We start from the raw sequence: 45,817 nt of genomic DNA, 5'->3' as shown, positions 1-45,817 counted from the left end.
GCCGGGTTTGTGGCCCACCGAAGATCCAGTGTGGGAGCGAGCCTGCTCGCGAAAGCGGTGGGGCAGTTGATGGGGATGTTGGCTGTGCTGCCCTCTTCGCGAGCAAGCTCGCTCCCACAAGAGGATTGGGTTGTTTTGAGAGTGTGTTTGTTCTGTCGTTTTCCACTGACGAGATCTTGCCATGGAACATCAACCGTTAATCCATTCGCAGAGCGTTGCGCCTACGCGTTCAAGGGGCGGTTTTTCGCCGACTGCTCGCGCGTGGTTTTTTCTATCGCCGTCGATGCTGTTTCTCGGCGTGCTGGTCGCCGCCAGCCTGTTGGTGCTGCGTATGAGCGTTGGCACCAAGGGCGCTGAATGGAGCGGCTTCAGCCTCGCCAGCTATGGGCAGTTGCTGGAGCCTTATTACCTCAAGTCGCTGCTGCTGACCTTGCGCCTGGCGCTGATCAGCGCGGTGATCGCCGTGCTGTTGGCGATTCCCGTGGCTTACACCATGTCGCGCTTGTCCTCACCGCTGTTGCGACGGGTGTTCCTGGCGGCGGTGCTGTTGCCGTTGTTGGTCAACCTGCTGCTGCAAAGCTATGGCTGGCTGGTCATCCTCGGCCCTGCCGGGATGCTCAATCAGGCGTTGATGGGCCTGGGCCTGATCAAGCGTCCGCTCATGCTGCTCTACAACCAGAACGGCGTATTGATGGGCCTGGTCCAGACCGCGTTCCCGCTGGCCGTGCTGCCCATCGCCAGTGCCATGCGCGGCGTTGCCCGCAGTTATGAAGAGGCCGCTGCCACCCTCGGCGCCAGCCGTTTCCAGGTGTTCCGCCAAGTGGTGCTGCCCATGAGCCTGCCGGGGATCATTACCGGCGCGACGCTGGTGTTCGCCTACAACGCCAGCAGCTTTGTCGTGCCGCTGTTGCTGGGCGGGCGACGGGTGCCGATGCTGGCGGTGATGGTCCATGACCAGATCGCCCCGCTGATGAACTGGCCCGCCGCTTCCGCCGCCGGGGTGGTGCTGATTGTCACCACGCTGCTGATCATGACCCTTTCCGAGTATTTCACCGGCCGTCGTCGGCGGATGCTGGAGGCTTCGCAATGAGTACGTCGAGTAAAAAACGCCAGGCGCTGCTGCCCGGTGAAACCGGCCGTGTGGCGGGCCTGCTGTCAGGTTTCATCCTGCTGCTGGCGGTGCTGCCGATCCTGACCATGATCGTCATGTCCTTCAGCGGCGCGGCGAACCTGGACTTCCCACCGAGCAGCTACAGCCTGCAATGGTACCGGGCGGCCTGGCACACCTTCGCCTCGCCGGATGCCAGCGATGTGCTGAGCCTGGGCCAGGCGATGGGCACCAGCCTGCTGGTGGCCTGCCTGACCATGATTTTCGCCACGCTGATTGCCGTCCCGGCGGCTTATGCCCTGACCCGTTGCGAGTTCCGTGGCAAGGCCGTGGCGTTGCAACTGATGTCGCTGCCGCTGGTGTTTCCCATGGTGGTGCTCGGGTTGGCGTTGCTGCTGGTCTTCGACAGCCTGCCGTTCCAGATGACCACCTCGCGGCTGGTGATTGCCCATGTGATCCTCGCGCTTCCGTTCGTGGTGAAGAACTGCACCGCCGCCATGCTCGGCATCGGCAGCGAAGTCGAAGAGGCCGCACGCATGCTTGGCGCGACCCCGCGGCGGGCCATCGTCGACGTAGTGGTGCCGTTGATGAAGTCGGGGATTCTCGCCGGGATGCTGCTGGCGTTCATCGTCTCGTTCAACGAATTCACCGTGACCTATTTCCTCTACACCATCGATGTCATGACCGTGCCGATCTGGATGTACAGCCGCACCGTGTCGTCGCTGGACCCCACCGTTTTTTCGTTTGCCGTGCTCATCGTGCTGATCGACTTCGTGCTGATCTGGGCGTTGGAGAAACTGGTAGGCGAGGGCGGCGTTTCCTTTTGATTTCGAGGTGAAGACATGACTGGACTGATACTGGAAAACGTCGAGAAACACTACGGCTCGGCCTGCGCGGTCAGGGATGTGAACCTGCATCTGCCCGAGGGCAAGCTGGTGTGTTTTCTCGGGCCTTCGGGCTGTGGCAAGACCACGCTGCTGCGCATGATCGCCGGCCTGGAAAGCCTCAGCGGCGGCGAAATCCGCTTGGATGGCGAAGACATCGGCCACACCCCGGCGCACCTGCGTAACTTCGGCATGGTGTTTCAATCCCTGGCGCTGTTCCCGCACATGACCGTCGGCGAGAACATTGCCTACCCGCTTAAGCTGCGGGGCGTGGGCAAGGCCGAGCAACAGGCGCGGGTGGTCGAATTGCTGGAGCTGATCCAGCTCCAGGCGATGATCGACCGGCCCGTGGCGAAGCTTTCCGGCGGCCAGCGCCAGCGGGTGGCGATTGCCCGAGCCATTGCCGCCCGCCCGAAAATCCTCTTGCTGGACGAACCGCTTTCGGCCCTGGATGCCAAGTTGCGCGAGTCGATGCAAGTGGAAATCCGTCAACTGCAACAGCGCCTGAACATCACCACGATCCTGGTGACCCATGATCAGCGCGAAGCCATGACCATGGCCGACATCGTCGTGGTGCTGGGCGAGCATCGCGTGCAACAGGTCGGCACGCCGATCGAAATCTATCGGCACCCGGCCAATGAGTTCGTCGCCGATTTCATCGGTTCCGGCAACATCTTTCCGGCGACTTCCCTGGGCAACGGGCGGGTCGGACTGCCGGGCGGGGACACGCTGGAGGTTCCGGCCAGCCGCAGCATCAATCCGGGGGAAAAGATCAAATTATTGGTGCGTCCCGAGGATGTGCAACTGTCCTCACCCCAGGCTTCGGCGGGTAATCGGTTGCTGGGCAAGGTGCTGTTCGTGCGGGACATCGGGGCGACCGTCGAGACCACGGTGGAATGTTCCGGCGTCTCGTTCACGGCGCTGAACACGCCGTGCCAGGGCATGGAGCTGGGCATCGGGCACGCAGTGTCGGTGACGGTGCCGGCGCAGGCGTGTCGGGTGCTGGGGGCCTGAATTCAAGGGGTGAGGTGCATTTCCTGGCCTCTTCGCGAGCAAGCTCGCTCCCACAGGAGATCTTCAGTGAACACAAATTCTCTATTCACAACCGATCAACTGTGGGAGCGAGCTTGCTCGCGATGAGGCCGGCCCAGTCAGCACAAAGTCTGGATCAAACAGTCATCCGCAACCGCGCCAAATCCCGCAACGGCGGCGCGCCAAACAAGCGGCTGTACTCGCGGCTGAACTGCGAAGGGCTTTCATACCCCACCCGATACCCCGCCGCCGACGCTTCCAGCCCTTCGGCCAGCATCAGCCGGCGGGCTTCCTGCAAGCGCAGTTGCTTCTGGTACTGCAGCGGGCTCATGGCCGTCATGGCCTTGAACCGATGATGCAAGGTCGAGACGCTGAGGTTCACTTCCCGCGCGAGGTCATCGATGCGCAACGGCTGTTCGAAATGGCCATTGAGCCATTTGATCGCCTGGCTGATGCGATGGCTCTGGCTGTTGGCGATGGCGATTTCATACAGCCGATAGCCTTGCGGGCTGCGCAACAGGCGATAAAGGATTTCCCGGCGCACCAGGGGCGCGAGCATGGCGATGTCTTTCGGCGTATCGAGCAGGCGCGTCAGGCGCAGTACGGCGTCGAGCATCGGCGTGTCCAGGCGTTCGACATACAGCCCGCGTCCGGCCGGGCGAGTTGGCACGCCCAAGGGGCCGGCATCGGCGATCAACGAGGTGATTTCCGCCGGGTCGATGTCCAGGCGCAACGCCAGGATTGGCTGCTCGGGCGAGACATCGGCGATGCAACCGCTCAACGGCATCGAGACCGAGACCACCAGGTAATGCAGCGGGTCGTAGTTGAACAACTCATCCGCCAGCCGTACCTGCTTGCTGCCCTGGGCCATGATGCACAGGGCTGGTTGCGCCAGCACCGGGGCGAATTTGTGCGGCTGGCTGTGGCGCGACAGATGCAACGAACCGATGGTCGTGGCGTAGCTGCCGTCCTCGCTGGTATTGCGGTCGATAATCGACGCCAGTTCGGCGCGCTGTTGTTCCAGATACGTGTCCAGTGGGACATGGGCGTGATCGAGTGGCGACATGCCGGGATCCTCAAGGAAAACGGGGAGCGATGGAACAAAGCTTAAGTTTGTGCAAGGCGCGGCGGTAGTCAAATCCTGTTGAAAGCTTGCCTGATCCTGCAAGGCTGACACCTGCAGGACCATGCAATGCGCTTGAAACTTGCTTGAAACCTTTTGTTTCAACTTCCTGTGCTCAACTTTTGTCGAGGCCGAATTCGGTGTTGGCGAGGGGCAGGATTGTGCAATGGGTCGGCAGGAATCGACTAACGACGCTGGCGTCGCGGCGCTTAACCTTTGATCCTGTCGCAGCCTGTCCCCGGCTGCACAACGGATTACCTGGGAGGGTTGAACATGACTACACACATCCCCGTCAGTCACATGGCTTTCGTCCGGGCCCGCACCGGCTGTTCCAAACCGTTGGGTGCACGCCTCAGCACACTGATCGCGCCCTCGCGCCAGGCGCCGGGTTGCCTGCACTTTGCCTTGCAACAATCGCAATGCGACGCCGATTTGTGGCTGGTGTCCGGGCTGTGGGTCAACCAACAGGCGATGGACGCCTACTTCAACTCACCGGCGATGGCGATCTTCGCCGAGCTGGTACAGGACCTGGTGGTGAGCAGCCTGGATTTTCATACCTTCCGGGAAGTGTCTGCCGTCCAGGCGACCGAAGGGTGCATGGCGAAGGTACACAAACTGGCCGGTTGAAGGTTTAATGACGGTCATTTTCCATCGCCAGGATGCGCACTATGGCACGCAAAGCCTTTGAAACGTTTGAAGCTGTTTCCGCTGTTGTTCCCAAGGAAGGTGGCGGCTATTACGCGGCCATCGCCACCAAGGCCATCGGTGGCTCAGGTGCGCCGCGCTTCAACAAGGTGCTTGAGGAGCAGGTATTCGAAACCGCTACCAAGGCCGATGAGGCGGCTGCGGTGCAGTTGACTCACCTGCAAGGTGTGGACGACGAGGGTGGGTTGGTCTGGTAGGCCAGCCTCCTGGGGATCGCTTTTGTGGCGAGGGAGCTTGCTCCCGCTGGGACGGTCCGACGCTTCGGGCGCAGCGGCCCCAGGATTTTACGGTCGCTGCGCAACCGAGCGGGAGCAAGCTCCCTCGCCACAGGATCGCGCTGCTCTTACTTGGGGCGATGCATCTTGAACAACGCCTCGGGCCCCAGCTGGAAATAATCCGCCGGCCCGCCACCGCGCAAGATCGGCTCGGCGGCGGCGGTGTCGTACACCCCATCCTTCAACAGCCATTTGGCGATGTGCACGGCGACCACTTCGCCGAGGATCAGCCAGCTCGGCACCCGTTCCTTGTCCGCCCGCTGCAATTGAATGATCTGCGTGACCTTGCATTCGAATGACACCGGGCTCTCGGCCACGCGCGGCACCTGGATCACTCGCGACGCCGCTGTCGTCAGGCCCGCCAATTCGAATTCGTTGACCTCTGGCGCAACCATCGCGCAGCTCTGGTTCATCTGCTCGGCCAGCGGGCGCGTGGCCAGGTTCCAGGCAAACTCGCCGGTCTGTTCGATGTTGTTGAGGCTGTCCTTGCGCCCGACGCTGGAGAACCCAATGATCGGCGGAACGTAGTTGAACGCGTTGAAAAAACTGTAGGGCGCCAGGTTCAGGCGACCTTCGGCATCCTGGGAGGAAATCCAGCCGATGGGCCGTGGGCCGACGATGGCGTTGAACGGGTCGTGGGGCAGGCCGTGGCCGTTGGCGGGTTCGTAGTAGTGGATATCGTCGGGCATGGCTGGAGAAGATCCTGCGGTGGAGTTTCAAGGGATTCGAGATAGTGCAGGGCCCCGCTGTTTTTGTCAGCACCCTGGAGCCCTTGTGGGAGCGAGCTTGCTCGCGCTAGCGGTGGATCAGTCAGCATTTTTGTCGGCTGCACCACCGCTATCGCGAGCAAGCTCGCTCCCACATTGGATCTCTGAACTCAGACAAATCGTGCTCCGTCGTCATCGCTGTGCCAGATAAATCGTTGGACGTGCAGGATGAAAAAAGGGGCGAACCGGTGAGGTTCGCCCCTTCTGTTTGTACGACCGAGATGTCAGTCGGTCACGATTCGCGAATGCTTGCGGGTGTCTTTCATGGTGATGTACACCAACAGCGACACGGCAATGCAGGCCGTCACGTACCAGTAGTAGCCGGTTTCCATGCCGATGCTCTTGAACCACAGCGCGATGTATTCAGCGGTGCCGCCGAAGATCGACACGGTGAGTGCATAAGGCAGGCCGACGCCCAGGGCGCGGATTTCAGTAGGGAACAGCTCGGCTTTCACCACGGCGTTGATCGAGGTGTAGCCGCTGACGATGATCAGCGCCGCCATGATCAGGAAGAACGCGCCCCACCAGGTCTGGATGGTGTGCAGGGTGGTGAGGATCGGCACGGTGAACAGCGTACCCAGGATGCCGAAGGCAATCAGGATCGGCCGGCGACCGATCTTGTCCGACAGCCCACCGATCACCGGTTGCAGGCACATGAACAGGAACAGCGTGGCGGCGGAAATGGTGGTGGAGTCGGAGATGCTCATGCCGACGGTGTTCACCAGGTATTTCTGCATGTAGGTGGTGTAGGTGTAGAACGCCAGGGTGCCGCCCATGGTCAGGCCGACCACGGTCATCAGTTCCTTGGGATGGCGCATCAAGGTGCGCATGGCGCTTTCCTTGGCTTTTTCCTTCTTGGTGAACGACTCGGTTTCTTCCATGCCACGTCGCAGGTACAGCGCGACGATTGCACACAGCGCGCCGATGGCGAACGGGATACGCCAGCCCCAGGCGTACAGCTGCTCGGTGGTGAGGAATTGTTGCAGCACGATCAGCACGCCAAGGGCGATGAGCTGGCCGGATATCAGCGTCACGTATTGGAAGCTGGAGAAGAAGCCGCGACGTTCCTTGGTGGCCATCTCACTCAGGTAGGTCGCCGAGGTGCCGTACTCGCCACCCACCGACAAACCTTGGAGCAGGCGGGCGAACACCAGCAGGATCGGCGCGCCGACGCCGATGGTTTCGTAGCTCGGGCTCAGGGCGATGATCAGCGAGCCGAAGCACATCAGGTACACCGAGGCCATCAATGCACGTTTGCGACCGGCGCGGTCAGCGTAGAGGCCCATCAGCCAGCCGCCGATCGGGCGCATCAGGAAGCCCACGGCGAAGATCGCGGCGGTGTTGAGCAACTGGGCGGTGGTGTCGCCCTTGGGGAAGAAGACTTTGGCGAAGTACAACGAGAAAGCGGCGTAGACGTACCAGTCATACCACTCGACCATGTTGCCGACCGAGCCGCTGAAGATCGATTTGATCCGGCTGGCGGTGGTTCTTTCACGGGCGGGCACGGCAGCCGACCCGATGGGCAGGGCGTTGGAGTTATCCATTGAAGGATCCTTCGTTTAATTGTTTTTGTGGAGCGCGTTGGAACGCAGCCTGCCAGGGCTATAGCAGGAGCTGTGCCAGGTAGGAGAGGGCCGGTTTAGAGGGGGTTGTCGCGTTTGGTGAGCGGAAATCCGCTTATTGCGGGCGGCGGTGTGGGCGGGAATCCGCTTATGTCGGGGGAGGTTTCTCGTCTGTACCGGCCTCATCGTCGGATCGCCGCCCGGAGCAAGCTCGCTCCCACAGGGTCATGTATACATCGGACAAATGTGGGAGCGAGCTTGCTCGCGATGAGGCCAGTACCGGCACTGCGAATTCAGCGCCCCTACAAAAACATCTCCCGACTCAACCCATGCCGCTGCATTTTTTCATTGAAGGTGCGGCGCGGCAGTTGCAGTTCTTCGAGCACGGCTTTCACATCACCCTTGTGCCGGATCAGGGCGGCGCGCAGGCATTGGGCTTCGAAGGCTTCCTGTTGCGCCGCGAGGGACTGGCCCGGCTCGGTGTCCAGGGTGGGAAGCTGGTCCAGGCCCAGCACCTGGCGTTCGGCGACGTTGGCCAGTTCGCGCACATTGCCCGGCCAGTCATGACTGAGCAGATGGCTCAGTTGCGAACCGCTCAAGGGCGCGGCGGGACGGCCGAGGCGTTCGGCGGCGCTGTGGGTGAAGTGCTCGAACAACAGCGGAATGTCTTCGCGTCGTTCACGCAGCGGCGGCAGGCGCAGCTCGGCGATGTTCAGGCGATAGGCCAGGTCTTCGCGAAAGCGTCCGGCCCGGGCTTCATCCAGCAGATCGGGCTTGGTGGCCGCGATGATGCGCAGGTCGACGTTGATGCTCTGGTTCGAACCCAGGCGTTCGAGTTTCTTTTCCTGCAAGACTCGCAGCAACTTGGCTTGCTGGGCCAGCGGCATGCTTTCGATCTCATCGAGGAACAACGTGCCGCCGTCAGCGTATTCAAGCTTGCCGATGCGCTTGCCCTGGGCGCCGGTAAAGGCGCCGCTTTCATGACCGAACAATTCGGCCTCGAACAGCGGTTCGGGAATGGCCGCGCAGTTCAGGGCCACGAAAGGTTTGCCGGCCCTTGGGCCGAAGTCGTGCAGGCAGCGGGCAACCAGCTCCTTGCCACTGCCGGTTTCGCCGCGGATCAACACATTGACCGGCAGTGTCGCCAGGCCCAGCACCTGACGCCGCAAGTTCTGCAATGCGCGGGAGACGCCAAGCAGGGTGGCGTCAAGCTTGGCGCGGGCATCGGCCTGTTCGTGCAGCCGGCGGTTTTCCAGAATCAGGAAGCGCTTGTCCAGCGCCCGGCGCAAGCTGCCCAGCAGCGCTTCGGGGCTGAAGGGTTTTTCGAGGAAGTCATAGGCTCCGTCGCGCATCGCCTCCACGGCCATCGGCACGTCACCGTGTCCGGTCAGCAAGATCACCGGCAGGTCCGGGTCACGCCTGCGCACTTCGGCCAGCAACTCCAGGCCGCCCAGCCCGGGCATGCGCACGTCGCTGAGGATCACCCCGGGAAAATTCTCCGGTAGCTTCGCCAGGCATTCTTCGGCGCGACTGAACAATTGCACCTGGAATCCCGACAGGCTCAGCCACTGCTCGACAGCCGTGCGGATGCTGCTCTCGTCATCGACGACTATGACCGAATCAAGCATGCAATTGCGCCTCCTGATCGATGGGCAAGCTCACGCAGAATACCGCGCCGTGTTCATGATTGTCCGCCGTCAACCGCCCACCGGATTCATGAATGATCGCAAACGAAACCGCCAACCCCAGGCCGAGGCCATCGCCTACGGCCTTGGTGGTGAAGAAGGGGTCGAACACCTGCGCCAGATGTTCTTCGGCGATCCCGGTGCCGCTGTCGCTGACGGTCAGGCGCCACAATTGCTCATCGGCCTCCAGGCGCACGTCCAAGCGTTTGATGGGTTGGTCGACCATGGCGTCGAGGGCGTTGCGCAGCAGGTTGATCAGTACTTGTTCGAGGCGGATGGCGTCGCCACGAACCCACGCCGGACGGGTCAGGTGCAACACGGTACTGACGTTTTCGTCTCGCAGGCGCGTTTCCAGCAATTGCAGGGCCTGATCCACCACCGCCGCCAGGTCCAGGCGTTCGCGCAGGCCGCTGGGACTTTTGCGGGCGAAGGTTTTCAAGTGGCCGGTGAGGGCGGCCATGCGGGTCAGCATGTCATCCACCGGCTTGAGCGCTTTGTAGGCATCGTCGATCCGGCCGTGGTCAAGCAACAGGCGCAGCGTCGCCAGTTGCATGCGCTGGGCAGTCAAAGGCTGGTTGATCTCATGGGCCAGCGCGGCGGACATCTGCCCCAGGGCTGCAAGCTTGGCCGATTGCACCAAACCGTCCTGGGCAGTGCGCAATTCACGGGTGCGCTCGTCCACCAGTCGTTCAAGTTCCTCGCGGCTGCGTTGGCGCAGCCTGGCCAGGCGCCAACGCTGGTTGAGAAACAGCAGCAGGAACACCAGCGCCAGCCATGACCCGGCGGCGGCGAGGCCGGCGTTGCGCAAGTCTTCGAAGGCGATCTGCGGACGGCGCAGCAGATGCAGCGTCCAGCCTTCGCTCGTCAACGGCAGGGACTCCCAAAGGTAATCCGCCGGGCCATCGGGCGCCTCGACCCGTGACAAGTGGCTGTTGTCGTCAAAACGCCGTAGCGGCTCGAAGGCCAGGGGTTGCAGCGGTTGCTTGTCGTATTGGCGGGTGGCCTTGAGCTCGGCAAGGTCGCTGTCGGTCAAGGGTTGCAGGTGGCGATAACGCCAGCCAGGGCGATTGGCGATAAAGATGATTCCCCGTGCGTCGCTGACCAATAGCGTGTCGCTGCCCAGGCGCCATTCGCGCTCAAGCTCCGGGAATTCGAGCTTCACCACCATGGCACCGAGGAACTCGCCATCGTCGCCGGTCACGGCGCTGGACAGGAAATAGCCGGGAATGCCACTGGTCACACCCACCGCATAAAACCGCCCGGTACCCTGGGTGCGTGTCTGGATGAAATAGGGGCGAAACCTGTAATTGTGACCGACATAGCTGCTGGGCAGACGCCAATTGCTGGCCGCCACGGCAAGGCCTGTACCGTCCATCAATTCCAGAGTGGACGACTGCGCGGCGCCGTTGATCTTTTCCAGCTTGCGATTGAGTTCATCCTGTTGCGCCGGGCTGACCGGTCCCTTGAGGGCTTCTCGCAGTTGCGGGTCCAGGGCGAGCACGGCGGGCAGGGCGCGGTAGCGTTCGATCAACATATGCAAGGAATTGGCGTACAGCGCCAGTTGCTGGCTCGCGCGGCTGGCGTCTTCCTCCAGGGCTTCGCGTTCGGCGTGACGCACGGCCAGGGTGGCAGCAAGGGCGGCGCCGACAAGGATCAGGGCGATGGCGAACAGCAGACGCAAGGTACGAGGAGTCGGCAGCATGCAGGCGCAAACCGGTGGGAGTCGGGGGCGAACCATAGCATGTTGCCTACGGGCAACGGCAACGGGAACAGCGGGTAAAAATTCCCGGCACAAAACCGGTTTTCGGTCAGGTGGTGCGGCAACGGCTGGAGCGCTCTGGCAATCGATTGAGCCTCACCGTCCAAGACGTGCGCTTGATGGAATGGCAGCGCCCTAAATGAATGGTCGGACTGCGCTATTCCAGCGCGAGTGAGTCAGATCCACCCGGCCGGTCCTAACACCGAATGGCTTGAAATCACCCTGGGAATCGTCAGGGCCCATCAGGATATTGGCGCAATTGAAACAGGCGGGAAAGTCCAACGCGACCTTGGCACCTTTAAGCTTCTGAGTGACCACGAGGATCTGCGAAGGATCGAGCGCCCCCGTCATACTTTTTTGAAAGGCGAGTGCGAGGTGTGCGCCAATACTCTCGGCATGCATGCCGGGAAGTCCGGCTGATTTCGGCAAGTACTGCCGACCTGCAACGATATGAGCCTGTATCCGCTCTTTTATCATGGGTTGTATCAAGGGCATCTCATGTTCGAGACCGGCCAAATCGACCGGTTCCGGATTCGCGCCTCTGTAGATTTTTATGGGGCGCTTAGCGTCGTTGAACACTTCGACGATCTTGTTTTCCAGAAGCCTCTCATACAGTGAGACATCGCCAAATTTGAATATGCCACTGGACACAGGGTCATCCTGCTCCACGCCTTGAATGGCGGGTCGAAACTCTTCTACCCCATGAACTCCGAGCTCCAGCTGATCGGGAAGTGGAATATTGAATAAATCCGTCACTCGAACCAGTTCGTCAGGCGTGCTGCCAGGGATTTCAAAGCCAGCATGGGCAACCAGATTCCCATCTCTGTTCTTTTTTAGAAAAGCTTCCGCTTCCGGATGTTCTTTGAAATAGGCATTCCGTTTTTCCATCATTTTCCGGTGCCCGCCAGTAAGGATAGGTAATGGGTTTGGTCCGCCCTGCAAAATCTGCGTAGTTCTCCCAGTCATCAGGGTATGGAGTGCATCACCCCTGTTTAGCCCAAGGCTGTCGCTGTAGCGAACCGGGTTATTCCCCACCATCGCATACAAATTCAACCCATCCACCGGCCCCGCCGGGTCCGGGTTGATCCAGCGCATCATCCACGGTGCGTAGTAACGAAAGCCGTAGTAATAAAGCCCGCTGGCATCACGCTCCTTGCCGGAGTAACGAACGGTCTTGTAACTGGCCTGGATCTGGGAATCCGCCGCCCACCACGCCGTGCCGCCGAAGGGGTAGTAGCCCTCGTGGCTGATGAGCCGGGCGTCCTGGTCCAGTTCCATGACCAACGAACCCAAGTGATCGTCAAGGCTATAGCGCAGTTGGCCTTGTTCGATTTCAGTCGGCCGGCCTTTAGCCCAGTACAGTCCGCGTATGTTGGACGCCGGGCCTTGCAAAGTGCAGACGTGCAATTCTTCAGTGTCGTCGAGGGTGCGGATTTCCAGGCCCGGCAAATAGCGCACGTCGCGCACGTGGGTAAAGGAAGCGGCCCGGGCGCTATGCAGCTTACGCATGCGCATGCCCTGTGCGTTGTAGCTGTAATGCTCGGCATCGTCTTCGCCGTCGTCGCGTTGTACTTGGGTGACCTTGTGCAGTTGATTGCGCCAGTTCCAGGTCAGGCGCTGCCCGGAAGAGGGCAGCCTCAGCTGGTTGCCGCCGGCATCGAAGCCCAGGGTGTCGTCGAGATAGGCTTCACCCTTTTGCCATTGCAGGCAGCGGTTGCTTGACGGGTCAATGGTCAGGCGCAGCGTATGCGCCTGCCCTGGAGTGGCGCTGTTGTGGATCAATTTTTCCAGATTGCCGCCATGGTCATATTCGTAGTGTTGGGTGTACGGGGTTCGCAGGGTCAGGTTGGAGGGCGAGATAAGCCCGGGCAACCCCGGTTGTGTGCCTGTCCCGGGAATTTCCAGCCCCGTGGCGCTTTCCAGGCGATAGAGGCTGTCATACAAAAAGGTACGAACGCCTTCGCAGCGCTGGTTGGCGTGGTAGCGCACGACATGGGTGTGATCGGTGATGGACGTGACATTGCCAACGAGGTCGTAGAGGTAGCTCAAGTGTTGGTGGACATCGCTGCCTTTTGTGGCCTTGAGCTCAGTCAGGCGCCCATCGGCGGGGTCGTAGGTAAAAGTGATGTTGACGCCGTTACCGGCGGTATAGGCCTGGCGCTGGCCCGCCGCGGAGTATCGGAATTCATCGGCGATCAGCTCGACAGCGGAGCTGTCGGCCCATTGCAAATGCACGCTCTTGGGTTGTCCGGCCACATCGAGTTCGATGCGTTGGCTATGCCCCTTGGCGTCCGTCTGCCCTAGGGCATCGCCCAAGGCGTCGTAGCGCCACTGCGTGTCGTAGCGGGCAGATTCCAGCAAACGCTCGCGTCCAGCTTTATCGTCCGGCCAGTCGGGCAGCTCCAGCGTGTCCAAAAACCGTTGCCTTTGATTCAGGGGCAGGCCTGCCAGCGAATAATCGTCGACGGTGACCAGCCCGGCCGTGTCGTATTGCTCCAGCAGTTTGCCGCATCGATTGTGCAGGGCGTCTTCGGTCGAAGGGGTGCCATAGCGCAGGCGGCCAACCGTGATCCAGGCCTGGTCTTGGCCGCGCTCGCGGATCAGCGTGGGTCGCAACTGTGAGTCGTATCTGGTCTGTTGCTCGCTGTGGCGGGCGTTCCAACTGTGCAGGCGTTGGCCGGCCAGGCCAAGCAATTCGCAACGCAGCCCCGCGTCGATGTTTTCCGTGCGCAGCGGTGTGCCTGACAGGCTGTAGATGCTGTGCAGGTTGATGGTTTGCGTACCGTGGAAGCGCGGGTCCCATTGGTCGACGATGCGCCCGGCGGCGTCATACGCCTGGGCCGTGACCAGCCTTTGGGTCTGGTCGCTCCTCGAACCGCGCAGGTAATCCACTCGCCGGACCGGTCCTGCCCGCCCATCGACCACCGCCACGACTGGCGTCTTTCGATGAACCTGCGTGTTCACCGGGCTGGGCCCGGATCCGTATCGTTGTAATCGTGATCGCACTGGTACCACGGATGATAGACATGCCAGGCCTCATGCCCCTTGGCATTGATGACCTTGACCAGCCGTCCGGGCGGATCGTAGAACTGCTGATCGTGATAGCCGTGTTCGCGCAACGAAGCATCGTTGATGTAGCGCCAGGCATTGGCGAAGTAAGGGCGGTAGACCCGGGTGACCAAACCTTTGTTGTTGTACTCGACCCGTTCGCTGACGCGCCAGCGCGGGGTGGCTTCTCGCTGGGTCGGCTTATCGCCGTCCAATAGCAATGAGCCGTCCTCGGCCACGGCATAGGCTTGCCCTGGCTCGACCAATTGCTTGGTTTGCAAAGGACGACCAAAACCGTCGACCGCGCTGAGGGCGATGCGTATCTGGCGCAAGTCATCACCCGGATAACGGTCGGCACTCAGCACGACGCTGTGGGCCGGTTCCCGGACCGTTGCCAGGATCAACGAGCTGAGCAGTTCTTCATCGGCGGTACGCGTTTTCATCCGGGCCAGGCGAACACGCGCCGAGGCGCGAATATGGCCGCTGGGCAGTAGATAGCGGGCGTTGATCCATTCATCGCGCAGCTCCGACAAAACCAGCGTCAAGTCGAGCGTGCCCATCCAGCTCATATTTTCGATCCGCACGACGCTGGCCATGTTGCCTAGGGTGCCCGCTGGATTTTCAATGGCATAAGCGGGAGACAGGTCTGCGGGCGGTTGATAAGTTTCGATGTAATCGAAACCTGCCGAAGCGCCACTCTCGGTGCCGTGAAACGTGGTAGCCAAAGGCACGCCGGCCGGGCCATAAAGCGCCTGTTGGATATTATTGTTGGGGTCGGTGATTTTCCAGGGCAGCAGCGAATGGTAGTCGTATTCGACTCGGCTCGTGCAGCCATCCGGCAGTGTCACGGCGATGGGCATCAGGTTATAGGCGTCATAGTCGGTCGTGGTAACGCCGTGGCTCCGGGTTTGCTGTAACGCACTGAGATGGAAGAAGCCTGCGAGTGGCAAGTAGGTGGCGAAGCCGACTTTTTTCGACCACAGGTTCAGGGCTTCATCTTCGTCTGGGTTTTCTGGCAGGAATAGATTCATGGGCTCGAAGCCAATCATTACCAGTTCCCTGCGGATGTTGAATTGCCCAGGCACGACGTCGTAGGCGCCCAGCGCCTGCTTGTCGAACTCGGCCACTTCCAACGGACCGCGCAAGGCCTGGAACAGAATGTGGTCCGAGTCATCGCGCAGGTAGGTTTGTTCTTGTAGGGCGATCAGCACCCGGGCGGTTGCCCACTCTTCCGAGTCTTGATGAACAAGGAAGGATTCGTAGCTGATCTGTCGCGGAGACAGTCCTGCGGGGAGATCGCCTTTAGGAAGCTGCAGCCCGTTGGTTCGAGCGCGCCAGGGCAGGCCCAGCTGTATGCGTTGGCGGTCCTCGTCGGATAAATCCAGTGTTTCGGCCCGGCTTTCAATGAGATGAAAGACTTGCTGCTGATCGTCATGGGCATCGCGCCACCAGGTGTTCTCGTGTTCATCTGCAAAGGGCGCCTCGTCGGTCGCGGTCAGGCGTCGGGCGTAATGAACGACGAAGCTGTGCACTGGCTGGCCGTAGCGGTTCCAGTCTAGGGTAATGCTGTGCTGGGCTTGCGGATCGTTGATGAAACCATCGTATTGCAGGCTGACCGTTTCCAACCCCAATACCGACAAGGTTTTATGCCCCGGATGTGGTAGACGCAGCAGGTAGCGTTGTTGCGTCACAGTGTAAGGCACGTGTATGAAGATGGATTCGGTCTGATGGGTCTCGCTGCGTAATACGTTGCCACCCAAGGCGTAAGCCATTTCCCGAGCAGTGTCGGGGTCGGGGGTGATGATCTCTTCGGCGTTTTCCAGTTCATTAAACTGAGTCAGCAGCGTCGGTCCCAGCAGCGGTGCGTGGTCGTCGTCAGCCTCGAAACAATCCTTGAGGAGTTGGTCGACGGTACGGCCGGTGTGGAACCAGGTCTTGACCAATACCGGCGCGGTAAAACCGCTGTCCGTGTTTGCGTCGGAGATTTCGCTGTCGAGCTGATACAGCCGGCCGAAGCCCCGGAATTCGCGGTGATAGCTGTCGTAGTCGCCCTCGAAATAGGTAAAACGCTGGGTCAGGCTATTTCCAGTGATTTCGTCCAGCTGTTGCTGACGGGCTATCAGCGGCAAAGCCATGGGCAAATGGCAAACGGGTGGCTGGCTGCGTTCCAGGATCTGCCATTTTTCATCCAGCCAGAACTGCGCACTGCTGCGGTACGCCAGGCTACTGCTGCAGCCCATGTTGTTGTTCGTGGCGCTGAGCAGGTAAGGCCGTGTCGCGACGAAATCGTAGCGCCAATGGCGCGGTTTCAGGTCCGACGGGTGATGGGTATCGCTCAGGATCAGGCTGGCGCAACCCAGGCCTTGCAGATCGGCCAGGCTGACCTGGCAGAGGTTGTCATAGCGCATGCCGTCGGGCCACGGGACCTGCAGGGGTGTTTGCTCCAAGCCATTGCCGCCACGGTTGTAGTAGATCTCGAAACAATCGCTGCGCAAGTAAATCAGCGCGGGCGCGCCGGAGCCATCCAGATCGGCGATCCGCACCCGCTCGGCGTCGAATTCGTCGTAGTTGAAGGGCAGGGGACTCATGACGAAACCCTTGCCGAAACGCCCGTGACCGAGGTTGGGCCAACACTTTATTTCATTGAAGCGAATGCGGCACAGCTCGGTGCTGTCGCTGCCGAGCATATTGCCAAAAAATACCAACTCGCTGCGCACGTTGCTGAACAGGGGCAGGTCGCTGTCCGGTTCATGAGGAACGTCCACGCCGTCAGCGAAGCCTTGTTCACGAAGGTTGGCGTAGAGCCGCACGCTTTTCGGGCCGATCATCGCCAGCGAGCGCAATCCGTCGCCAGCCAGGTCGCCCAATTGTGCGGCGGGGTGCAGGAACTCCGTGGGGAAACGCTTGAAATCGGTGAAGGTCGACCAGCTGCGGTCCGGGTTCAGCGTATAGAAGCCGCTCATGCCGGGCTGGGCGATGACCCAGTTGAGGCGGCCGCTGCCGGTCAGGTCGGTGAGCAATTGCATCACCCTTGGACCGTCGGTCGCCACCGGGATCCTCGGCAGGAGCGTCCAAGGGCCGTAGCCGATCTTGTCGCTGTCGCCGGTCGTGGCGCGCTCGGGTTCCCGGTAATACCAACGATTGCTGTAGCGGCACAAGAAACCCGGAACACCTTCGCCATACAAGTCGACGCATTGATAACCCAGGCCATCTTCCAGGGCGGGCATTGTCTCCAGGGCAAAGAACGTCTCAGGTTCCTGGTTCAACTCGAATTCGCTGTAGTGCAGTTCGATGGGAGGGCTGTTTTCGACCCGGCCCTCGGCGTCCCAACCTTGATAATGGGCAGCGGTCAGCGTGCTATAGCCCAGCTCGGTCGCGGTATATTCCAACAGCAACCGGCGCACCAGCGCGGGTTCCGTACCGGCTTCAGCGGGGAAGTGGTGGAACATCAACACTTGATGACACAAGCGCCGTGTACCGATTTCGAAACCGTATCGGTAGGCATGGAACGGGTCGGTGCGCAGTTGCCAGGCGCCCTCGTCGGCGGCTGTCCATGCCGGTTTTTCATCGAGCTGGAGGGAGCGCTGTCCGTAGTCGAATAGCAGATGGAGGTGCCAGCGCAAGGAGGCCGGGTCCGCCGGTTCGAAGCAGAAGAAGGTTTCTCTGGCCTCCGCATTGCCATAGCACACCCGGCGCAGGTAGCGCTGGGCGTTGTAGTCGTGATCGCCATCGGATTCGGCGGGATCGGCTGCGTATTCGTAATAGATGTGCTCGCCCAGCGGGCTGACTTCCTCCAGCAGCAACCATTCGGCGATGCGTGTTGGTTTCCCAGGGTCAGCGATGCGCGATGCTTCGCTTTTCCCGTAGCAGTACAGGTGGCCATTGCTGCCCTGCACTCGCCAGAACGGAGCGCTCTCGAAGGACGTCCAGAGTTCATAGATGTCGAAGCTGCTTTCGATCCTTGGGAAATAACGCACGACTGCGAAGGTTTCGCCGCCGATCTTGCGGTGGGTCTGTCTTTCGAGGTCGGGCCAAAGGTCCACCCCGTCGGGCCCCACCATGACATCGTCCGCACCGTAATGCGGCACGCCGCTGCTGGTCTTGCGAGCGATGCTGGGGATCGATAGCTGCATGCCAATGCCGAACGTACCGTTGCCGCTCTGGCTGTTGTATTGCAGCGCCAAGGCCGGCGTCAGATGGCGTGCGTGGGTGATCGGCAGCGGCAGCCCAAAGGAGGCTGCGCCCCGAGTGCCTACCGGACCGAGACTGTTGCCAATGGTGGCGATCGACGCACTGCCGGCGATGGAAGGCGTGATGATCTGTAGGGGCGCTTGCTCTGCCATGGATGTTCATCCCTTTGACCCGCGCCAGGCGTGTGCCTGGCCAAAACGAGGATGCCAAGGGAGAACGGGGCTGTAACCTGTCAGATCTGACAGGTCGGCGGGCGTACCCGATGAATGGCTGTGCTGGTGGCCCTTGTGGGAGCGAGCTTGCTCGCGATAGCGGAGGTTCTTTCAACATCAATGCTGAATGGACCCAAGCCATCGCGAGCAAGCTCGCTCCCACAGGTTTTTATGTGGCATGAAAAAAGGCCGGTGAGCTTGTCGCTCACCGGCCTTGTTCACATCGCTTGCGTGCGCGTTACTGCACTTCCACCGCGAGGCTCTCGCTGATCTTCTGCTGCCAGATCGCTGGGCCGGTGATGTGCACCGACTCGCCTTTGCTGTCCACGGCGACGGTCACCGGCATGTCCTTGACCTCGAACTCGTAGATCGCTTCCATCCCCAGTTCGGCGAAGGCCAGGACCTTGGATTTCTTGATCGCCTGGGCCACCAGGTAAGCGGCGCCGCCGACGGCCATCAGGTAGACGGCCTTGTTGTCCTTGATCGCTTCGATGGCGGTCGGGCCGCGCTCGGATTTGCCGATCATGCCCAACAGGCCGGTTTGCTCGAGGATCTGGCGGGTGAACTTGTCCATCCGCGTGGCAGTGGTCGGACCGGCTGGGCCAACCACTTCGTCACCGACCGGATCGACCGGGCCGACGTAGTAGATGAAGCGGCCCTTGAGGTCGACCGGCAGGGTTTCACCCTTGTTCAGCATCTCGACCATGCGCTTGTGCGCGGCGTCGCGACCGGTGAGCATCTTGCCGTTGAGCAGCACGGTTTCGCCCGGTTTCCAGCTCTGCACGTCTTCCGGGGTCAGAGTGTCGAGGTTGACGCGACGGGCCGACGGGCCGGCTTCCCAGACGATTTCCGGGTAGGCGTCCAGCGGTGGCGCTTCCAGCGAGGCCGGGCCGGAACCGTCGAGCACGAAGTGGGCGTGACGGGTGGCGGCGCAGTTGGGGATCATGCACACCGGCAGCGAGGCGGCGTGGGTCGGGTAGTCCATGATCTTCACGTCGAGCACGGTGGTCAGGCCGCCCAGGCCCTGGGCGCCGATGCCCAGTTGGTTGACCTTTTCGAACAGCTCCAGGCGCATCTCTTCGATACGGTTCTGCGGGCCACGGGCCTTGAGCTCGTGGATGTCGATGGATTCCATCAACACTTCCTTGGCCATCACCGCGGCTTTCTCGGCGGTGCCGCCGATGCCGATGCCGAGCATGCCCGGTGGGCACCAGCCGGCGCCCATGGTCGGAACGGTCTTGAGCACCCAGTCGACGATGGAGTCGGATGGGTTGAGCATCGCCATCTTCGATTTGTTCTCGGAGCCGCCGCCCTTGGCCGCTACGTCCACTTCCACGGTGTTGCCCGGGACGATGGAATAGTGGATGACCGCCGGGGTGTTGTCCTTGGTGTTTTTACGTGCGCCTGCCGGGTCGGCCAGGATGGAGGCACGCAGGACGTTTTCCGGCAGGTTGTAGGCGCGACGCACGCCCTCGTTGATCATGTCGTCCAGGCTCATGGTCGCGCCATCCCAACGCACGTCCATGCCCACGCGCACGAACACGGTCACGATGCCGGTGTCCTGGCAGATCGGCCGATGGCCGGTGGCGCACATGCGCGAGTTGATCAGGATCTGCGCCATGGAATCACGGGCCGCCGGCGATTCTTCGCGCAGGTAGGCTTCGTGCATCGCCTGGATGAAATCCACGGGGTGGTAATAGGAAATGAACTGCAGGGCGTCGGCAACGCTCTGAATCAGGTCGTCTTGCTTGATCACGGTCATGAGTCGCGCTCCTCTCTAAAGACGGGAACATTCAATAAGGTGCCGTCCGCTTGGGTGAATCGGTCGACGGACGGCACCTCTTAAGGCACGCCGGGCATGCTGGCGCGACGCTAAAAAGGCGCGGCAGTATATCGCAGGGCGGCAAGCCTGTGGGAGCGAGGTTGCGTTCTGACCGGGAGTGCTAAATACCTTTGTGGCGAGGGGATTTATTTGTGGCGAGGGGATTTATCCCCGTTGGGCTGCGAAGCAGCCCTGAAAACCAGTCACCTCGGTGTGTCAGGTTGTTCGCCTTCAGTCATTTTGGGGCTGCTCCGCAGCCCAGCGGGGATAAATCCCCTCGCCACAAGGGGCATTGGCGGGGGTGGTAGCTGCGTCAATCCAGGCCATTGCTTTGACGCCATTTTTCTGCTCCAGAATTGAATGGTCATTTGTCGAACACGCCACTAAAGTGGCGTCTGGCCTATAGCGTAGGACACCTCTGTCAGTCTCCTTTCCCATGGTGAGTCACCGATTGACCCATAACGCCATTCAACGTCTTTTGCTTAAACGCTTCGCCCTCGCAGCCACGACATATGCGCTGGCGCTGGTGTTGCTGTGGCTGGCGTTTTTCAGTGGCCATTATCTCGACTCGTTGCGAGGCGTCGTCATTGGCAGCCTGCTGGTGGTGCTGTGCCAGGGCGGGTTGTTCGCGCTGTTCATCACCGACCGCAACCTGCGGTTCGCCGACCCCAGTCTCACGGAAGTACAGGTCTGGATCGGTCTCGGCTGGCAGACCTGGATGATGGCCCACCTGGACCAGGCCCGTGGCGTGTTCCTGGTGTTTTATGTGCTGATCCTGCTGTTCGGGCTGTTCCATCTCACGCGGCGGGCCTTTGTGCGCTGTGCGATGTTGGTGTTCTTCAGCTTTACCGGCATCACGCTGTGGGACGGCTACTTCTTCCGGCTTCCCGACCCGACGCTGGCCGGCTTGCAAGTGTGCGTGCTGTTCATCGTGCTGGTGTGGCTGGTGCTGTATGCCCGCTACGTCCAGACCTCGCGCCAACGCATGCGCCAGCGGCGGTTTGCCTTGCAGGCCCATCAAGACACCTTGCGCGGCATGATGCGCCAGCTCGAAGACCTGGTCGCCACCGACGAATTGACCGGCCTGTTCAATCGCCGGCATTTCCTGCGCCTGGCAAGCCGCGAACTCAACACCCTCAGGCCCGGCGTCGCCCATGGCCTGGCCTTGATCGACCTGGACCATTTCAAGCGCATCAACGATCTGCATGGCCATGCCGCTGGCGATCAGGTGCTCCAGGCCTTCGCCGGCGTCGCCACGGCCTGCCTGCGCGAAGGCGACGTGCTGGCCCGTTACGGCGGCGAAGAATTCGTCATGCTGTTGCCCGCCTGCGACCCCGCGCGCCTGACGGCCTGTTGCGAGCGATTGCGGCTGGCGTTCACCGAGGTTCAGTTGACTGAATTGCGCGTGGGCAGCCTCAGCCTGTCGGTGGGCATGACGATGCTGGAAATCGGCGATGACCTGGACAGCGCGTTGCAGCGCGCCGACCAGGCCTTGTACCGTGCCAAGCGCGATGGCCGTAATCGGTGTGCCGCGGCCTGGGAGAATGTCGATGCCTGAGCTGAAAGTCCCGGGCCAGCAATGGACGGTGGCGGCGGGCAGTAACCTGCTGGACGCGCTCAACCAGTCCGGCGTGCCGGTGCCCTTCAGCTGCCGTGCCGGTAGTTGCCATGCCTGCCTGGTGCAATGCGTGAGCGGCGATGTGCGTGACAACCGTCCCGATGCCCTGACGCCGGCGCAGCGTGATCAAGGCTGGCGCCTGGCATGCCAATGCCAGGTAATCGAAGACGTGCAGATCCACACCTTCGACCCACGGCGCGATGGCCAGGCCGCCGAGGTGGCGGCGCTGGATTGGCTCGGCGCCGAAGTCCTTCGGTTGCGCATCACCCCGCAGCGACCGTTGCGCTATCGAGCCGGGCAACATTTGGTGCTGTGGATCGGCGACGTGGCCCGGCCATATTCCCTGGCGAGCCTGCCCGAGGAAGACCGCTTCCTGGAGTTTCACCTCGATTGTCGCGCGCCTGGGCAATTCGTCGATGCGGTGCGACAACTCAAGGCCGGCGACCCGATCCGCCTCGGTGAACTGCGCGGCGGTGCGCTGCATTACGATCCCGATTGGCATGAAAAGCCGCTGTGGCTGCTGGCGTCCGGCACCGGGCTGGGGCCGCTGTTCGGAATTTTGCGTGAAGCGTTGCGCCAGCAGCATCAAGGGGCGATTCGGTTGATTCATGTGGCCCGTGAGGCCGCCGGGCATTATCTGGACAAACCGTTGGCGGCGTTGGCGGCCAAGCATCCGAACCTGAGTGTCGAGCTGCTGACGGCTGCCGAGGCGCCAGCCGTACTCGCGCAGCTGCGCCTGGCTTCGCGCCAGACCCAGGCGCTGGTCTGTGGCCATCCGGATTGGGTCGAGGCGTTTGCCAAGCGCTTGTACCTGGCGGGGTTGCCGCGCAATCAGTTGTTGGCGGATGTGTTTCTTACTCGGGGGAATGGCGGCGTCTGCTAGATCGCCATCGCGAGCAAGCTCGCTCCCACAATGGATTTGCGGCGTATACAAAGCCCTGTTCCCACAATAGATTTGCGGCATACACAAAACCCCTGTGGGAGCGAGCTTGCTCGCGAAAGCGCCAGCCCAGACACCGCATTCCAAAAAGCAGAAACCAAAAAGCCCCGCCATTCAAATGGCGGGGCTTTTCGTTTTCAGCGACCGATCATCAAACCATCGGGTCGCCAACGTGCAGGATCTTCATCCCGTTGGTGCCGCCGGTGGTGTGGTAGCTGTCGCCCTTGGTCAGGATCACCCAGTCACCTTTTTCCACGACGCCGCGCTTGGTCAGTTCATCGATCGCTTTCTGGCTGACTTCGTGCGGCTCCAGCGAAGCCGGATCGAACGGAATGGTGTACACACCACGGAACATCGCTGCGCGCGCCTGGGCTTCGCGGTGCGGGGTGAACGCGTAGATTGGCACCGAGGAGCGGATGCGCGACATGATCAGCGGGGTGTAGCCACTTTCGGTCAGGGCAATGATCGCCTTCACGCCCGGGAAGTGGTTGGCGGTGTACATGGTCGCCAAGGCGATGCTTTCGTCGCAGCGGCTGAATTCCTTGCCGATGCGGTGGCTGGAAGTCTTGCCGGTCGGGTGCTTTTCAGCGCCGATGCAAATCCGCGCCATGGCCTGCACCGCTTCGAGCGGGTAGAGGCCGGCGGCGCTTTCGGCCGAGAGCATCACGGCGTCGGTGTAGTCCAGCACGGCGTTGGCTACGTCGGACACTTCGGCGCGGGTCGGCATCGGGTTCTGGATCATCGACTCCATCATCTGGGTCGCGACGATCACCGCTTTGTTGTGGCGGCGTGCGTGCAGGATGATCTTCTTCTGGATGCCTACAAGCTCGGCGTCGCCGATTTCCACGCCGAGGTCGCCACGGGCCACCATCACGGCGTCGGACGCCTTGATCAGGCCGTCGAGGGTTTCATCGTCGGCCACGGCTTCGGCGCGTTCGATCTTGGCCACCAGCCAGGCAGTGCCGCCGGCTTCGTCGCGCAGTTGACGGGCGTATTCCATGTCCGCCGCGTCACGGGGGAAGGACACGGCGAGGTAGTCGACTTCCATTTCCGCGGCCAGCTTGATGTCGGCCTTGTCTTTCTCGGTCAGGGCTGGAGCGGTCAGGCCGCCACCGCGACGGTTGATGCCTTTGTGGTCCGACAGTGGGCCGCCGATGGTCACGACGCAGTTCAGTTCGGTGGCGTTGGCGGTCTCGACGCGCATCACCACGCGACCGTCGTCGAGCAGCAGCTCGTCGCCCACGCCGCAATCCTTGACCAGGTCCGGGTAGTCGATGCCGACCACTTGCTGGTTACCTTCGGTCAGCGGGTGGCTGGTGGAGAAGGTGAACTTGTCACCGATTTTCAGCTCGATGCGCTTGTTGGCGAATTTCGCGATGCGGATCTTCGGGCCTTGCAAGTCGCCCAGCAGGGCAACGAAACGGCCGTGCTTGGCGGCCAGGTCACGCACCAGCTTGGCACGAGCCTTGTGCTCGTCGGGGGTGCCGTGGGAGAAGTTCAGGCGGGCAACGTCCAGGCCAGCCAGAATCAGCTGTTCAAGAACTTCCGGCGAGTTACTGGCCGGGCCAAGGGTAGCGACGATTTTGGTGCGACGGACGGACATGCAGGACTCCTCAAGTTCAAGCGCCAGCGAAGGCTACTATGGTCTTTGGGTGTAGTCATTGTTCATGTGCACTACTTATTCGTTTCTTTTTCGAAATGAACATTCCTGAAAATTTTTGCGCCTTTAACTACTAAAGCCGAACATCGCTCTTGTGGCGAGGGAGCTTGCTCCCGCTGGGCTGCGAAGCGGCCCCAAGATTCTGCGGTCGCTACGCAACCGAGCGGGAGCAAGCTCCCTCGCCACAAGAGCGGGTCCGATTGAAGATTTTCCGCGCCAGGTCGATAAAGAGCTCAAGACAGGAGAACCTCCCCATGCGATTCGTGCTTTTTATTGCCCTGGCCCTGAGTATCACGGGCTGCACCCGTTGGTCCATGAACCACCATATGAACCTCGCCTACACAGCTTATGAGCGTGGCGACTGCGACCAGGTCATGCTCGAGCTGTCCAAGGTCGACCGCGCCAGCCGTGCCCGGCGCTACATGCAACCGGAAGTCTCGATGATGCGCGGCCAGTGCCTGGAGCGGCAAAAGCTGTTCGTCGATGCGGCGCAAACCTATCAGTTCATCCTCGCCCAGTACCCCAACAGCGAGTACGCCTACCGCGCCCGCGCACGGCTCGAAACCCTGCAGAGCCTAGGCCACTACCCGACCCGCAGCGCCTCGGCCGTCCGCCCTACCTCATTCTGATCGTCGCCGATGCAATCCATGGCTCGCACCAGTTGTCGACCGATGATTGGTAACGCGTCCGGCTGGCCGTTGGTTACGCATCGGCTATATTTGTATAAGTTGTGTCTAGTGGCAGTGCTCTAATTTATTAGGGGGCATCTGCTTTTAGCCGGCTAGCTTGAAGGTGTCTGGCATCCGGATCTGGGAGAGCGAGCAGGGACAGGCTCGTTTCAAAGCACAGGGTTGGCTGCGTGATCAGCCATAAAAAAAGCGATACAAGACATGTACAAAGAGCGTCGAATCGCGCGGCATCAGTTGTCGTATTGCTTGGAAGTGTTCAACGGTGCCAACGGCAAGCCCATCGGGTTCTTGGGCAATGTCTCGGAAAGGGGGCTGATGCTGATCAGTCATCTGCCGTTGATGGTCGGCGTGGAGTTTGATTTGCGCCTGAAATTGCCCGCCGGCGACGGGTCGCAGCAAAACTTCCTGTTGAAAGCCATTTGCTTGTGGTGCCACGAGGACGTCACACCGCAACATTTCGACGCTGGCTTCAGCCTGCAATGGGCGCCGCCGGAGTACGGGCAATTGGTGAGCGCGTTGCAGGAATATTTCAGCTTTTACGAGATGCCGGCCTCGGCGTAGGCTGCCGCGCTACAACAACCCTGTGGCAAGGGAGCTTGCTCCCGCTGGGTTGCGCAGCGGCCCCGGATTTTGCGGTCGCTGCGCAACCGAGCGGGAGCAAGCTCCCTCGCCACGGGTTGTTTTTCATACCGTCGTGGTGCCGTTCACAGCGGCCTCATCGCTGCACCTTCGCTTCGCCATCGAGCAACCTCTCCAGCAACAACACCCCCATCTCGCCCATCTGGTGAATCGCCAGGGCGAGGTTGCGCGGGGCGCCTTCAAGGTCTTCCGATAAATCCTGGGCGATTGGCCGCTCGAACGGTGGCCGTTGGTCGCTACTGTCAGGTTTGACAGGTGTTTCGGCAGGCACGGGCGGTATTTACTGAGACGACTTCGCTTCGAAGGCTCGGCTGAAATGACACTGGAGATTTGAAATGACTACTGATAATGGAAATACAGAAACGTTCGACGGTGATTCCGCGAGTTCGGACGATGCGGGCGGTGGCGTGTCCATTGAGCCTGTTCAGGATGCCCGGGCTGTGGAAACGGTTATCGTGGCGTCATTCGGTGATTATTGGGCAAATCTGAAAGTAGAGTACTGGTGGGCGCCGGATGGCAGGACATTTACCGTAAATACAAAGCAATATCGGGCCCGCGGAAATGGCGGAAATAGCGGTGACGTTGAGTTACGTATTATGTCTGGAGATAACAACACTGGGTGGCAGAGGTTAACCGACCGGGCTACCCAAAATGGCGAATGGCATAATCTGACTGGTCAACTCACGGTTCAGGGAAACATTGCTGCTACAGCAACAATAGGTTTTCATTATATCTATGATCGTTCGATGGCGGATGACCCCCACCTGTATGGCAGTGAAATCGTCAACTACACGGTCCCGCAGCCAACCATTACTTCTCCTGGCAATGGCGATGGCGTGAGTCCGCGATTTACCATTAGAGGCACAGGTGTGACTGGAGCGGAAGTTGTAGTTTTTAGAAGGAATTCGAGCAGCCAGATTGCTCCTCCAGCCCAAGTGCAAAATGGCCAGTGGAACACGACTGTTTCTCCAGCAATCGCTTTGGGGAATTTCAATTTCAGCTCTCGGCAGCGGATTAACGGCCAAAATTCAGAATGGGCACACGTCCAAGTTACCGTTGTGCTCGACCCACCAGTGATTACAGGTCCCATTAATAATTCGACAGGAACCGAGTTGAGACCGAACTTTTCTGGCACGGGTGACAACGGGGCACAGGTACAAATTTTCCGCAATGGCGATACTCCGATGAGCAACGCCGTCAATGTGGCAAACAACAGGACTTGGTCTGCCACATTGAACCAGAATTTGAACTGGGGCCCGAATACACTGACCGCTCGACAAAAAATGGGCAATGTATTCTCGGCCAATAGCTCTGTCACGGTGACGCTCCTTCCCCACCCGCCTTCGATTACTTCTCCCACCGCCGACACTCAGGATAGGCAATTTACTGTCTCCGGCACCAACGGTGTAAACGGTGCAACGGTAAGGATCTATCTCGAATCGAACAACAGTCTCGTCGGTACTGGTCAGCCGAATACGACAGCTAATTGGAACGTCACCGTGACAGTTCCGCCCGGGCCGGTATCGCTTGTCGCGACGCAAACCATTAACGGAGCTGTTTCAGGTTTGAGCGGCGCTCAAGGCTTTCGTATTCGTCCCCCCAAATTGACCGAACCCACGGTGACCTATCCAGTCCCAGAACGGGCGGTATTCTCGGGCACCGGCTATCCCGGCGCCACGGTTGATATCGTGATCGAAAGGGGGCCTACGGGGGCAGTGGCGCCGGATTCGGTGACGGTCCGCGATGCAGGTACCTGGGAGACGGAGCGGACGGCTTTTCCACCCGGCAGTTATGAGCTGAAACTCATCCAGAAAGTTCGCAGCGGTGCCAATAGCTGGATCGAATCGGAGCCGCTTACATACCTCGTTGATCGGCAGCCTCCGGCGTCGGCCGGTGTAACCGATACCACGACGGTGAATTAAAGCAGGTCGATTGTCCGACACGGCCTTACCGGTGTTTCGGCTTTTATCCGATGCCTGCGCTTGCGAACCTTTTTTGCGGATACCTTGGTGCTCAAGGTATCCGCAATCCTGGGCCAACGTGGGCTGCTGACCACGCTACAACAACCCTGTGGCGAGGGAGCTTGCTCCCGCTCGGTTGCGTAGCGACCGCAGAATCTTGGGGCCGCTGTGCAGCCCAGCGGGAGCAAGCTCCCTCGCCACGGTTGTTTTTTATACCGTTGTGGTGCCGTTCACATCGGCCTCATCGCTGCACCTTCGCTTCGCCATCGAGCAACTTCTCCAGCAACAACACCCCCATCTCGCCCATCTGGTGAATCGCCAGGGCGAGGTTGCGCGGGGCGCCTTCAAGGTCTTCCGATAAATCCAGGATCAGCGTGCTCACCGAGCAGAAGGTTTCGTAGGTGTGCGCGAGCATGCCTTCGGGGTCGGCGTCGGGCGCGACGATGAAGTTGTCCGGTTGTTTGGCGGGCTTCTTTTCTGGCTGGCCGTGGTTGGGCTTGAGGTAGTAGTCGAGGGCTCTTTGGGTGGCTTGCTCGAGTTTTTCGGGGTCGAGGGTTTCGTGGGGGGATAGCGGGTCGGTGTGGGGTGGATTTGGGGTTGGCTTGATCATTGGTGAACTTCCTTTCGGTGATGCCTTGACCTCCTCGCGACTAAACGAGGGGTGGCGGCTGTACGCAGGTTAGTCGACCGGGGAAGTGTCACCAAAAACCGGCGCGCCGAAGCGCCCTGCGCACAGCCACCATCGAGTGCAGGGTAAGAAGCCTGACTGATGGAAGCGCATTGCACCTGATGACATACCCCGAGCGACTAAACCCGATCGCTGAGTTGTCAGCGACGCGGATCACGTTACGGGGCAAGGCCAAGACGCACAAGCCGGCGGATTCTGGCGGATCTGTAGTCCGTTGCGCAAGGTTGTGTAGTCAGTTGGGCAATTGGCTGCGGGAACGGTGGCCGTTGGTCGCTACTGTCAGGTTTGACAGGTGTTTCGGCAGGGACGGGCGGTATTCACTGAGACGACTTCGCCTCGACGGCTCGGCTGAAATGACACCTGGGGATTTGAAATGACTACTGATGATGGGAAAACAGATACGTTCGACGGTGATTCTGCGAGTTCGGACGATGCGGGCAGTGGCGTGTCCATTGAGCCTGTTCAGGATGCCCTGGCCGTGAAAACGGTTATTGTGAAGGCTACGATCAGTAACAGGATATATTGGGCAGAACTGGAAGTAGAGTATTGGTGGGCGTTGGATGGCCGCAGATTTACCGCGAAAACAAAGCGATATCGGACCTATCCAAATAACCGAAGCAGGGGGGATGTTTATTTTCATGTCGGGTCTGCAACAGATAGTGGTTGGCAAACTTTAACCACTAACGCTAATCAAGACGGAAATTGGCATACGCTTGTAAGCAATGATTATGAAGTGGAGGGAAACGCTGATAACGCAGTCATAGATTTTCATTATGACTACGATGTTCAGGCGGACGGTGATCCTCGTCTGAGGGGCAGTGAAACCATCCGAATCACGGTCCCGCGCCCAGTTATTTCTTCTCCCGTCAGTGGCGATCGCGTGAGTCCGCTATTTACCATTAGTGGCACGGGTCTGACTGACGCGACGGTTGAGGTTTTCAGATCGAATTCGGGCAACCAGATTGCTCCTACAGTCCAAGTCCGAAATAGCCAGTGGAGCACGACTGTTGATTCAGCAATCCTTCAGGGATATTTAAGTTTCACCTATCGGCAGAAGATTTATGGCAAATACTCAGACTGGGCACCGGACGTCAATGTCATCGTTGTGCTCGCCCCGCCGGTGATTACAAGTCCCACTCATAATTCGACAGTAAACGAGTTGAGGCCGAACTTTTCAGGCACCGGTGACAACGGGGCACAGGTACGAATTCTTCGCCTTAACGGTGAGCTGCTAGGCAGCGTCGACGTGGAAGATAATCAATGGTCTACCGCGTTGGATTTGAACTGGGGCCAGAATACACTGTACGCGCGACAAAAAATGGGCAACGTATTATCGCTCGCTAGCTCTGTCACGGTGACGGTTATTCCCCGCACGCTTTCCATTACTGCTCCGGGCGTCAACAGTTATCAGAATACGCAATTTACTGTCTCCGGCACCAACGGTGTAAACGGTGCAACGGTAAATATCCATCTCGAATCGGACAACAGTCTCGTCGGTACTGGTCAGCCGAATACGGCAGCTAATTGGAACGTCACCGTGACAGTTCCACCCGGGCCGGTATCGCTTGTCGCGAGGCAAACCATTAGCGGAGCTGTTTCGGTTTATAGCGCCGCTCGTGGCTTTCGTATTCGTCCCCCCAAACTGAACGCCCCCAGCGTAACCTATCCAAACGAAAACCAGGTCCGGGCGATATTCTCTGGTGGCGGCCATCCCGGCGCCACGGTTGATGTCGTGATCCTAACGGGGCCTACGGGGGCATTGGCACCGTCTCCGGCGACGGTCTCCGGTACAGGCAACTGGGCGACGAACCCGACGGATTTCCCACCCGGTAGTTACACCCTCAGAACCACCCAAAAAGTGGGCGACGGTGCCAGTGGCTGGATCGCATCGGATCCGCTTGAGCATGCCTTTGTGCGGCGGCCTCCACAGCCCACGGGCATCAGCCACACGATGGACTATCAGCCAACGTTTTCAGGAACTGGTTACACCAATGCCACGGTGCGACTTGCCAATCCCGGCGGTTCCACCGATGCCGCTCCTACGGCGAGCGTGATCGCAGAGGAATGGTCCAGCAGGGCCTCGCAGGTATGGGGCCCCACGCTTAATCGAGAAGTACATATTCGCCAATCCTTGAATGATGTGAACTCGCAGGATTGGGTCCACTATTCGGTCACCATCCCCCCGCTTGCGCCCACCCTCGAAGACCCGGGTGACAGCGAATCCCAGCCGGTATTCCGAGGGACCTGCTGGCCAGGTGCATCGGTGACACTGACGTTCAGCGATGCGCCTGACACTGAACATGCGGTGCCCGACGGGAACAGTGACGGCAACTGGACATTCCAGCGCCAAACGCCGTTCCCCGTTGACGAAGCGGTGACTGTGATCGCCACCCAAACCGCCGCCGAACAAACCTCGCCGCAGGTCTCCAGAACGTTCACGGTCCTCACGTTTATTCCCAAGCCGAACATCAGCGAACCTGATGCCGGGGCCGAAGTCGGCCACGAGCCCACCATCAGGGGATCGGGAGGCTTGAACGGTGCCTCGATGCAATTGCGCGATGCTCAATACGGCAGGGATTTGGGTTCGCCAAAACAGCTTGATGCCGACGGGGAATGGTCACTCGACCTTGCCGGTCTTGAGTTCCGTCAATACTCCATCGACGCACAACAGACCTTCAACGGACGGGTCTCGGAGCGCAGCGACGTGCGGCGTTTCGAGGTGGTGTTGCTGCCGCCGGTATTCGAGGTGCCCCAGCCGGGGGGTAACCTGCCGCGCACTTCGCGGCTATCCGGCAAGGGCAGGCCCGGCGGGCGTGTTCAGGTGTGGCTGCAAGACCAAGTATTGGTAGGGGATATAGGCGTTGACGACACGGGCCATTGGGAAGCCGAAGTGACCTTGCCGGTCGGCGAAACCACGATCTGGGCCCGGCAAAGCTTCGAGGATCAAACGTCCCGTGACAGCCCCTCGCTGACTTACTCCGTGGTGCCCGCCGCGCCTTTCATTGAAACGCCCGCCACCGATGAGCACATCGGTCGGCGGACGGTGGTGTCGGGGTTTGGTGTACCGGGAGACACCGTGGCGGTGCGACTGGACGATGCGGCGCGCACGGTGTTGGGCGGCGCCACTGTGTTGGAGGATCGCACCTGGTCGGTCACGCTCGAAATTGATCAGCCCGGTGGCCCTCATCGCGTGCTGGCGGTGGCGTCGAGCGAGGGTTTCGATTCCGCCGATTCGGCGCCGCGCAACGTGGTGCTTGGCACATATGCGCCTTCGTTTGAGGCACCGGCGGCGGGCCGTTGGGTCGCTAACCGGGTTGTGTTCGAAGGCCAGGGCAGGCCGGGTACCGGGAACGTCGTCAGTTGGTTCAACCCCGAGCAGGTCTGGGCTCAGGGCCTTGCGGTCGGTGCCGACGGTTGGCAGGGCGGGGCGACGCAATCGCTGCCCGTGGGCGCTAACTGGTGCCGCTTCCAGCAGACGCTGATTGACAGCGGGAACGGCGAAACCGTGTCCGATTGGGTTCAGGGGCCGCGTTTCGAGACGCTGCCGCCGGCGCAACCCTGACGGTAGCCGATCAGCGGTAGTCGCTACTGTCAGATCTGACAGTAGCCGGTGCCCGCGCCAGGGCGCCTACTACCACTACAACGTACCCGCGGCCTAGCGCTTTGCCGCGTCAATCAGGATATTCCAACGCGAGGAATTGACCATGGCCAACCCCCGTCCGGCTGTCGAGCTGTTGCGTCAAGTCTTAGGTAAAGACGTGCCCAGCGAATACACCGTTTTCAAGACTTACCTGGAGCAAGGAGGCTCGATTTTCCCCTTGGTTGAAATGGGCGCGCGGGGGTTGATGAAGCAATACGACCTCAGCGCCGATGACGCTCAAAGGTTCTTGAGGCGGGCCAACAGCATGGCCATTTACGTGCGGCGCCAGTTCATCGAGCAGCGCCTACAGCATGACAAGCAAACGCCCAAGGGGGCCGGCAGCGGTTTGCTGTCGCTGGTGGAGGGGCCCAGTTTCGAGGCGCTGTTCAAGCCCGAGTTCGATGGGTTCTGCCCGCCGCAGGCGCTGGAATCCCTCGCGTCGCCCGTGGCCTATCTGATCGAATTGCTGCGGTGGATCCAGGATCGCATCGAGCCGGAATCAAGCAGCGAAATGGGCCGACTCCGGTTGCGCGACAGGCGCCGAGACCTGATGGATTTGAGCGTTGATTACAACGCGGTCCACCGATCGGTGTCTGCGGTGGACATCATCGTCAAGGTGTTGGAGACATTCATCAAAGGGCACGAGTCGCAAAGGCCCGCTACCAGCAGCCTCGAAGAGGCCATGTTCGAGGCACGTTATCCCAGCGGGCTTCCGTATTTCCAGGATTGGACCACGCTGGATGAGATTGCCCGTGACAACGGCCTTTCAGTGGGCAGTTTCGTGCGTGCCATTGACCCTGCTTTTCCTTACTTTTGGCAGGAGCGGCGCACACCGGAATTGGGCCATGCCCTGACCCACGCGTCGCGGTTAGGGGCGCATCAGCGTGAACTCCTCACCGAAGCGCCGGCCGAGTATGGGGGAACTGGCGGCGGGAAGGCTGACGAGCTGTCTCATGTCCAGTTTTATGACCGAAATTTCGGTACCACCGGGCTGGAATTCAAGGATCTCAACCAAGTGCCCTTCTTTGGCCAGCGCACCAAGCTTGCCACGCCGGCGTTGGAGTCGTTGTTGGCGTTGCGTGGCTTCGTACCCGTGCGCTCCGCCAATGTGGTCTTCCCGTCAGGGGCGCCTGTTGCGCCTGAAAGTGAGCGTTCGGGGGCGGTTTACCTGAACGCCGGTACAGCACCGGCCATTAGCATCATCCCTGGCGATACGTCGGGCACTTACAAGTTGACGCCGGACCCTGACACCGCCCAGGGATTGGAGCGCTTTGACCGCATTAACCGCAAATTACGCCTGGACCAGTGGCTGGATTTGCCCAGCGAAGAGGTGGACGCATTGCTGGTGGCGGCCATCAAGGCCGAGGCGCGCGGCGCGTCTGCTGTAACTGACTGGCGGATCACCGATGCTACCTTGCGGGGGCTGGGATTGTTCCAATCACTGCGCGAGCGCTACGGGTGCACGGCGCCCGATTTTGCTGTGTTTATCGACGAGTTGTCAGTTTATGGCCGTGGCGAGACCCCCTCGCAGTTTGACCAGATATTCAATGGCCAGGGCGACTATGGCGATCCATTTATCCTTGACGGCGCACCGTTTTCGATAGTGCCCGAACCCGGGGAGGTCGACCTGACTGTCATCCAGCTGTGCGGCGCATTGCGGATTGACCTCAAAACCTATCAGTACCTGGCCGAGGCAATTGCCAAGGCCCATGGCCTCGACAAGGGCAAGCTGTCGCGCAGCAACGACATCCTGTCCAGTTTTTACCGCATGGTACGGTTGCCACGGTTGCTGGGGATGACACCGGCCGAGGGCGTCCTGATGCTCACGCTGTTGGATGGCGAGGACTTGCTCGGGGGCTTGGCGGGCGTTCCGAAGATAGATTCGAGCCTGTCGGATGTGCTCAGCATCATCCATAGCATGGACACCTGCGTGCAATGGTGCGCCGATCGCAATTTCTCGGTGCTCTGGATGCTGCAGCAAATCGCGCCACTACAAGCTTCGGCGGTCACGGACGCCGAACGCCAGTTGTTCGACGCGGTTCTGAACTTGCTACCGGGCGCCCTGTTAACCCACCAAGTGTTGCTGACAGCCGGTGTGCCGGCACCGACGGGCGGCAACTGGCTGGAGCTGCTGACGAAACTGGTGGACCCCGAGGGACTGGTCATCGCCTCTACGGTAACCGAGGCCGAGTACCTGGCGACTGCGCGGCAAGAGCTGGACCAGGCTGTGATGGACGGCTTGGGTGCTGCCTACGAATCTGAGCGCCCGGCCATTGTCGAGCGCATGATCGCGGTGTTGCTACAGGCCCGGGATGGCCAGGCATCGGTGTTGAAGGAATGCCTGGCAGTGTATATGGGTGACAACGTCGGGCAGGCACTTAACGTCCTGGCTTGGGCCGGTGCCACGGTTTACCAGTTGCTGGGGCTGGTGCTCGAACGTGCGCGGGCGGATCTGGACGACGCTTCGCGCGGTCGTGGCGACGAGCCGGGGCCGTTACTCACACTGTTGGCGGATATACGCCGCCGCGGTGCGGTGGTGTCGACGCTGGGGCTGAGTGTCGAGCTGTTGCAAGACTATCTGGCGTACGGCCATAAAGCCTGGCTGGGGGAGAATGACCCGCGCGCGTTTACCCTTCGTACGCTTTATTACCTGACCACGCTCACCCACGCCTTTGAACTGGGCGAACAACCGGCGAGCGAATTGCTCGGTTATCTGCGCGAGGTCAACCAACTTCCTGACTTGCCGGGTAAGGATGCGCGGGAGCTGGCCGAGCAAGCGGCGACGATCAGGCTCGCGGCGTTTTTTGGCTGGAGCGTCCAGGATGTCGGCGAGTGCCTCAGCCGTATCGACCCCAACCTGAAAGTTCTGAAAAACCTGAGCCAACTGGATCTGCTGATCCGCGTGCGCGTGCTGGCGATGCGCACGGGCATGGACGCCTTGACCATTTTCCTGATTGGCGAGCTCGCGCCGTCCGTTACCGTTCCACCCGCCAAGGCGAAGTACCAAGAGGCTGCTGCTCGTGCGTTGCTGAGCCTGTCCGAAACCCGTGCGCCCCGGGGCTATGTTGCCGAGGATCCGGGGCGGCTCTTCACCCTTACCTATGTCGCGGATAAAGAAGAGGTAGTGGCAAACAAGACAGGCGAAAGCATCATTTTCACCGTTACCCTGAAAAACCGCGAAGGCGATCCGTTGAGCGGCGTTCAGGTCCGAGGGACCGCGGTTCTAGGAAGCATCCCGCCCCGTGATACGGATATCCACGGTGTGGTCAGTCTCGTCTACACGCCGGGGTCGGTCATGGGTACGGATACGCCCTTGTTCTGGGTGGACCTGTTCGAGCCGGTGCCGGGCCCGACCATCAATATCGTTGCCGACTTGAGTCAGCTGGTGTTCTCGCCATTTCTGATGTCGCGTGTGCCTTTGCAGGGCGTGCCCTTCGGCCAAGAGGTGGAACTCTATGCCACTTTGAAGGACAGGAGCGGCAACCTGGTCAAAAACCATCCGGTGCAGTGGACATTCCAGGAGGACGTAAAGGAGTTGGATCAGCTGGTTTTTCGGCCCGCAGTCACCCGCACCAACCAGGACGGCCAGACCCGCGTGTTCGTCACGAGCCCTACCGGCGGTAACTTCAAGATCAGTGTTGAATCCGGTGTAAAGGCGAACTTCGAACCTATTAATTTCCTCCCGCAGGAGTAGACGATCATGGCAATGAATACATTGGGCAGTCTGCAAGAGAAGCGCCGAAACGCCCTGGTCGAATACTGCCTGGGACAGCTTAAAGACAGCACCGGAGCGCCGGTGTACCCCTTCCTGAGAACCCCGAACGACCTGTTCGAATTGTTGCGCATGGACCCGCTGGACAATCAACCGGTCCAGAGCAGCTGGGTCGCCGAAGCGACGAGTTGCGCGCAGCAGTTCATTCATGCGGCCTACCGCAAGCTGGAGCCTGGTTATGCGCAGGTGGAGTTCAGAGCGCAGGATCTGGCCACTTGGGAGCTCTACAGCAATTATTCGGATTGGGCGGCGGTGCAACTCATTGCCCTTTACCCGGAAAACTTCATCAACCCCTTTGTGCGTCGGCGCAAGACCAGCCTGTTCAAGACCTTGGAAAACAACCTGAACCAGACCCGCTTGAACAGCGACTCGGTTCAGTCGGCCCTGCAAGATTATCTGCAATCGTTCGAGCAAACCTGCAACCTGGACGTCATCAGTAGCTACATGGACGGAGCGTCCCCCAGCCATGCCGACTATTACTTCGTAGGTCGTCAGCGGGTGCCGCCGTTTCAATATTTCTGGCGCAAGGCCGAAGTGGAGCTCTCTCCCGAGAGCACCGCTATCAACCCTGCGGCATGGAGTGAGTGGCAGCCGGTGGATATTCCTGCCGACGGGGCGGTCATGGATATCCGTCCGGTGTTCTGGAACGGTCGGTTGTGCCTGGTATGGGCCGAGTGGCATCACCAGGTGACGGGGGAGGACATCGAGAAAAGCACGCCGCACCGGCTGGACATCAACGTGGCGTTCATGGGCCAGAACGGTCGATGGTCGGCACCGCTGAGCCTGCATTCCTCTTGGAGGAAAGAAGACCTTTCCCAAGGGGCGCGGCTGGTCGCTACCTTGTTGATCGACAGCGCCCACCCCAAGGGCAGGCTGGGGGTGGGGTTGTTCAAGGACGTAGGTTTGGAAAAGGTGCTTAGAGTATTCGCGGTTCGTGATGTGTTGTTCCGTCCCGTGGAGGGGGATGACGGGAGCTGGATGGAGTTCGTGGCTACCGATCGCTTCAAGACGGTCGACGTGGTCCAACACGCCTTGCCGAACCAGCCGACGATGGTCGTCAGCGATGTCCAAATAGGCGAGTTGACAGAGTTCCTGGAGCTGCGGGCCGTGGCGCTTCGCGTCAACGGTAACGACAAGCTTTATATTCAGGGGTACTGCCGGCCAACGGACTCGTCTGGTCCTGACGTCGAATTGACGCTCAAGATTATTGATCAACCAATCGGCGACCCTGATCCCATCACCGGTACCTATTCCCGTGAGGGCGGTTGGAGTACCCCCTGGATGATACTCAGCCGGCGCGCGGGCACCTGGAATGGGCAGGATTTTTCGTTCGGTGATCCAAAGGATACAAACGGACTGGGCAGAAGAAAATTTGAAATATCCGTCAGCGACATAAGTGGCTTCACTCCTGCGAGCCTGCTTAAAAACACCCGGAACGCTGCGCAATTCTTATCGTTGGAGCAGACGGGACTGGCGTTGAAATATGCTCGCCTGAACTCGCTGTTCGGCCCCGAGCTGGTGCAACGCGCCAATATTTCGGTCGATGCGGTGCTCGATTGGCAGACGCAGTTTCTAGCGGAGCCGGGCCCCGAGTCCGGCACGATCGATGAGCCGAACGGCGCGTTCAACGGCGCGAATGGTCTGTTTTTCTGGGAATTGTTTTTTCACTTGCCCCACCTGGTGGCCGTGCGGCTGAGTACCGAAGACCGCTTTGTGGAAGCACAAAACTGGCTGCACTACCTGTTCGACCCGCAAGCGCCCGCCGACGTCTCCAAGCTCAATCCAGACGCCAAGCCCTTGTACTGGCGCTGCCGGCCCTTGGTGGAAGCAGGCGACGTGGGGCGTGAAGCCCAGGATCCAAGCGACCCCGACGCCATTGGCTACTCGGCCCCCCGGCATTTCAGGATACGGGTGTTTACCGAATACGTCAGGAACCTGATGGCCTGGGGAGACTGGCATTACCGTCAGCTTACCCGTGACAGTTTGGTGGCGGCCAAGTTGTGCTATGTCCAGGCCGAGTTCCTGATGGGGCCGGAACCGGTGATACGCACGGTGAACCGGTGGGAAACCGACACGGTGCGGAATCTCTTGAACAATGGCGCTTCGCGCCCTGACCTCGAAGCTTTCGAAAGCGGACAGGAGATCGGACTGGAGGATTTTCCCGCCGCCGCCGAAGCTGCGCCGTGGATGGGCTTGCTGGCAAACGAGCCGTTCAAAGAACCGATCGACGGTGCACTGCTGGAGTTGTACCGGTTGCCCGGCCAGCGCCTGGGCAACTTGCGTAACAACCTGACCCTGGATGGCAGGCCGTTGGACGTACCGCTGTTCAGCCCAGCCACGGATCCGAATCAGCTGTTGCGTGATCTGGCCAGTGGCAGCGGCGCCGTGCGCCCCATGGGTGGTCGGCTGGTGGTCGGTGCGTTTCGCTGGCGCGTGTCTTTCGACGCGGCATTGCGGGCGGTGCAGACGTTGCAGGATTACGGCAACCAAGTGTTGCGGTTGCTCGACCAACGAGACCGGGCCGAGCAGGAGGAAACGCAGCAAACCCACCTCGTGGAGCTGGGGGCCTATGCCCGGACCATGCAGCAACAGAGCATCGACCAGTTGCAAGCGAACCAGGACGCGTTGCAGCAAAGCCGCTCGGTGGCCCAGGAGCGGGCCGAGGCCTATGGACGACTGTATGAGGAAAACGTGTCGCCGGGTGAGTATCAGGTCATGGATAGAATCCAGCTCTCCAAACAGTTTGCATTGGCGTCGTCGAGCATCAAGCCGGCAGCGGCCGCCATCGCCGCGTTCCCCAATGTCTTTGGTCTGGCCAACGGTGGGCATCGCCTGGACGCGATCCTCGACGCGGTGAGTTTCGGGCTCGGTATCACCGCTTCGGTGCATCAAATGGAGGCGGAGAAAGAGGCAACCACCGAAGGTTATCGTCGTCGCCGCGAAGAATGGCAACTGCAACGCAACCAGGCGCTGGCCGAAGTGCGCGCCATCGATGCGCAAATCACTGCGCAAAGTCATGCCGTGCAAGCTGCGCAAACGGCGCTTGCGCAAACCCTCATGGCTAACAACCAGGCCTTGATGGTTTACAACTTCATGAAGAAACGTGCGAGCAATGCCGAGCTGTTCGGCTGGTTGTTAGGCCAACTCAAGGCGTTGCACTACCAGGCTTACGACGCTGTGGTCAGTTTGTGCCTCAGCGCCCAGGCTTCGCTGAATGCTGAAACCGGCGACTACGATACGCAGGTGCCTTTGCCTCAAGTCTGGTTGGACAACCGTCACGGTTTGACAGCGGGCGAGCACCTGCGCGGGTATTTGCTGCGCATGGAGCGGGACTACCTGCAACGCCACGAACGGCGACTGGAATTGGTCAAGACGGTTTCCCTGCGGCAATTGTTCGGCGATACAGTCGAACCGCAGCCCGGTATCGGTAGCTGGGAAGCGGCCCTGGGACAGCTGAAACAAAGGGGAACCCTGGAATTCCAACTGACCCAGTTGCTGCTCGACCGCGATCATCCCGGGCATTACTGCCGGCAAATCAGCTCTGTGGAGGTCGACCTGCCTGTGGTGACGGGGCCTTACGAAAACGTACGGGCCACCTTGCTGCAAGTCAGCAGTATGACCGCCACCCAGGCGTCGGTCCCCTCGGTGGAATACCTGCATACACCCACTTCCGGCGTGGCGCCTTCCGATGTGCAGATCAACCTGCGCAGCGGTCAGCAGATCGCGTTGTCGGTGGGCATCGCCGACAACGGCATGGTGGCCATGAAACCTGACGAAGGGTTGCTCAACCCGTTCGAGAACACCGGGGCGGTTTCACGCTGGGTGTTGAATTTTCCTTGGCCGGACAAGGCGCCTCAACGCACCATGTTGGCCGCGTTGACGGACATCATCGTGCGCATCCGCTACACCGCCAAGGCCGGCGAGCCGACGTTCGTGCGTACCGTCATGGATCTGGTGACCGAAAAAGAAGAGACCGCGCAAGACAAAGTGCGCTTGATAACCGCTGAAGAGGCAAGCCGTGATGAATAAGCAGAGCAGGCTTGCTGTCCGGGCCAATGAGAGCCTTGTGCTCAATGGCGATTTCCAGCGCGGCTTTATCAACTGGACCAAAGACGGCAATTCGAGGTGGTTAAGTACCGGGTCGGATAACTATCAGGGGGAGCAAATTCCGTACCTGGTCGCCGGTGGCGGGGCGTCTGTCTTTCAGACATTTCGGGTGCCAAAAGCGCCGGGCGACTCAGCCCGGTACGTGCTGAGTTTTCTGTGCGAGTCGCGACAGGACTCGGCGGGTCGCTTGGTGGTGGAGGTCGACGGGAAACCCGATAACCGTTTTGAAATTGCTTTGGAACCCACTGGCAAAGCCCAGCGCCTGGCGCAGCAGCAGGGCGCTGAGCCCTTGGTTTTCGAGCCGATCGTGTACCACTGTCAACTGGATGACGAGCTTTCGTTTGACGACCAGGACACACTCAAACTCAGCGTAATCAGCGCGCCGAACGCACCCGATGATGATTATTCGTTGCTGTACATCACGCGTATCAAACTCCAGGTGCTGTTGGAGCCCTTGGTACTGCAGACGATCAAGCTCGACGATCAATCCTTGTCGGTAACGGAGCGTTTGCCTTTATGCCTGGGGGCGGAGCATCGGCTTGAGTTCGTTCCGGCGTCGGGGAATGCATGGGAGGGGACTCTGGCCGCGCTCACCAGCGACGACAATCCGCAGGAGGCGATTATCGCGACGCCGGGTTGGGGGATGGACCACGACATGGCGTCGCCGTGGTTAATCGAATGCCCGCAGATCGGTAATCAATACCCTTATCGGTTTTGCATGAAACTGATCAACCAGTACACGGCCGAGGCTCATCCGGTGGAGGTATCGCTCGGGCATCACCGGTTGGCCTTCCTCGAGGTGCGCGAAGCGACCTATTTCCCAGTCCTCGAGTATGGACAAAGTGTCTGCCTGGGGGTTCGGGTCGGTTCGCCTTACACCGAGCAGGCTCTGACTGGGCAGACAGTGAACTGGAACGTCACGCCCGGCCAGGTCAAAACGGTTTCTGTCACGGACGACCAGGGCTGGGCCTATTTCGAATATCAGCCGACCCAGGCCGGTGGGTTGGAGATCGAGGCATCGGTCGAAAGCCTCTATTACGGTACGGGTGTCGTGGCGCAAACCTTCCCGGTTCGGGTCCTTGAAACGGATCCGTGGAACGATGTACGCGTGGTCGTAGAGCGAGAGGAAGCGCCTTGGGCGGAGAAAACCGGTTATCCCAACCGGGGCTCGGATTATGCGCTGGAGCTGCGGTTGCCCGAGGCCTTGATCGGCACCGACCTGTCGTTGCGTTGGAGCGGCGACTCCCATGAGCAACTGGGCGTTGGGGTCAACCCGGCGTTGGACCTTGCGGTCCGGGTTGACGATGCAGGACTGACCTGGACTTTGACCAGTGAAGATAAGCTTGATGGCCTGTTCTCCCTGGAGTTGGTGTGCTCGAAGCTGCTTTCACACTCACCGAAAAAGTCCATGTCGCTGGCCCGAAATCTGGTCAAGGTGGGCGAAGTACGCGAGGCCAATAAATTCCCGTTGGTGGACGACGACGAAAGTGTGTTGTTGCGCGTGCAAGTGGTGCATGTCACCAGCCAAGGTGACGGTGAGCCTGTTGTCAATGCACAGGTGGAGTGGAGCACGCCGGAAGAGACCAGCGCCACGGTAACGGGAAATGGTGGTTGGGCGAGCTTCCTGTACACGCCCATCAGCGCGGGGGACAAGGTCGTCACCGCGAGCATCAAGTCCCCCGTGGAGGCCGCACCCGTTACGCACGCGTTCAATGTGACGGCGATTGCAAGCAGCCCTTGGAAGGGGAACGTCAACATTCTGCTCGATGGGGAAGTCGTCGAGCCTGGTTTGCTGGGTGTGCTTTGCCGACGTGGCCAGACCCATGTGCTGAAAGTCGTGCCGGTGGCTGGCAGTTCCTGGATCGGCAGAGATATCAGTTTGCATTGGCGGGGTTCCGACCCGGATATCGGCTTGGTGCTCGCTGACCTTGGAACCGCCAAGCCGCTGATCGCAGCCTGCGTGGAGTGGAGAATTTCTTCGCAGGCTGAAACCAGTACCAGCAGCCTTTTCGATCTGGAGCTGCGTCTTGCTGGCGAGGAAACGGTTCGGGAACTGTCCGGGCGGTTGGTGGCAATGAATTTGTTGGAGGAAGTCAGCCTGCGGTTTGATCAGATAGACGCCGCGCTGGATGGCCAACCGCTTTATCCGTGCCTGGGCGCGCAACACCGTTTCACGGTCATGCCCAACGCGTTGAGCCCATTGGTGGGGTTGACCTCGAAGTTGACTTGGTCTGGTGCCTCCGCGGCAGAGCTGGGGGCGACGGTCGAGCCGGCTTTGGCGAACGGCCAGCCCATCAGCGACGGCGGCGCGAGCTGGACGCTGGACTTTACCGGCAGCGAGGTACCGGGCGAATTCAACTTGGCCTGGGAACTGTCTCTGTTGGACTTCCAAGCGACCGCCAAGCCGATGCAGCTGGGCCATAACAAAGTCCGGATCCAGGCGTGGCGCGACTCAGCAGTGGACCCGGTGGTGGGAGAGGATCCGGCGTGGGTGTGGGTTCAGGTGTTTTCGCACTTCACCGGGCAGGGCGTCGCCGAAGTCCCGGTGACTTGGGCTGCGAATGACTCGCGCGCGGCGCACACCGATGCCGAAGGCTGGGCCGGTTTTGACGTGCAAGCGTCAAGCGCGGGCGAGCAGACGGTAATGGCCTCGGTCATCAGCGCCTACGACGGTTACCAGGAGCAACGCACGTTCGAGGTAACGGCATTGACCAGCGATCCATGGGAGGACTTGACCGTCAGCTTCGATGGTGCCGAGTCATGCCGCTGGGGCGAGAAGACTTATTTCCCGCGACGCGACGGCAAACACGAACTTGTGCTGACGGCTCCCGCAAATAGCCCCTTGCTTGATGGACACCTGACCCTGGGCATGACCGGAACCGGTCCGACGGAGCTGGGGATTACCTTTACATCCGGGGCGCTGGGTGTGGCGCGTCAGTTCGAGGAAGGAAGCCTGCGCTACGCGTTCAACGTGGGCAACCTGAAGGATGGGAGTTTTGCCTTGTGCCTGGCGTCGCAGCGCCTCGCCCGCCTTTCGCCAGCCAATGCCCTGTCAGTGGGCGAGGGCAACCAGGTGTTGGAATTCGGCTGGGATACGCGCGCGGATCAAACGCTGGACTGGAAGCAGGAACTGGTCGAACACATCACCATAATCTCTTCCGTCAACCGCAGGCCCGTGGCCGGTGTCGCCGTCAACTGGCACAGCGCAGACCTGGGAACGGTGGCCACGGTGACCAACTATTACGGGGTGGCTCGCATACGCTTCGTGCCAACGACCCCCGGCGCGGCCCAACTGACCGCGACGGTGGGCAGCGGGGACACCGCCAGATCGATTACGCGGACGTTTTCCGTGAACGAGCCGCGGGAGATCAAGTCGCTGACCAGCGAGAAAACCTACGGCCACTTCGGAGAAGAAGTTTCAGCGCTGGCCACGGTGGTGTCAGCCATCGATAGCAAGCCGTTGCAGGGCGTTGAGGTTCAGTGGGATTACCCGGGCATCACGCTCGACGCGACGAAGACCGATGCCGATGGGGTTGCACGGGTGACGTTCAGTTTGACGGGAATTTGGCGGGGGGGTTTGGAGGCGGTCGTCAAAGGCGGTTCTGCCGGGTGGGAGGTGAAACACCTGGAGTTCGGGTTGCTGCCCGCGCCCGACATGGACGTTGTATTCGATGGTATGCCGGTTGTGTTCGGGGGCGCCGCCTATCCTTGCCATGGGGCGACGCACACGATCCGGGTGAGCCCGACATTGTCCAGCAGGCTCTCGGGCATGCATATCCGGTTGATCTGGGACGGGGATGCTGCCGAAGAGATCGGTGCGGAGATCAGGCCTCCGTTAGAGGAAGCGCAACTGCTGACTGACGAAGGGGTCACTTGGGAGCTCGATTTCAGCGGTACTAGTCGCAATGTCGAGTTTTCCTTGAGCATGGAGGTGGTGGAGACGGGGGAGGTCAGTGAGCGGTTGGTTATGTCGTTGGGCCATAACTTGGTGACGGCTGAGCGTTGGGCTACGGAGCATCAGGGTTGGCCAGAATGGGAGACATATTTCGTAAGATATATTCGCGCCACGTCTGTGTACCTGAATCAACCGGCACCTTACGTGATCGTTCGCATCAACGGCGCGCCCATCGTGAACACCAACGCTAACGGCGTGTACTCCACATCTGAACAGGGCTACGGGCCCAAGTACCTGTCGATTGTTAACTGGTACAACATGACCATCGTCTGAGACCGCTTGGCTCCATCGAGCAACCAACGCCGGAAAGGCCTTGGTTGCTCATCCATCCCCCGCCTTTTTCCAGGCCAGATATTGCGTCACCAACGCCGCTCCCAACTCACTGGGGCGCGAATCCAACGTCGGGACCCCATGGCTATCCAACCGCCGATACAGCTCGGCCCGCGCATTCAAATACTCCACCGTCCCGCAATACGCCAGCGCCTCGGGCAAATCTTGCACCGACCCTTGGCGCAGCCGGTCCAGTGCTTCCTCCCGCAGGCTCGCGACCAGCACCTTGTGTTGGCGGCCCAGGCGTTTGATCGCAACCAGCAGATCGTCGTCGTCCTCATCCCGCAGGTTGGTCACCAGCACCACCAAGGCCCTGCGTTTCTGCCGGGCCAGCAGTTGGGTGACGGCGGCCTGGTAGTCCGCGGGCTGTTGGCTGCTGTCCAGGTCGTACACGGTGTTGAGCAACACGTTGAGTTGGCCGGTGCCTTTGACCGGGGCGAGGAAACGCGGTTGTTCGCTGGCGAAAGTGCTCAGGCCCACGGCGTCACCCTGGCGCAGGGCGGTGTAGCTGAGCAGCAGGCAGGCGTTGAGGGCGTGATCGAAATGCGACAACTCATCGTCCTGGCTGCGCATGCGCCGGCCGCAGTCGAGCATGAAAATGATCTGCTGGTCGCGCTCGTCTTCATATTCCCGAGCGATCGGCGCGCGGTGGCGAGCGGTGGCTTTCCAGTCGATCTGGCGCAGGCTGTCGCCTTCGCGGAATTCGCGCAATTGATGGAATTCCTGGCCCTGGCCCCGTCGTTGTCGCTGGCGAATGCCCAATTGGCTGAGCCAGTTGTCCACGGCCAGCAGTTGACCGTCGTAGAGACGGGCGAAGTCCGGGTAGACGCGGGTGTTGTCGACGGCGGCGAGCAGGCGCTTTTCGGTCCACAGGCCCATTGGGCTCGGCAGGTTGATTTCGCATTGTTCGAAGCTGAAGTGACCGCGCTTCAGAGGGCGGACGCGGTAGCCGAGCTGGGTGAGCTGGCCGGGTTGTAGTTCCGCTGAAAGAGGGAGGTGTTCGAAGTCCAGGCCATCGGGCACGTGGTCGAAGAGCTGGATTTTCAATGGCTGGGCCAGGTCGTGGCTGATGTCCAGGCGCACGTCGCTCCAGCGGCCTAGTGCCAGGCTGCCGGGCAGTTGCCGCAGGATTCGAGGCGAGGGCAGGCGACGGACGCGCACCGCGTCGAGTATCGCCAAGGCGAGTAACGCCAACAGCAAGCCCCAGTGGATCGACAGCAAAGTTGTGGGCACGGCGATGCCCAACGCTCGCAAGGCGCCCAGGACGGTGCCGACGGTCAGCAGAATGGCGGGCCAGATCAAGAGCAGGTGCGAAGGCTTCATGGCTGTAACTCAATGCTAGGGTGACAACCCATTGTGGCGAGGGAGCTTGCTCCCGCTGGAGGCGCAGCCTCCCTTTGCGGTGTGCCAGATAGAATCTGAGGTCTGCTGCGCAGCCCAGCGGGAGCAAGCTCCCTCGCCACAAGGGAATGCGTTGCCCCGGCCAGCATGTGCAAGGGCACGGCATTCACAATCGCGGCGCCGAGACTTGATCGAGCAACTGCCCCAGCACCTGATCCACCGAAAGCCCCTCGATGTCCAGCCCCGGCGATGCCCAGCGCTCGCAAGGCACCCAGGACAGTGCCGACGGTCAGCAGAATGGCGG

Annotated in this window: 26 protein-coding genes; 14 read left to right on the top strand and 12 right to left on the bottom strand. The window is 60.5% G+C overall.

Features of this window, described 5'->3' with window-relative positions:
• The first annotated feature begins 181 nt into the window (after positions 1-181).
• Genes FHK92_RS14890 through FHK92_RS14880 form a run of 3 tightly spaced genes read left to right on the top strand, consistent with a single transcriptional unit; the run spans position 182 to position 3,006 of the window.
• The gene (locus FHK92_RS14890; RefSeq protein WP_181288722.1) at positions 182-1,090 is read left to right on the top strand and encodes an ABC transporter permease; all 909 of its coding nucleotides are present in this window, start codon (positions 182-184) and stop codon (positions 1,088-1,090) included.
• The gene (locus tag FHK92_RS14885) at positions 1,087-1,935 is read left to right on the top strand and encodes an ABC transporter permease (protein WP_181288721.1); all 849 of its coding nucleotides are present in this window, start codon (positions 1,087-1,089) and stop codon (positions 1,933-1,935) included. The genes FHK92_RS14890 and FHK92_RS14885 overlap by 4 nt, the downstream gene beginning before the upstream one ends.
• 15 nt (positions 1,936-1,950) lie before the next feature.
• Positions 1,951-3,006: an ABC transporter ATP-binding protein gene (locus tag FHK92_RS14880; protein ID WP_181288720.1), complete on the top strand. Its 1,056-nt coding sequence runs from the start codon at positions 1,951-1,953 to the stop codon at positions 3,004-3,006.
• Between the two features lie 154 nt (positions 3,007-3,160).
• Here FHK92_RS14880 and FHK92_RS14875 read toward each other — a convergent pair whose 3' ends face one another.
• The gene (locus FHK92_RS14875; RefSeq protein WP_181288719.1) at positions 3,161-4,090 is read right to left on the bottom strand and encodes an AraC family transcriptional regulator; all 930 of its coding nucleotides are present in this window, start codon (positions 4,088-4,090) and stop codon (positions 3,161-3,163) included.
• Between the two features lie 330 nt (positions 4,091-4,420).
• Between FHK92_RS14875 and FHK92_RS14870 the strand changes: the two genes are divergently transcribed.
• Together FHK92_RS14870 and FHK92_RS14865 are read left to right on the top strand one after the other, a co-directional pair.
• Positions 4,421-4,774, top strand: coding sequence for a putative quinol monooxygenase (locus FHK92_RS14870; RefSeq protein ID WP_030138441.1), 354 nt, complete (start codon positions 4,421-4,423; stop codon positions 4,772-4,774).
• A 41-nt stretch (positions 4,775-4,815) separates the two neighbouring features.
• Positions 4,816-5,049 (top strand): hypothetical protein, encoded by a 234-nt coding sequence (locus FHK92_RS14865; protein WP_030138442.1) that lies wholly within the window; start codon positions 4,816-4,818, stop codon positions 5,047-5,049.
• 146 nt (positions 5,050-5,195) lie between these two features.
• On the opposite strand, the gene FHK92_RS14860 is transcribed toward FHK92_RS14865, so the two are convergent.
• The 7 genes from FHK92_RS14860 to FHK92_RS14830 all read right to left on the bottom strand — a co-directional run bounded on the left by FHK92_RS14860 (position 5,196) and on the right by FHK92_RS14830 (position 20,113).
• Positions 5,196-5,816 carry a flavin reductase family protein gene (locus tag FHK92_RS14860; protein WP_181288718.1) on the bottom strand — a complete coding sequence of 207 codons (621 nt, stop codon included), beginning with the start codon at positions 5,814-5,816 and terminating at the stop codon, positions 5,196-5,198.
• Positions 5,817-6,118: 302 nt separating this feature from the next.
• A complete protein-coding gene (locus FHK92_RS14855) occupies positions 6,119-7,438 on the bottom strand; it encodes an MFS transporter (protein ID WP_030140849.1) in 1,320 nt (439 codons plus the stop codon).
• 320 nt (positions 7,439-7,758) lie between these two features.
• On the bottom strand, positions 7,759-9,084 hold the full coding sequence (locus FHK92_RS14850; protein ID WP_181288717.1) for a sigma-54-dependent transcriptional regulator: 1,326 nt from the start codon (positions 9,082-9,084) through the stop codon (positions 7,759-7,761).
• Positions 9,077-10,843, bottom strand: a complete 1,767-nt coding sequence (locus FHK92_RS14845; RefSeq protein ID WP_181288716.1) for a sensor histidine kinase — start codon at positions 10,841-10,843, stop codon at positions 9,077-9,079. The genes FHK92_RS14850 and FHK92_RS14845 overlap by 8 nt, the downstream gene beginning before the upstream one ends.
• Before the next feature lie 192 nt (positions 10,844-11,035).
• A complete protein-coding gene (locus tag FHK92_RS28015) occupies positions 11,036-13,864 on the bottom strand; it encodes an RHS repeat-associated core domain-containing protein (protein WP_181288715.1) in 2,829 nt (942 codons plus the stop codon).
• Positions 13,861-18,291 (bottom strand): SpvB/TcaC N-terminal domain-containing protein, encoded by a 4,431-nt coding sequence (locus FHK92_RS14835; protein WP_181288714.1) that lies wholly within the window; start codon positions 18,289-18,291, stop codon positions 13,861-13,863. The genes FHK92_RS28015 and FHK92_RS14835 overlap by 4 nt, the downstream gene beginning before the upstream one ends.
• A 298-nt stretch (positions 18,292-18,589) precedes the next feature.
• Complete coding sequence (locus tag FHK92_RS14830; protein ID WP_003205127.1) at positions 18,590-20,113, bottom strand: fumarate hydratase; 1,524 nt, start codon at positions 20,111-20,113, stop codon at positions 18,590-18,592.
• A gap of 511 nt (positions 20,114-20,624) precedes the next feature.
• Here FHK92_RS14830 and FHK92_RS14825 point away from each other — a divergent pair.
• Positions 20,625-21,731: a GGDEF domain-containing protein gene (locus tag FHK92_RS14825; protein ID WP_181288713.1), complete on the top strand. Its 1,107-nt coding sequence runs from the start codon at positions 20,625-20,627 to the stop codon at positions 21,729-21,731.
• The gene (locus FHK92_RS14820) at positions 21,724-22,674 is read left to right on the top strand and encodes an iron-sulfur-binding ferredoxin reductase (protein WP_181288712.1); all 951 of its coding nucleotides are present in this window, start codon (positions 21,724-21,726) and stop codon (positions 22,672-22,674) included. The genes FHK92_RS14825 and FHK92_RS14820 overlap by 8 nt, the downstream gene beginning before the upstream one ends.
• Before the next feature lie 208 nt (positions 22,675-22,882).
• On the opposite strand, the gene pyk is transcribed toward FHK92_RS14820, so the two are convergent.
• Entirely contained in the window at positions 22,883-24,334 is a 1,452-nt protein-coding gene (gene pyk, locus FHK92_RS14815; protein ID WP_181288711.1) for a pyruvate kinase, read from the bottom strand.
• 311 nt (positions 24,335-24,645) lie between these two features.
• Between pyk and FHK92_RS14810 the strand changes: the two genes are divergently transcribed.
• Complete coding sequence (locus FHK92_RS14810; RefSeq protein ID WP_181288710.1) at positions 24,646-25,020, top strand: tetratricopeptide repeat protein; 375 nt, start codon at positions 24,646-24,648, stop codon at positions 25,018-25,020.
• A 261-nt stretch (positions 25,021-25,281) separates the two neighbouring features.
• Entirely contained in the window at positions 25,282-25,641 is a 360-nt protein-coding gene (locus FHK92_RS14805) for a PilZ domain-containing protein (protein WP_181288709.1), read from the top strand.
• 154 nt (positions 25,642-25,795) lie between these two features.
• Here the strand turns inward: FHK92_RS14805 and FHK92_RS28010 are convergent, their stop codons facing one another.
• Entirely contained in the window at positions 25,796-25,990 is a 195-nt protein-coding gene (locus FHK92_RS28010) for a DUF6124 family protein (RefSeq protein WP_181288741.1), read from the bottom strand.
• A 64-nt stretch (positions 25,991-26,054) separates the two neighbouring features.
• Here FHK92_RS28010 and FHK92_RS14795 point away from each other — a divergent pair, with 64 nt between their 5' ends.
• Entirely contained in the window at positions 26,055-27,641 is a 1,587-nt protein-coding gene (locus tag FHK92_RS14795) for a hypothetical protein (RefSeq protein WP_181288708.1), read from the top strand.
• Between the two features lie 280 nt (positions 27,642-27,921).
• On the opposite strand, the gene FHK92_RS14790 is transcribed toward FHK92_RS14795, so the two are convergent.
• Positions 27,922-28,290, bottom strand: coding sequence for a DUF6124 family protein (locus FHK92_RS14790; RefSeq protein WP_181288707.1), 369 nt, complete (start codon positions 28,288-28,290; stop codon positions 27,922-27,924).
• A gap of 451 nt (positions 28,291-28,741) precedes the next feature.
• On the opposite strand from FHK92_RS14790, the gene FHK92_RS27625 reads away from it, so the two are divergent.
• The 4 genes from FHK92_RS27625 to FHK92_RS14770 all read left to right on the top strand — a co-directional run bounded on the left by FHK92_RS27625 (position 28,742) and on the right by FHK92_RS14770 (position 44,115).
• The gene (locus FHK92_RS27625) at positions 28,742-31,930 is read left to right on the top strand and encodes a hypothetical protein (RefSeq protein ID WP_219916055.1); all 3,189 of its coding nucleotides are present in this window, start codon (positions 28,742-28,744) and stop codon (positions 31,928-31,930) included.
• 142 nt (positions 31,931-32,072) lie between these two features.
• The gene (locus tag FHK92_RS14780; protein WP_181288706.1) at positions 32,073-35,702 is read left to right on the top strand and encodes a Tc toxin subunit A; all 3,630 of its coding nucleotides are present in this window, start codon (positions 32,073-32,075) and stop codon (positions 35,700-35,702) included.
• Positions 35,703-35,708: 6 nt separating this feature from the next.
• Entirely contained in the window at positions 35,709-39,809 is a 4,101-nt protein-coding gene (locus tag FHK92_RS14775; RefSeq protein WP_181288705.1) for a Tc toxin subunit A-related protein, read from the top strand.
• A complete protein-coding gene (locus FHK92_RS14770) occupies positions 39,802-44,115 on the top strand; it encodes a hypothetical protein (RefSeq protein WP_181288704.1) in 4,314 nt (1,437 codons plus the stop codon). The genes FHK92_RS14775 and FHK92_RS14770 overlap by 8 nt, the downstream gene beginning before the upstream one ends.
• Positions 44,116-44,163: 48 nt before the next feature.
• Here the strand turns inward: FHK92_RS14770 and FHK92_RS14765 are convergent, their stop codons facing one another.
• Complete coding sequence (locus tag FHK92_RS14765; protein ID WP_181288703.1) at positions 44,164-45,495, bottom strand: DUF58 domain-containing protein; 1,332 nt, start codon at positions 45,493-45,495, stop codon at positions 44,164-44,166.
• Between the last annotated feature and the right edge of the window lie 322 nt (positions 45,496-45,817).

This window comes from Pseudomonas brassicacearum subsp. neoaurantiaca, from assembly GCF_013608025.1.
GTDB lineage: Bacteria > Pseudomonadota > Gammaproteobacteria > Pseudomonadales > Pseudomonadaceae > Aquipseudomonas.
The sequence above is the reverse complement of the archived record's forward strand: the minus strand, read 5'-3'. Positions and strand labels throughout refer to the sequence as shown.

Coding starts and splice junctions, on each gene's coding strand:
- FHK92_RS14890 (WP_181288722.1), top strand. CDS start 182: ATGGAACATCAACCGTTAATCCATTCGCAGAGCGTTGCGCCTACGCGT.
- FHK92_RS14885 (WP_181288721.1), top strand. CDS start 1,087: ATGAGTACGTCGAGTAAAAAACGCCAGGCGCTGCTGCCCGGTGAAACC.
- FHK92_RS14880 (WP_181288720.1), top strand. CDS start 1,951: ATGACTGGACTGATACTGGAAAACGTCGAGAAACACTACGGCTCGGCC.
- FHK92_RS14875 (WP_181288719.1), bottom strand. CDS start 4,090: ATGTCGCCACTCGATCACGCCCATGTCCCACTGGACACGTATCTGGAA.
- FHK92_RS14870 (WP_030138441.1), top strand. CDS start 4,421: ATGACTACACACATCCCCGTCAGTCACATGGCTTTCGTCCGGGCCCGC.
- FHK92_RS14865 (WP_030138442.1), top strand. CDS start 4,816: ATGGCACGCAAAGCCTTTGAAACGTTTGAAGCTGTTTCCGCTGTTGTT.
- FHK92_RS14860 (WP_181288718.1), bottom strand. CDS start 5,816: ATGCCCGACGATATCCACTACTACGAACCCGCCAACGGCCACGGCCTG.
- FHK92_RS14855 (WP_030140849.1), bottom strand. CDS start 7,438: ATGGATAACTCCAACGCCCTGCCCATCGGGTCGGCTGCCGTGCCCGCC.
- FHK92_RS14850 (WP_181288717.1), bottom strand. CDS start 9,084: ATGCTTGATTCGGTCATAGTCGTCGATGACGAGAGCAGCATCCGCACG.
- FHK92_RS14845 (WP_181288716.1), bottom strand. CDS start 10,843: ATGCTGCCGACTCCTCGTACCTTGCGTCTGCTGTTCGCCATCGCCCTG.
- FHK92_RS14835 (WP_181288714.1), bottom strand. CDS start 18,291: ATGGCAGAGCAAGCGCCCCTACAGATCATCACGCCTTCCATCGCCGGC.
- FHK92_RS14830 (WP_003205127.1), bottom strand. CDS start 20,113: ATGACCGTGATCAAGCAAGACGACCTGATTCAGAGCGTTGCCGACGCC.
- FHK92_RS14820 (WP_181288712.1), top strand. CDS start 21,724: ATGCCTGAGCTGAAAGTCCCGGGCCAGCAATGGACGGTGGCGGCGGGC.
- pyk (WP_181288711.1), bottom strand. CDS start 24,334: ATGTCCGTCCGTCGCACCAAAATCGTCGCTACCCTTGGCCCGGCCAGT.
- FHK92_RS14810 (WP_181288710.1), top strand. CDS start 24,646: ATGCGATTCGTGCTTTTTATTGCCCTGGCCCTGAGTATCACGGGCTGC.
- FHK92_RS14805 (WP_181288709.1), top strand. CDS start 25,282: ATGTACAAAGAGCGTCGAATCGCGCGGCATCAGTTGTCGTATTGCTTG.
- FHK92_RS14795 (WP_181288708.1), top strand. CDS start 26,055: ATGACTACTGATAATGGAAATACAGAAACGTTCGACGGTGATTCCGCG.
- FHK92_RS14790 (WP_181288707.1), bottom strand. CDS start 28,290: ATGATCAAGCCAACCCCAAATCCACCCCACACCGACCCGCTATCCCCC.
- FHK92_RS27625 (WP_219916055.1), top strand. CDS start 28,742: ATGACTACTGATGATGGGAAAACAGATACGTTCGACGGTGATTCTGCG.
- FHK92_RS14780 (WP_181288706.1), top strand. CDS start 32,073: ATGGCCAACCCCCGTCCGGCTGTCGAGCTGTTGCGTCAAGTCTTAGGT.
- FHK92_RS14775 (WP_181288705.1), top strand. CDS start 35,709: ATGGCAATGAATACATTGGGCAGTCTGCAAGAGAAGCGCCGAAACGCC.
- FHK92_RS14770 (WP_181288704.1), top strand. CDS start 39,802: ATGAATAAGCAGAGCAGGCTTGCTGTCCGGGCCAATGAGAGCCTTGTG.
- FHK92_RS14765 (WP_181288703.1), bottom strand. CDS start 45,495: ATGAAGCCTTCGCACCTGCTCTTGATCTGGCCCGCCATTCTGCTGACC.